At 50.0% G+C, this 46442-nt stretch carries 38 protein-coding genes, 1 tRNA gene and 1 rRNA gene (1 of these 40 only partly in view); 11 read left to right on the plus strand and 29 right to left on the minus strand.

Annotated elements, in window-relative coordinates:
• From GQY55_RS16955 to rpsF, 12 genes are all read right to left on the minus strand, one after another.
• A protein-coding gene (locus tag GQY55_RS16955) for a beta-galactosidase (RefSeq protein WP_160043050.1) crosses the window boundary here: on the minus strand, nt 1-516 show its 5' end (the start). It extends 2613 nt beyond the left edge of the window; the window shows 516 of its 3129 coding nt (coding positions 1-516); its start codon is at nt 514-516; its stop codon lies off the left edge, out of view.
• On the minus strand, nt 513-1832 hold the full coding sequence (locus tag GQY55_RS16960) for a glycoside hydrolase family 125 protein (RefSeq protein WP_160043051.1): 1320 nt from the start codon (nt 1830-1832) through the stop codon (nt 513-515). Before GQY55_RS16960 ends, GQY55_RS16955 begins: the two co-directional genes overlap by 4 nt.
• Before the next feature lie 163 nt (nt 1833-1995).
• On the minus strand, nt 1996-5088 hold the full coding sequence (locus GQY55_RS16965; protein WP_160043052.1) for an alpha-mannosidase: 3093 nt from the start codon (nt 5086-5088) through the stop codon (nt 1996-1998).
• Nucleotides 5088-7391 carry a glycoside hydrolase family 3 N-terminal domain-containing protein gene (locus GQY55_RS16970; protein WP_160043053.1) on the minus strand — a complete coding sequence of 768 codons (2304 nt, stop codon included), beginning with the start codon at nt 7389-7391 and terminating at the stop codon, nt 5088-5090. The genes GQY55_RS16965 and GQY55_RS16970 overlap by 1 nt, the downstream gene beginning before the upstream one ends.
• A gap of 33 nt (nt 7392-7424) precedes the next feature.
• Complete coding sequence (locus GQY55_RS16975) at nt 7425-8342, minus strand: carbohydrate ABC transporter permease (RefSeq protein WP_160043054.1); 918 nt, start codon at nt 8340-8342, stop codon at nt 7425-7427.
• Nucleotides 8343-8366: 24 nt separating this feature from the next.
• Nucleotides 8367-9296 carry an ABC transporter permease gene (locus tag GQY55_RS16980; RefSeq protein ID WP_160043055.1) on the minus strand — a complete coding sequence of 310 codons (930 nt, stop codon included), beginning with the start codon at nt 9294-9296 and terminating at the stop codon, nt 8367-8369.
• Between the two features lie 83 nt (nt 9297-9379).
• Nucleotides 9380-10870, minus strand: a complete 1491-nt coding sequence (locus GQY55_RS16985; protein ID WP_160043056.1) for an ABC transporter substrate-binding protein — start codon at nt 10868-10870, stop codon at nt 9380-9382.
• 353 nt (nt 10871-11223) lie between these two features.
• The gene (locus GQY55_RS16990) at nt 11224-12747 is read right to left on the minus strand and encodes a response regulator transcription factor (protein ID WP_160043057.1); all 1524 of its coding nucleotides are present in this window, start codon (nt 12745-12747) and stop codon (nt 11224-11226) included.
• Nucleotides 12740-14575: a sensor histidine kinase gene (locus GQY55_RS16995; RefSeq protein ID WP_160043058.1), complete on the minus strand. Its 1836-nt coding sequence runs from the start codon at nt 14573-14575 to the stop codon at nt 12740-12742. Before GQY55_RS16995 ends, GQY55_RS16990 begins: the two co-directional genes overlap by 8 nt.
• Before the next feature lie 340 nt (nt 14576-14915).
• Entirely contained in the window at nt 14916-15188 is a 273-nt protein-coding gene (gene rpsR, locus GQY55_RS17000; protein WP_036710728.1) for a 30S ribosomal protein S18, read from the minus strand.
• A 21-nt stretch (nt 15189-15209) separates the two neighbouring features.
• Nucleotides 15210-15689 carry a single-stranded DNA-binding protein gene (gene ssb / locus GQY55_RS17005; RefSeq protein WP_160043059.1) on the minus strand — a complete coding sequence of 160 codons (480 nt, stop codon included), beginning with the start codon at nt 15687-15689 and terminating at the stop codon, nt 15210-15212.
• A gap of 50 nt (nt 15690-15739) precedes the next feature.
• The gene (gene rpsF, locus GQY55_RS17010; RefSeq protein WP_160043060.1) at nt 15740-16024 is read right to left on the minus strand and encodes a 30S ribosomal protein S6; all 285 of its coding nucleotides are present in this window, start codon (nt 16022-16024) and stop codon (nt 15740-15742) included.
• A gap of 205 nt (nt 16025-16229) precedes the next feature.
• Here rpsF and GQY55_RS17015 point away from each other — a divergent pair, with 205 nt between their 5' ends.
• On the plus strand, nt 16230-16424 hold the full coding sequence (locus tag GQY55_RS17015) for a YjzC family protein (RefSeq protein ID WP_160043061.1): 195 nt from the start codon (nt 16230-16232) through the stop codon (nt 16422-16424).
• Nucleotides 16425-16824: 400 nt separating this feature from the next.
• Here the strand turns inward: GQY55_RS17015 and GQY55_RS17020 are convergent.
• From GQY55_RS17020 to GQY55_RS17035, 4 genes are all read right to left on the minus strand, one after another.
• Nucleotides 16825-16915 (minus strand) — tRNA-Ser (locus GQY55_RS17020).
• A 59-nt stretch (nt 16916-16974) separates the two neighbouring features.
• Nucleotides 16975-17202 carry a DUF951 domain-containing protein gene (locus tag GQY55_RS17025; RefSeq protein ID WP_160043062.1) on the minus strand — a complete coding sequence of 76 codons (228 nt, stop codon included), beginning with the start codon at nt 17200-17202 and terminating at the stop codon, nt 16975-16977.
• Nucleotides 17203-17218: 16 nt separating this feature from the next.
• Nucleotides 17219-18127 (minus strand): mechanosensitive ion channel family protein, encoded by a 909-nt coding sequence (locus tag GQY55_RS17030; protein ID WP_160043063.1) that lies wholly within the window; start codon nt 18125-18127, stop codon nt 17219-17221.
• A 12-nt stretch (nt 18128-18139) separates the two neighbouring features.
• Nucleotides 18140-18394 carry a DUF3343 domain-containing protein gene (locus GQY55_RS17035; RefSeq protein ID WP_160043064.1) on the minus strand — a complete coding sequence of 85 codons (255 nt, stop codon included), beginning with the start codon at nt 18392-18394 and terminating at the stop codon, nt 18140-18142.
• Between the two features lie 113 nt (nt 18395-18507).
• Here GQY55_RS17035 and yyaC point away from each other — a divergent pair, with 113 nt between their 5' ends.
• Complete coding sequence (gene yyaC, locus GQY55_RS17040; protein ID WP_160043065.1) at nt 18508-19113, plus strand: spore protease YyaC; 606 nt, start codon at nt 18508-18510, stop codon at nt 19111-19113.
• On the opposite strand, the gene GQY55_RS17045 is transcribed toward yyaC, so the two are convergent.
• From GQY55_RS17045 to rpmH, 12 genes are all read right to left on the minus strand, one after another.
• A complete protein-coding gene (locus GQY55_RS17045; RefSeq protein WP_160043101.1) occupies nt 19094-19588 on the minus strand; it encodes a DUF4446 family protein in 495 nt (164 codons plus the stop codon). The genes yyaC and GQY55_RS17045 overlap by 20 nt on opposite strands.
• A gap of 91 nt (nt 19589-19679) precedes the next feature.
• The gene (locus tag GQY55_RS17050) at nt 19680-20837 is read right to left on the minus strand and encodes an aminotransferase class V-fold PLP-dependent enzyme (RefSeq protein ID WP_160043066.1); all 1158 of its coding nucleotides are present in this window, start codon (nt 20835-20837) and stop codon (nt 19680-19682) included.
• A 517-nt stretch (nt 20838-21354) separates the two neighbouring features.
• A complete protein-coding gene (locus tag GQY55_RS17055; protein WP_160043067.1) occupies nt 21355-22194 on the minus strand; it encodes a ParB/RepB/Spo0J family partition protein in 840 nt (279 codons plus the stop codon).
• Nucleotides 22187-22948, minus strand: a complete 762-nt coding sequence (locus tag GQY55_RS17060; RefSeq protein ID WP_160043068.1) for a ParA family protein — start codon at nt 22946-22948, stop codon at nt 22187-22189. Before GQY55_RS17060 ends, GQY55_RS17055 begins: the two co-directional genes overlap by 8 nt.
• A gap of 661 nt (nt 22949-23609) precedes the next feature.
• On the minus strand, nt 23610-24425 hold the full coding sequence (noc, locus tag GQY55_RS17065; RefSeq protein WP_160043069.1) for a nucleoid occlusion protein: 816 nt from the start codon (nt 24423-24425) through the stop codon (nt 23610-23612).
• 1502 nt (nt 24426-25927) lie between these two features.
• Complete coding sequence (gene rsmG, locus GQY55_RS17070; RefSeq protein WP_160043070.1) at nt 25928-26647, minus strand: 16S rRNA (guanine(527)-N(7))-methyltransferase RsmG; 720 nt, start codon at nt 26645-26647, stop codon at nt 25928-25930.
• Nucleotides 26648-26649: 2 nt separating this feature from the next.
• Nucleotides 26650-28536, minus strand: coding sequence for a tRNA uridine-5-carboxymethylaminomethyl(34) synthesis enzyme MnmG (gene mnmG / locus GQY55_RS17075; protein ID WP_160043071.1), 1887 nt, complete (start codon nt 28534-28536; stop codon nt 26650-26652).
• A gap of 68 nt (nt 28537-28604) precedes the next feature.
• On the minus strand, nt 28605-29981 hold the full coding sequence (mnmE, locus tag GQY55_RS17080) for a tRNA uridine-5-carboxymethylaminomethyl(34) synthesis GTPase MnmE (protein ID WP_160043102.1): 1377 nt from the start codon (nt 29979-29981) through the stop codon (nt 28605-28607).
• Between the two features lie 308 nt (nt 29982-30289).
• Nucleotides 30290-31012: an RNA-binding cell elongation regulator Jag/EloR gene (gene jag / locus GQY55_RS17085; protein ID WP_160043072.1), complete on the minus strand. Its 723-nt coding sequence runs from the start codon at nt 31010-31012 to the stop codon at nt 30290-30292.
• Nucleotides 31009-31911, minus strand: coding sequence for a YidC/Oxa1 family membrane protein insertase (locus GQY55_RS17090; protein ID WP_160043073.1), 903 nt, complete (start codon nt 31909-31911; stop codon nt 31009-31011). The genes jag and GQY55_RS17090 overlap by 4 nt, the downstream gene beginning before the upstream one ends.
• A 73-nt stretch (nt 31912-31984) precedes the next feature.
• Nucleotides 31985-32335: a ribonuclease P protein component gene (gene rnpA, locus GQY55_RS17095; RefSeq protein WP_160043074.1), complete on the minus strand. Its 351-nt coding sequence runs from the start codon at nt 32333-32335 to the stop codon at nt 31985-31987.
• A gap of 695 nt (nt 32336-33030) precedes the next feature.
• Nucleotides 33031-33165 carry a 50S ribosomal protein L34 gene (rpmH, locus tag GQY55_RS17100; protein ID WP_068778604.1) on the minus strand — a complete coding sequence of 45 codons (135 nt, stop codon included), beginning with the start codon at nt 33163-33165 and terminating at the stop codon, nt 33031-33033.
• 797 nt (nt 33166-33962) lie between these two features.
• Between rpmH and dnaA the strand changes: the two genes are divergently transcribed.
• From dnaA to gyrB, 6 genes are all read left to right on the plus strand, one after another.
• On the plus strand, nt 33963-35309 hold the full coding sequence (gene dnaA, locus GQY55_RS17105) for a chromosomal replication initiator protein DnaA (RefSeq protein ID WP_160043075.1): 1347 nt from the start codon (nt 33963-33965) through the stop codon (nt 35307-35309).
• Between the two features lie 201 nt (nt 35310-35510).
• Nucleotides 35511-36653: a DNA polymerase III subunit beta gene (dnaN, locus tag GQY55_RS17110; RefSeq protein WP_160043076.1), complete on the plus strand. Its 1143-nt coding sequence runs from the start codon at nt 35511-35513 to the stop codon at nt 36651-36653.
• A gap of 38 nt (nt 36654-36691) precedes the next feature.
• Entirely contained in the window at nt 36692-36910 is a 219-nt protein-coding gene (gene yaaA / locus GQY55_RS17115) for a S4 domain-containing protein YaaA (protein ID WP_160043077.1), read from the plus strand.
• A 66-nt stretch (nt 36911-36976) separates the two neighbouring features.
• A complete protein-coding gene (gene recF / locus GQY55_RS17120) occupies nt 36977-38089 on the plus strand; it encodes a DNA replication/repair protein RecF (RefSeq protein WP_160043078.1) in 1113 nt (370 codons plus the stop codon).
• A gap of 12 nt (nt 38090-38101) precedes the next feature.
• A complete protein-coding gene (gene remB, locus GQY55_RS17125) occupies nt 38102-38353 on the plus strand; it encodes an extracellular matrix regulator RemB (RefSeq protein WP_160043079.1) in 252 nt (83 codons plus the stop codon).
• Nucleotides 38354-38539: 186 nt separating this feature from the next.
• Nucleotides 38540-40453: a DNA topoisomerase (ATP-hydrolyzing) subunit B gene (gene gyrB, locus GQY55_RS17130; RefSeq protein ID WP_160043080.1), complete on the plus strand. Its 1914-nt coding sequence runs from the start codon at nt 38540-38542 to the stop codon at nt 40451-40453.
• A gap of 51 nt (nt 40454-40504) precedes the next feature.
• Here gyrB and GQY55_RS17135 read toward each other — a convergent pair whose 3' ends face one another.
• Nucleotides 40505-41332, minus strand: coding sequence for a YheC/YheD family protein (locus GQY55_RS17135; protein WP_160043081.1), 828 nt, complete (start codon nt 41330-41332; stop codon nt 40505-40507).
• A 466-nt stretch (nt 41333-41798) separates the two neighbouring features.
• Between GQY55_RS17135 and gyrA the strand changes: the two genes are divergently transcribed.
• The 3 genes from gyrA to GQY55_RS17150 form a co-directional block, all read left to right on the plus strand.
• Nucleotides 41799-44348 (plus strand): DNA gyrase subunit A, encoded by a 2550-nt coding sequence (gyrA, locus tag GQY55_RS17140; protein ID WP_160043082.1) that lies wholly within the window; start codon nt 41799-41801, stop codon nt 44346-44348.
• Between the two features lie 261 nt (nt 44349-44609).
• On the plus strand, nt 44610-45713 hold the full coding sequence (locus tag GQY55_RS17145; protein WP_160043083.1) for an HD-GYP domain-containing protein: 1104 nt from the start codon (nt 44610-44612) through the stop codon (nt 45711-45713).
• Between the two features lie 407 nt (nt 45714-46120).
• Nucleotides 46121-46442 (plus strand): 16S ribosomal RNA (locus tag GQY55_RS17150); the annotation flags it as partial.

Consider the following 46442-nt stretch of genomic DNA (forward strand, 5'->3'; position numbering starts at 1 on the left):
CGTGCTCATCGGGCCTGCAGATCCCATCTGGTGGGGCAGGTCGCTGCTTTTGGTCGTATGCGGCACAAGGTTCCATACATCGTCCACTTCGAAATGCCCTTCCTGTCCTGCAAGAAGCGGAATGCTGTCCGAAGCCGCAAGCGAGGCGACCTTCGCCCCATCCACCCGCAGGGCTTCATGAATGTACAGCTCCTGATGGTACGCCGTCTGTTCCGTTTCGGGAACCCAAGACCCGTTTTCCAAAGAAACCGGACGTTTAAACGGCGCCCCTCCCGCGCTGACCAAACTTCCCCCTCGATGAAGGAAAGCCGATATTTCCGTCCACGCGGATTTCGGGAAATAAGGAGCGTGCAAATTGACGAAACAGCCGTTTTCAAGCCCGCGCAGGGCATCGGCAAGCTCGCCCGCGCCGACGACTTTTACGCCGTCCGCCTTTCCGAATACCCCGGCCTGCGGGATAAAACCGGCCGCCGGGAATTCGGAATCGCACAAGATGATGACACGGTTTCGGCTCATAGCAATCCTTCCTTCATCGCTTTATAAACCAACTGCGAGAACAGGCTGTTCGACCAAGCGAACCATTTCCGCGTGAAAACGGTCGGGTCGTCGGCATGGAAACCTTCATGCATAAAGCCCGTGTCCGCATCGGTTGCTTCCAGCATCGCGATCATTTCCAGTTTTTCTTCGGCCGTTTGCGCCGTCAATCCCTGCATGGACAAAGCCATGTGCCAGATATAATCTTCCGGCGTGTGCGGGCTGCCGATGCCTTTGGCCGCTTTACCTTCGAAATAGAACGGGTTTTCCTTGCTGAGCGCAAAACGTCTCGTGTTTTGATAAATCGGATCGTCGGCCGTCGTATAGCCCAGGTAAGGAATGGACATCAGTCCCGGCGTGCCCGCGTCATCCATCAGGCAGTAGTTGCCAAAACCGTCGGTTTCATAGGCGTAAATCGGCCCAAATTCCGGATGGCGGTAAATACCGTACAGCTGAATGCCGTGATTGACTTCGATTTCAAGCTCCTTGAGCTCTTCAAGAAGATCCATGTCGCGGAATACCCACTCGGCAAACTCCTGCATTTGGCGCAGGGCGACCACCGCGAACATATTGCCCGGAATGTTGTAATGGAAGTCGCAGGCATCGTCGCTGGAGCGGAATCCGGACCAGATCATGCCCGTGTAATTCACCGGCATCCCCAGTCCGTTATTGCGCAGCGAATCGGTCAAAATGCCGTTGTTCCGGGTAAACCGGTAAGGCGACAGCTCGAAATGGCGCTGCTCGGTTTTGAATACGTCGACGATCTTACGCAACGCCGCTTTAAAGTTGGCATCGAAAATATCGGTAAGCTCCGTCTCTTTCCAATACAGGTAGGCCAGACGGATCACGAAGCAAAGGGAATCGATTTCAAATTTGCGTTCCCATACCCACGGCGACATCTCGGTCTTGTCGGTGGTATTCCAATGCCAGTCGTTCGCCGATTCGTTGAAGGCGTTGGCATAAGGGTCGATTTGAACGTAGTGAATGTGGCGTTTGATCAACCCACCGATGATGCGCTGCAGATCGGCGTCATTTTTGGCAAACGGCACGTAATGAATCACTTGCTCGACGGAATCCCGCAGCCAGGAGGCCGGAATGTCGCCCGTGATGACGAAGGTCGTTCCATCGTCCATCAGTTTCGTGGTCGTTTCCAGCGTATTCGGAAAACAGTTTTTGAACAGCTGAAGCAGCTTGGGCCGATGGGCCAGCTTTTCTTCGGCTTCTTGGATTACGTCTTGAATAGCCTGCGGCAGCTCAAGCTTAGGCATCGGTATTTTCGGAAGTCTGAATTGTTCCAATTGAAGAACGCTCCTTTATAGCTTTATGAATGAAATAGTAAGCATATTGTTTTATCGTAAATGAATCAAGTCGTAAGACCGGCATTCCCGCGATGAAGCTAAGCAAGCACCTGCATACCCTATACGGGAACCCGGCACTGAAAAACGCTATACATCCTGTCGGTTACCGGAGGAGCACGGTTTTAATCTCAAACGGAGCAAAAGACAAGGTCAGGCGATCTTCCTTTCGTTCCAGCTTCTGAGCGGGCTCTTCCAGCGCATTCGAAAGGTAGGCTTCCTCGAAAGCATAAGGCCATTGCAGTTCGACCTGCTCCCGTCCGCCGGAAGATTCATAGAACCGCAGGATCAGGCCAACGCCGTCTTCGGCCGGTTTCACCGTATCCAGCACGACATGGCGGCTATCAAGGGAGATGAGCGACTGCGCGGCAGCGCGTGTTCCCTGCTTGCCTGCTTGCAGCGGCAGCACAGGCATCTCTTGGTTCAGTTCCGCTGCATGGCGGACCGTATGGGCGTTTCTCCAGTCGCCGCTGTGCGGAAGCAGCGAATACGTAAAGTCGTGCTCGCCAAGATCGGCGGTTGCATCCGGCCATTTCGGCGCACGGAGCAGGGACAAACGGATCGTGCTGCCCTGAACGTCATAGCCGTATTTGCAGTCGTTCAGCAGGCTGACCCCGTATCCATGCTCGGATACGTCCACGAAGCGGTGACCGCATACCTCGTATTGGGCCTGTTCCCAGCTGGTGTTGCGGTGTGTCGCCCGTTCCAGCGATCCGAACGGAATTTCATAGGTCGCCTTTTCCGTCACCACGTCGATCGGAAAACCTACTTTCAGCAGCTTGTGCGCTTCATGCCAGCTGACATGCGTTTGAAAGTCGATCCGTGGATCATGATGATAAAAAATGACGTCCTGCGTGATTTCGGATTGGCCGATCCGCCAACGGAAGCGGAGCACGTCCTTGGTACGTCCCGACAAAACCAACCGTTTCTCAAGCAGTTCAGCTTCCCCGGCCGGCTGCTGCTCGTACCGGGTATCGATATCCCATGCATCCCATAACGTCGGACGGTCATGGAAAAAGTGGAACCGGTTCGCGCTTTCGCCCGATTTGACGATCTCCCGTCCGGACTTTTTGTCAAATAGTCTGATGATTTCGCCGCGTTCATTAAAACGGGCAATGTAATAAGATGTTTCCCATGTATCTCCGAACGTGGCCGCGTCTTCCGTTTTTTGAGAGGATGACGTGTCCGTTGCGTCCTTCAGCCATATCGTCTTATAGCCAAATGCGGGAATTTCCGGAACATGGACGGATACGCCGTGCTCGACCCGGTCGGTTTCGAGCCTTGTACCGTGTTCGTCATAAGCCTCCCATGCTCCCTGCTGCGTTTCAATGCGGATCGTGGCGCTTCGGCTCCAGCCCAAGCTGTTGAACACGGCATACGGGATTCCATCCTGCCCGGTCGTGTCGATCGCCGCAGCGATTGCCTGAACACCCTCCTGCAGCCCCGACTTCCCTTTATTGAAAATTTCTCCGTATTCTTTATCGGAGGTTTCGTACGTTTCCGTAATGGCAGAGCCCGGAATAATATCGTGGAACTGGTTCAACAGTATGAGCTTCCAGCCTTCATGAAGCTGCTGCAGCGCGGCTTCCCGCTTCGATGCGGCCATGTCCGGCTGCCCCAACGAATTCCATATTTCCGCTTCCCGGTATAACGCTTCCGCTTTCCGGTTGTTTCGTTTGTTGCGGGCATGGGTCGTATAGGTTCCCCGATGAAGTTCGAGGTACAAGTCGCCACGCCACGTCGGCAGCACGGGATTCGCTTCGGCAATGCCCTCAAAAAACCGCGCCGCGGTGCTGTAGCGGCTTGCCGGTTGTCCAACCATCAGTTCGGAGCGGTCGATATATTCCAGCATTTCGCGGGTCACGCCGCCTCCGCCGTCTCCGTGTCCGTAGAGCAGCATCTGCTCGTTATGCCTGGATTTTTCCCGGTAAGACTGCCAATGATCGTGGATATCCTTTGGCAGCGTATGTTCATTGACGCCATGGTTGAGGTATGACAAAATCGGCGTTCCGTCGATGCCCACCCAATGGAACAGGTCATACGGAAACAGGTTGGTGTCATTCCAGCCCAGCTTGGTCGTCATGAAATAGTCCACTTTTCCGTGCTTTAAAATTTGCGGCAGCGAGGCGCAATACCCAAACGTATCGGGCAGCCATTCGATATTCGACGTCTTGCCGAATTCCTCCTGATAGAACCGCTGTCCATATAACATTTGGCGGATCAGGGATTCGCCGCTCGGCAGATTCAGGTCGGGCTCGACCCACATGCCCCCGACGAGTTCCCAACGCCCTTCCGCTACGCGGGCCTTCACCCGCTCGAACAGCTCAGGATCGTTGTCCTTCAAAAAGGCGAACAGAAGCGGTTGGCTTTGCGCATACCGGTACTCCGGATATTCTTCCATCAGCCTGTCCACGGTCGAAAACGTCCGGCTGGCCTTGCGCACCGTTTCCCGCACGGGCCACAGCCAGGCGATATCGATGTGCGACTGGCCGATCATATGCTCCAGTCCTTCGGCGTTTCCGCCGATGTCCCGGACTTCCCGTCTTAACTCGGTTTCGATGTCGGCAATCCCGCTGCCTTCGCGGATCGCAGCCGCATCCAGGTTCACGTACCGGTCCATGGCCCGGTACAACGCTTCCATCAGCCTTACCCGCCGGAAGTCCTCCTGCGGCAGCAGCGCGGTGGAATCCCGAACGATCGTAACGGTATACATCAAGCTTTGTACTGCCTGATTCGGTTTGACGAGTTGGCTTATGATCGAAGTGATCGGGGGTTGTATCACGGCCTGTTGGTTCAGCGGATCCACGGGCTCCGGCACCGGATCGAACAGCTCGATTTCCAGCTCCGGAGATTCACCGATGACGCGCGGATCCAGCGTAACGTACGTATGGTTCCGGTCCAGCCCTTGATAGGAAGCTCCATTGACGCGGAGCAATCCTTCTCCGCCCGACTTGAACACAAGGCCAAATGGATCTTGCGTCCATTCGGCCGGTAGTTGCAGCTTGGTTTTAAAAAAGTAGGTCGTCCCCTGCTTGCTCGGAAACGAGTTCAATCCCTGCCCTTCCGGATAAGGGGCCGAATTCTCGTATTCGCCTGGCAGCTTATAATAAGAACGAGTAATTTCCCAGTGGCGGTACTCCATTTGCTCGAGCCACTGGTTTTCCGACAGTTCGCGAATAAAACGTCTGATCCGTTCCATCATCCATCCTCCCGTACAGTCAAAGACGTACTCAGCGTATCGTTCACGTTCCTTCCGATGTGGACTTGGAACAGGCCCGGTTCAACAACGGGTTCCAGATCCCGTCCAATGTACTGCAGTTGCTCTTTTCCTATTTCAAAAGAAACCGTTTTGGTTTCTCCCGGCGCAAGCTCAACCTTGGCGAACCCTTTCAGTTCCATCAGCGGCCGGCTAGCTTTGCTGACGACATCCGAGATGTAAAGCTGAACAACCTCAGCTCCGGCCATGCTGCCGGTGTTGGTCACATCCACCGATACGATTGCCGATTCGCCCGCTCCGATGGAATCCTTGGTTATTTTCAAACGGTCATAACCGAAGGTCGTGTAGCTGAGTCCGTATCCGAACGGATACCGTGCCTTCGAGTCTTCCTCCAAATACCGCTTGCCGCGCGACCGTTTGCCGTTGTAATAGACCGGAAGCTGTCCGACATGCTTCGGAACGGACACGGTCAGCCGGCCGGAAGGATTGACGTCGCCGAATAAGATCCCTGCGACCGCATGTCCCCCTTCCTGTCCGGGGTACCATGCTTCCAAAATGGCGTCGGCATGCTCGTCGATCCACGGCTCGGCGATCGGACGCCCGTTAATGTAAACAACGATGAAGCGTTTGCCGAGCTTATGGATCTCCTGCATCAGCTCAAGCTGCACGCCGGCAAGGCCAAGCGTCATGCGATCGATCCCTTCGCCGCAATCCATGTCGTTCCATGAGTTGTCCGAAACCTTCGAAGCCCCCGTTCTCAGGTCGATGGTCCCTTCACCAAAATCGCGGGCGCTGGAACCGCCTACCACCATCACGACGGTATCCGCTTGCTTCGCGCAAGCCAGCGCGTATTCAAACCCCTCCCGGTCATCGCCTTTAATACGGCATCCCGGGGCGTAGAGCACGCGCTCAGACTCTTTCGCTAGCCTTGCCCGGATTCCCTTCAAAACCGTCGCCACTTTTTCCGGCGGCTGCGGCGACGTGTAATCGCCCAGCTGGTTATATCCGGCGTCGGCGTTTGGTCCGATGACCGCAATTTTGCCGCTGCGATCATCAAGCGGCAGCGCTCCGTTTTCGTTTTTAAGCAGCACGATGCCTTCCTCGGCAAGCTTGCGCGCCAAACCCACATGCTCTTCGCTGCCGATAACGCGCTCGGCCCGCTCGGGATCGACGTAAGGATTGTCAAACAAACCAAGCTTGAACTTCAGGGTCAGTACCCGAAGCACCGCGCGGTCCAATACCTCGACGTTCAGCCGGCCTTGATGAAGAGCCTCAAGCAAGTAACGCCCAAACATTTCGCCGGACATTTCCATGTCGATGCCCGCTTCAATCGCCTGAACGGATGCGTCCAGGCCATCCTCCGCCACATCATGCCCCGCAGCCAGCATGTCGATCGCCCCGCAATCGGTGATGACCAGGCCATCGAATCCCCACTGCTTCCGCAGCACTTCTTCCAGCAGCTCGGTATTGACCGTGCATGGCACGCCGTCAATCTCGTTGTAGGCGGGCATGATCGACGCCGCTCCGGCTTCGACGGCCTTTTTGAACGGATACAGGTCGACTTCCAGCAGCTCGCGCCAGCCCATATGCACCGGACCGGCGTTGCGTCCGCCCTCGGAGCTTCCGTATCCGGCAAAATGCTTCAGCGTGGCCGCTACGCTGCCGTCGCTGTCCAGACGTTCCCCTTGAAGCCCCTGAACCGCCGCGGCGGCAAACTCGCCGATCAGGTACGGGTCTTCGGAGAAACATTCCTCCGTTCGTCCCCAACGCGGATCACGCACGACGTCGAGCACCGGAGAATAAGTCACCGCTCCCCCTTGGGCGCGGGTTTCCGCTGCCACCGCGCGGCACATGTCGCGATACAGTTCCACGTTCCATGTGCTGCCTAGCAGCAGCGGCACCGGGAATACCGTGCCGTCGATCGCCATATGCCCATGCGAGCATTCCTCCCCGATCAGGATCGGAATGCCGAGGCGCGAATGTTCCACGGCGTAGCGCTGGATTTGATTGACGGCCTCGGCTCCTTCTTTGGCCGACAGGCCGTTTTCCAATGTGACGCCGGTCCACGGATCGGCGCGCAAAACTCCGTAGAGGGAACCTACGCCGCCGTTTTTCACCTGCTCCTTGAACGATTCCGTCAATGTCACGGCGCCGTCTTTATATTCATAGGTTTGCCAGCCGAACGGTTGCACCAGCTGGCCCACCTTTTCTTCCAAAGTCATCAGGCCTAGTAAATGCTCGGCCCTCTTCTCAGCCGATTTCGTTTTGTCCTTATAAAGCAACATCTCCACTCTCCCTATCCGTTTATAGTGATGTTGTTATTCTTTTACGGCACCTACGGTCAAGCCTTGAACAAAGTAACGCTGGAAGAACGGATATGCAAAAATAATCGGCAATGTGGCCAGAACGACCATCGCCATCCGGGACGTATCCTGCGGAATCGACTGCAGCGCCGCCATGCTGAGCGAAGTATTCGCCGAGTTTTGCTGAATGAACTGAATGCTGGATTCGATCCGCATGAGCATGGATTGCAGCGGCACCAAATTCGGATTATCGATGTACAACAGGGCATTAAACCAGTCGTTCCAGTAGCCGAGCGTGCTGAACAAACCGATCGTTGCCAAACCAGGCAGGGACAAAGGCAGCACGATGCGCAGGAAGATATAGAAATCGCCCGCACCGTCGATCCGTCCCGACTCGATAATCGCCTCAGGAACGCTTGTGCTGTAAAACGTCCGAAGAATCATGATATAGAAGGCATTCATAGCAAGCGGCAAAATAAGTGCCCATAGACTATCTTTCAGGCCAAGCAGCTGCGATACGACCATGTAAGTAGGAATCATTCCGCCGTTGAACAGCATGGTCAAAATAGCAAATATGGAGAAAAATCTGCGGTAGCGGAAGCTTTTCCGCGAAATCGCGTAAGCGTATAGCGAAATCAGGATCAAGCTGACGATCGTACCTACCACGGTCACAAGGATCGTTACCCCGTAGGAACGGAGCAGCGTATCCCCGCTTTGAAATACGAACCGGTAGGCTTCCAGGCTCCATTTGGCCGGAAACAGTCGGTAGCCGTCCGTCGCCAACGTTTTTTCATCCGTTAAAGAGATGATGACGACGAACAAAAATGGAAAGACGCATATGAAGGCAAACAACCCCGCGATGATGTTAAGAACGACGTTCCAACCAGGGGACACATGATGAAAATCCCGTTTTTTTCTGAAGACCTTCGCCATAATCTGACACTCCTTTCAAATCTTTTAGAACAGGGCGCTGTCTTTGTCAATTTTACGCACGACAAAGTTGGATACGATGACAAGAACAAAGCCGACGACCGATTGGTAAAGCCCTGCAGCCGTACTCATGCCGATTTCCCCTGTCGTTTTCAGACCGCGGTATACGTAAGTGTCGATTACGTTCGTCACCGAGTAAAGCGTACCGGAATCTCTCGGAACTTGATAGAACAGACCGAAGTCGGCATAGAAGATGCGGCCTACCGCAAGCAGCGTCATAATGATGATGATCGGCGAAAGCATTGGAATCGTAATATTGCGGATTTGCTGCCATTTGCTGGCGCCGTCGATCATGGCCGCTTCGTAAAGGGATTTATCGATGCCCATAATCGAAGCCAAATACACGACGCTGTTGTAACCGACCGACTTCCACAAACTGACGAAGATCAATATAATAGGCCAGTATTTAGGATCCGAATACCATTGAACGGGCTCTGCGCCAAACCAGCCTAGAATCTGGTTCAGCATGCCGCGGTCCATGCTCAGGAAGCTGAACGCAAAATAGCCGACGATGACCCAGGACAGAAAATACGGGAGGAACATGCCGGTTTGATAAATTTTGGCCATCGTTTTGCCGACGAGCTCGGACAGCAAAACGGCCATCGCGACGGAAAGCACGAGTCCTATAAAAATAAATGCGATGTTGTACAATAACGTATTGCGCGTAATGGTGTAGGCATCGTTTGTGCTGAACAGGAACTTGAAGTTGTCCCAGCCTACCCATTTGCTGTTAAAGATGCTGGCCCAGAAGCCGTCGCGGCTAAAACGGTATTGCTTAAAAGCGACGATCGTGCCCACAAGCGGCAGATAGGAAAAGAAGAAAAACCATATCGCACCGGGCAGCACCATAAACAGCATGACTTTGTTCTTTAAGAGGTTTTTAAAAAATGCAGCCATCGTGTTCCCTCCTGAATGTTGAAAAATGAAAAAGGATCGGGCGATATGATCACCCGCCCGATCCCAAAAATGTCGTTCAATTGTTACTTGTTATTTGCGGCTCTCCATTCGTCGAGCTGTTTTTGGGCTTCGGCAATGACTTTGTCAAGACCGGCTTGCTTGAAGGCAGCGATTGCTTTCGGCAGGTAGGTTTCAGGGTCTACGGTACCGGTCATCAGGGATGCCCAGAATTGTTCTTTCACGTTTTGAACGGCAGCCATTTCGGTTGCGACTTTCGTGCTGTCGAAGTTAAAGCTCAGGATTGGAGAATTTTTACCGGATGCGTTGAACTTCTTGAATTGATCCCATTTGTCGTCCGGATCATTCGGATTCAGGTAAAGCAGCATGTTGTTGCCCAAAGAGTAAGACGGCATGTCGTAGTTTTTGGATTCCGGAAGGTTTTCCATATGCTTGTCGTCAACCTTCTTGTAGTGAACGCCTTCGATACCGGAGTCGACCATGTTGCGAAGCACAGGATCCGTATTCAGCAGGTTCAGGAATTCCATCGCTTTTTCAGGATGTTCGGAGTTGGCCGAAATCGCCATGATCGAACCTTGAACGGAAGTGTTCGTAATGATCGGATCGCTTGCAGGCGTCGAGACGACAGGATATCCGTAGCTTGCGGACCAGCTGTTGTCAGCCAGCGGCTGGGTTTGCGCGCGGTCCATGAACCAGTTGCCGGATGTCATCAAGTCGTTTGTCGAACCTGTCGTTGCAGCTTCAGGCGCGATGTAACCGGCTTGGTAGTACTTGTGCATCGTGGTCAGCGCTTGCTTCATTTCAGGCGTTTCCAAAATGTCTACGATTTTATAATCCGTCGTATCCAGTTTGACCGCCATTGGCAGATTCTGAATGACGTAATCGTAAGGAACGTAAGGAACATAGTTTTTGTCCATGGCAAACGGCGTCACGCCATGTTCTTTTTCCTTGATCGTCTTCAGAAGCGGTTCAATGCTATCCAGCGATCTTACTTTTGTAATGTCGATTTTGTATTTGTCCAACAGATTTTTGTTAAAGCGCCATACCTCTTGTTGAGGAAGCTCTTTGTTGGCAGGAATGCCGTAATTGTGGCCGTCGACCTTGGAACCTTCCAAGAAAGCAGGGTCGATCGTTTTCTTGATGCCTTGTCCGTATTTTTCAAGCAGGTCGTCAAGTTCCATGAACGCGCCTTTTCTTGCGTTTTGCACGTAATCGAATCCGCCTGCCGCCGTGAACATGATGTCCATTGGCTCGCCGGATGCTACGTTAACCTGCATCTTTTGCGAGTAATCGCCCCAATCGACCATTTTCATCGTAACGGTTGCGTTGATTTTTTCTTTGGTATATTTGCTGACTTCCGCCATGACCTTGTCCACGTCTTTTTGCGGTGTTCCGATGGTGTACCAGATCAGGTTGACCGGTTTTTCAGAACCTTTTCCTCCGGAACTGGAATCGCTTTCGGCGCTGTTACTTCCTCCCCCGCAGGCACTGAGGACAAGCGTCAAGGCCGTCAACATGGCCAGTGCGAACGAGAAGCTTTTTTTACCCTTGCTCATGATATATCCTCCCTTTTGAATGCTTCGCGCATCTCTTCCCGACCCGACCTCGGGCGGGCGCCAGATTCTTTTCTCTTTATAAGCGCTCTGGCTTGTCTGTACTAACTAAGTTAACCTTACCGGATGAAAGCAGTTTCAAAAAGAAGATAAACTTAATAAATCAGGGTACAAATTAAAGAAAAGATTCGATTTTTGCATGATTTTGTCAAATTATCTGAAACCGCTTTTAATCCCCGCTTCGCCGCAGATGATAACGCTCTTAATTTCCCTGAAAACAAACAAAAATACTCTGAATGAAAGCGGACCCGAATATTGATGCAAAGTCCATTTTCATCCAGAGTATGCAGCCTTGGTTACCCCAAGCTTTTATAATCCGTCGGGGAGATCCCGACATATTTCCTGAATTGTTTGTAGAAGTACCCCGTTTCCCAGTAACCTACGTTTCTAGCGATTTCGTGCACCTTCAAGTTCGTGTTTTTCAGCTGTTCCTTTGCTTTTTCGATCCGGTATTTATTGATATATTCCGCAAACGATTCCCCGGTTTCCTTATGGAAAAGCTGCCCCAAATAGACCGGATGGATATGGTATTGCGCGCCAAGCGTCTTCAGTGAAAGTTCATCGGCATAATGATTGTGAATATAGCTGAGCACCTGGCTGACCACCGGATTTTTAACATCCTGCAGCAGCGACGACACCGTCGCTTCGGCGACCGATTGAAGTGAAGCGACCAGATCGTCGAATGTTCCGCTGTTTCGGACGTTTGTCAGCCCTATTTTGAAAATATCCGACTCGTCCGTATGTTTGATCTGTTCCAGTTCCATCTTGAACCGGATGACGAGCTCCAAACCTGCGTTGCGAAGGTCTTCCGGCCGAACGCCCTCCATCCCCTGCATTTTCAAAAAATCTTCTTTGATTTTCCGCTCCAAACCTTCAAGATCTCTGGCCAAAATAAGCTTGCCGTATTCCTCCCAATGGATCGATAACCCGCGATCGCCGCCTTCGCTGCTTCCTTCAAGATTTCCGTAATCCAAGATGATCCGGTCAGGATACACCATAAAATACTCCAAGGTTTTTTTTGCCTGCTTATAACTGAGCGAAGCTTCCTCCGGAAGCCGGACCACGCTGCCGATCCCGATTTGGACAGGGACGTTCAATTGCGCAATTTCTTCCGAAACACGTTCCAGCAATTTCGTAAAGCTCTTTTTTCCTTCGGTCCAATGCTGCATGCCGCCGATCCAAACCAGGTCGCCATCCACATCGCGGAAAGACGTGATTCCTTCCGATTTGCTTAACTCTTCGTCGATTCGGTTCAAAACCTCGGTCGTTTCCCCTTTGGCCCGAATGACGGCGGCAATCAAATACGGTTGTTCAAAATCAAGCCCCAGCAAATCGGCCCGTTCCCGAAATTCGGCTTCGCCGATTTGTCCCGTCAGCCACCGGTAAAGCGTATTGTCCTTTAAAATCTGCTTGTCAAAGGCGCCGTACAGTTCACTGGATTTCATGCTGTTCATTTTTTCCACCGTATTGCGCAGCGTGGACTCCAGCTCCTCCACGTTGATCGGCTTCAGCAGGTAATTTTCGATCCCCAGCTTCATACCCTCTTTTAGATAGTCGAATTCATTGAAACCGCTGAGTATGATGACCTTGAGCTCTTGGTGGAGTTTTCTCGCTTCAGCGATCAGGCTGAGGCCACCCATCACCGGCATGGAAATATCGGTAATCAGCAAGTCTGCAGGGATCGATGCCAGCGCCTCGAGCGCCTGCCGCCCGTTCTCCGCATGCCCGACGATTTCCAGCCCAAACGACGCCCAGTCCAAAATATCGTACAATCCTTCTATGATAAACGGTTCGTCATCCACAATAAATACTTTATACATGTTCAGCATCCGTTCCTTCCCGGCTCGGATAACGTACGGTAATGACCGTACCTTCACCCGGCCGACTTTCAATCTCGATTCCGTAGTCAGGTCCGTACAGAAAACGCAGGCGGCTGTGAACGCTCCGGAGTCCAAACATTTTTCCGCTTTCCTCCGGATTCTCCAGCTCCTCCCGAATTTCACTCAAACGTGCCGGATCGATTCCTTTTCCGTTGTCGCTTACTTTGGCGATCAGCATATCGTCTTCTTCCCTGATCTCGATCGACAAGCGGTTATCGTACCTCTCCGTTCGTATGCCATGAATGATATAGTTTTCTATGATGGGTTGGAGCGAAAGCTTCATGACCGATTTATCGGCGAGCTCCGCGTCGTAGGCAATCGTATAATCAAACTTGTCCTTATACCGTATTCTAAACAGCTCAAGGTACAGCCTGCAGGTTTCCAGCTCGTCTTTAAGCGTGTAATTTCTTTTTTGCTGCACAAGGCTTTTGAATAGAACGGACAAGCTGTAGATCATCTCCCCAACGTCTTTCGCCCCCTGGGAAATCGCTCTCATCCGGATAACCTCCAGCGTGTTGTACAGAAAATGGGGGTTGATGCGCGCCTGAAGCGCGACAAGCTCCGTCTGTTTCTGTTTGATTTCCGCCTTATACACCCGTTCGATGTACGCATTCAGCTCATCCAGCATATCGTTGAAGCTTCGCGAGATTTGCCCCAGCTCGTCCTCGCGCGGATCGTCGATTCTGGCGGCGAAATCGCCGTTTTTCACTTTTCGCGTAAATTTGATAATCCGGTTGGTCCGATTGGCAAAATTGATAATGAACAACGCCGGAAATAGAACAGCAAACAAAATACAAATCGCGCTGATCGTAATGATCGTTTGCCGTACGCCCGAATAGCTGGATTCGATTTCATTTTTCGGAACGGCGCCAATGACCACGTATCCTCCTTCGGTGGATATCAGCTTGTTTATATACATGCTTTCCCCGCTTTTGGTCTGCCCTGCGTGTGGATCATCAAAAAGCGAATCCGTGATATCCACGTATGGATAGGTTTTGCCGTAGTATTTTCCTTCCGAATCAAATAATACGCTTCCCGATGAAGAAAGAACGACGATGCTTCCTTTATAGCTGTTTTTATAGGTTTCAAGCGCATTCAAAATGCCGTTCGAGTCGAGATACACCAAAAACTGGCCGGCATTTTTCAACTGCTTGTTATTGATGGACACTCTGATCGCGTACAACTCCTTATCCCATTGATCGGCCGCTTTACGCACCCAAACATTCGGAGCCGTAATGCCTTTCGTATCCATGGCCATAACCTCGGGAATATAGGAATTGGCGTAATTGGTGGAGAGCTGCTTAAACTGCTTGTTTGATTTAAAAATAGACAGATATTGATGTTCTGACCCGTACAGCATAATGTTCCGGATATCGCCGTTTTCATCCATAACATTTTGAAAATATTGAAGCGCGTCCGTTGAATAACCGTTTGTTTGAACATTAAACTGGTCCATGCGGTGCTGTACGTATTCAGCATAAGGATTTTCCATTAAAAAAGAGATGTTGGAGAACAAAGTTTCATTCCGATACATATCCCTTGCGATATTCTCTACCGCATTTTGCCGATTGTCGATGTACCTGCTCACGCTTTCCATGGCCGCTCTTTGATTATCCAATTCTTTATTTACGATCGACTGCGACAATGAGGAAATCATCAAGTATGACAATATAACAATCGTCATAATGGCGATGAAAGTGAAGATCAAAAGAATCTTCATGAACATATTGTTTTTAAAATAATTTCTATATATTCTTCCGATTCCCATGAAGGTTCCCTCCTGCCGCTAGTCCATCAGAACATACGCTGATCATTTTCTATTATATCATAGGGAGGGTCGAACGCCTTCTTCTACGTCCATGGTCCGGTGCCTGTACATTTTAGGGGATCATGGATCTTTGTGTGTACGTGTTTGCAGATCCCGATCTTGAAATCTTTATGTAAAATGGTCATTGCCCGGGAAATTTATAAATTTGCACGATTTTCCAATTGCAGCAGCTTTAGAATAACTCTTTCGTAGATCGTTACGCGGCTTTGAAAGGCGGTTAAAAAACAAAAGACCAGTATCCTGGTAAATCCAGAATACTGGTCTTCTATGCCTAACGGAATTATTCCGTTGTGTATGGCAGCAAAGCGATTTGACGGGAGCGTTTGATCGCAATCGTCAGCATGCGTTGGTATTTTGCGCTTGTGCCGGTTACACGGCGAGGCAAAATTTTTCCGCGTTCGCTAATGAATTTCTTAAGCAGGTCGGTGTCTTTATAATCAATGTGAGTAATTTTGTTCACAGTGAAGTAGCACACTTTACGACGTTTGTTACGGCCGCCGCGGCGAGCCGGTCTTTTATCGTTGTCTCCGCCTTCTCTTTGTTTAAAAGCCATGCTGTTCAGTCCTTTCCGTAATTAAAATGGCAAATCATCATCCGAAATATCGATCGGTTTTCCGTCATCGAAAAAAGGATCTTGATTGGAATTGTTCCGGGAGTAATTGTTATTCCCGCGGTTTCCGCCTCCAGAAGAGGAATCCTCACGCGGTCCTTGACCACCGCCGCTGCCGCCTTCACGGCTCGATTCCAGGAAACGTACATTATCGGCAATGACTTCAGTGACGTATACGCGTCTACCTTCGTTATTCTCGTAATTCCGCACCTGGATGCGACCTTCAACGGCCGTCAAACGGCCTTTGCGCAAGTAATTTGCACAGGTCTCAGCAAGCTGTCTCCAAGTCACCACTGGAATAAAATCCGCTTCCCGTTCTCCGCCTTGCGACGTAAACGGTCTGTCTACAGCCAGCGTGAACTGCGTTACAGCAACCCCTGCAGGCGTGTAGCGAAGCTCAGGATCCTTGGTCAAACGGCCAATTAAAATTACACGGTTCAACAATCGATTCCCCTCCTTCGAACGAATGGATCACTTTAGCCGAAGCTCGGAACTTAGGCAACGTCAAGAGTGATGAGATAACGAATAACTTCGTCAGAAATTTTCATGATACGCTCAAGTTCTGCTACAACATCTGGAGTTGCAGTAAAGTTAACCAGAACGAAAGTACCATCACGGAATTTCTTGATCTCATACGCAAGACGGCGTTTGCCCATCACTTCATGCTTCGTGATTTCCCCACCGTTGGAGATGATGCCTTGGAATTTTTCGACTGCAGCTTGAACAGCTTCTTGTTCAATGTCCGGACGAATAATGTACATCACTTCATATTTGCGCATATTTTTCACCTCCTTATGGACTTCGGCCCCTGATCGCGTCAGGAGCAAGGAACGAGTCTAAACTCGCACCATATTAATATATCAAAACGCCCGCCCGAATGCAAGCCGTGCTTGAATTGGCAAAAATAACGGCGCACATGATTCCTTCCGATGTGCAAACACTACAGAAGCAGTCCATTTTCATTTCGATAAGGAGGGTTATGCCATGGGTGAAAAAACCGAATTCGAGCCCGGCGACAAGGCGCCGAACCCCGGGGTATACATGGAGGTCGGGGAAGTCAGCTTCCATACCGAAATCCAAAACCCGAAAATGATCACGATGGAGCGCGGCGAAACGTTCCCGGAAACGACAAACAAGGACCGGAAGTGGAAAAAGAAAACGAAAGCAAAGGTCCATTAAATTTTTTCGCAGATCATGCATAACCTGACGCTAAAATGCAGATGATACAATTAGACGGTTACGAGAGAGGTGTGGTTCCGTTGGGCCTGAGCTGCGTAACAAATCACTGGAAGTCTGAAACAGCATAACTAAAAGAAGCGAGGGGACGTGCCAAAGACATTTTGTCTGGAGCAATGGAAATTGCTCCGCGGCTTTATCCGAAGTTTCAATGACGTTTTGTTGTAGAACAGAATTCCAAAATCCATTGAGTAGCCGTCTGCCAAACAGGAGGGCCTTCGGGTTCTCCTTTGGTTTTTATTCGGAAATTTGCCCGACAACGTAAAAAACCTTCGGCGATGACGGAGCCAAAGGTTTTGTCCAATTACGTTAATCTATGAAGTATGTTTGATGAAAAAGGGAATGGCGGAAAGAGAGGGATTCGAACCCTCGCACGCCTTGCGACGCCTAACTGATTTCGAGTCAGCCCCCTTAGACCTCTTGGGTACCTTTCCGCAGCAAGACTTATTTTATCACAAGACAACAAAATATGCAATAGCTGATTTACAAATGATTACTTTTCGTTTGATTCCGCATTTTCCACGATTACATCTTTGGATCGAAGCACTTTTTTCATGTTTTTCTCAAACTTGGCACGGGGAATCAAGACGCTGTGCTGACATCCGACGCACTTGATTCGAATGTCCATTCCCATACGGATGATTTCCATTTCGTTGCTGCCGCATGGGTGGTTTTTTTTCATTTGCACGATATCGCCGAGTTGAAATACTTTCCGTTCCATCCATTATTCCTCCCCTTTATTCTTCCGAAGCCGCCATTTCGTTTAGCGCTTGCTGCTGTCGTTCTTCAGCCTCCAAAGCCTGTTTGATATGCTCCAAAATGTCGCGTTCCACTTCCGCTCTCGTATTCGGCTCGCACTGCGCCACAATGCGAATCACGTACTCGCTGGTGCTCATCGACTGAATGCCGAGAACGTCGGGCACCGCAATAAGATTCGGGTTTTCCTCCTGCACGCCTGTCAGCGATTGCTTAATCAAGCCGACGGTATCCTCCAACGACCGTTCGTTTTTCACTGGCAAATCGACCATTGCGAGCGCATTGGACAAGGAAAAGTTCGTCACGCTCGTTATCGTCCCGTTAGGTAAAATATGCGTCTCTCCATTCATGCTTACGATTCGCGTGGAGCGCAGCCCGATCACTTCAACCGTCCCTTTATAGGTCCCCGTCTGGATGACGTCCCCTACGGCAAACTGATCCTCCAATATGATAAAAAATCCAGTAATGACATCCTTCACCAAGCTTTGGGCGCCAAAACCGATGGCCAGACCCAGCACGCCCGCGCCTGCCAGCAGCGGACCAAGCTTGAAATTGAATTCCGACAGGATCAGCAGCACCATGACAAAATTACACGTGACAGCCGTTATGTTTTTCAAAAGCTCGCCAACCGTGGCAAACCTGCGGGGATTGACATTGATCCGGCTCTGCTGGTGCCGTTCCAGCGACCGGTCGATGATTTTGGAAACGACTCGGATGGCGATCCGGGTCACGATAAATAAGACGATGATACGGATGCCGGCAAACAAAACATTTGTCCACATATCCACATTTGTAATCCACGCCAAAAACTTGTCGCTAAACTTCAAAGCTTTATTCACAGCCCCTTCCACTTCGCCTTCTGTGGTTTCGAGCCATTGTGGATGAATCATCCGGTCTACCTCCTATCTCTCGATGCTTATATATCTATCATGATTGTCCTTGTAGTAGATTCCTCTGATCTCCACCTGCTCCTGCACAATGATTTGCTGTACGGAAGCCAGCTCCTCTTTCGGAAATTGGATCGATAACGCGCATCCCGCCGTAATCGTCTTCGGCGTAGGGCATAAATCGATTTCAATATCGGCATACTCCAACAGCATTTCCGCCCGCAGCGCCTGCTGCGTCGAATCGAAAGCCATTAACATCCAGGACTCCATTGCAAGATTGCCCGCCTTTTCGTTCTAATAAATTGCTTGTCCTTAGGAAGTATAAAAATGCGTCCCCATCCATATACTAGATACTACCAATCGCATTGTGAAAGGAAGATTCTATGACACAGTTGTCCAAGCCTTCACAAAACCAGCAGCTTTCAAGCTTAAAAATACCACATACCGACCCTGAAATCCATTCCGCTATCATCCATCGCCTTTTGTTTTATTTATCCCAAGCCGAAGAACGGCAGCCTGTCGTCGTCGTATGTATCGGCACCGACCGTTCTACCGGCGACTGCCTTGGCCCTTTGGTCGGAACTGCGCTGGCTCGCTACAACAGTCCCTGGTTTCATCTGTTCGGCACGTTGGACGAGCCTGTTCACGCCGTCAATTTGCAGGAAACGCTTTCGACCATCCATGGCTTGTACGACCGCCCTTTCGTCATCGGCATCGATGCTTGTCTCGGACAATCCTCAAGTGTCGGCTGCATCCAGGTCGCAAGCGGCCCTCTGAAACCCGGCGCAGGCGTACATAAAGAATTACCGCCGGTTGGCGATATCCATTTGACGGGTATCGTTAATGTCGGCGGCTTCATGGAATATTTTGTGCTGCAAAACACACGTTTAAGTTTGGTCGTACGTTTATCGGAAATTATTGCGTCCAGCCTACATTCGGCGATCCAGGAATGGAAGTCCCGCTCCGCCCTTATTGCGAAGCTAGATTGATTGCCTCCACCTCTTCCGGAGACAATGCATACGATGACTCGCCGGCCGCAAGCGGTTTGGCATATACATAGGAGCTGTCACGGCTGTACAGGGCTGAAATGACAACTCCATTTTTCTTTTCATCCACAATCGCAATCGAAAAGCTTAAGTCGCTGCCTTGGCCGCTAAACGCATTGTAACGTTTAATACCGACTTTTCCTTTGGTCTGCTGCAGTTTGTTCAGAACGGTTTCCAGCGTCTTGCGCTGCTGCTCCTGTTCATCCTCAATCGAATCCATCTGCACTTTCAGGTCGATGAGCAGCGTTTCCAAATTGTCCACGCCGCTGCCCGCCATCATCAAATCGTATTTCCGGCGCATTTTTCGGAGCTTCGCCCCTTGTGTCAACACCATTACGAGCAGGATCAAAATGAGGAGTGCGCCTCCGCCGATAAACCACTGCAGCTGCTCCAAGATTAAACTATTCAAGTCCGACATTGCTGTTTTCATTCCTTTTCCTCATTCTTGATCACTTTCGTTTTTCCCTTATTTTTTCAAACCGTCCTTAAACCTATCCTTTTTGTGAATTCTACGAAAGTTTGCTGCAAATTTCCCTCACGGCATCAATTGCCGCGTCCGCTTCCTCGCGCGTGGTGTTCACCCCGACGCTGATCCGAACCGCACCCGTCTGCAGTGTGTCAACAGCCTCGTGCGCCAACGGCGTGCAGTGCATGCCGGCCCGCACAGCGATCCCGTATTCCCGGTCCAGCTTAAAGGCGATTTCGCTGGAATCTCTTTCCGTTGAAACGAACGACACAATTCCGGTTCTCGGCTGTCCCGCTTCCGGACCCAAAATCCGAATTTCGGCAATGCTCTGAAGCCCTTCCATGATCCGTTGGGTCAACTCCCACTCATGCTCATAGATCCGCCGTGGGGTGAGCTTCAGCACCTGATCGACGCCGGCCTTCAGTCCAGCAATGCCAGGCGTGTTCGGCGTGCCCGCTTCGTAGCGATCCGGACGAATCGTCGGCTGCTCCTTCTCCTCCGATTGGCTTCCGGTCCCTCCATGCAAAAGAGGCTCCAATTCAACCGTGGGGGATATGTACAACCCTCCCGTTCCCTGAGGTCCAAGCAATCCCTTATGCCCGGGAAATGCCAGTAAATCGATGTTCATTGCCGAGACGTCGATCTCCAAACAACCGGCGCTTTGCGCAGCATCAACCAAAAATACGGCCCCATAGCGGCGTGCAAGCTCCCCGATTTCGGCGATCGGCAACAGGCTGCCAAGCAGATTGGAGCTGTGCGTGCTGACGACCAGTTTGGGCCGTTGTTCCAATGCAGCTTTCAGCCTGGCCATATCCAGCTGTCCTTGGCCGTTAACCGGAATATAGTCCACCTGCACGCCCGCCACCCGTTTCAAGTATTCCAGCGGCCGCCTTACGGAATTATGTTCGACCATCGTAGCCACGACCCGGTCTCCGGGCTGCAGCAATCCTTTTATCGCCAAATTCAACGCTTCGGTTGTATTATACGTAAATATGATGTCATTTTGGTTACGAACCTGAAACAGTTGGGATAATGCCTTTCTCCCTTCAAACAAAACCCTGCTCGCTTTTACTGCCATTTGATGGCTTCCGCGCCCCGGATTGGCCGCCGCTTCCTCCATCGCCTTTTGCATCGCTTGCAGCACTTCCGGAGGTTTCGGCCAGGAAGTGGCTGCATGGTCCAAATAGATGAACGGCTTCATGATTGCATCCATCTCCCTTATCTTTTCATACAGCGCTGCCCGCCTAATGTATTGCAGATCGATTAAATCGAGCAGATTGCTCTTGAGATTATAGAGCCGTATGCAATTTTAAAACTTGCCCTACGTTTCTATCGTCTCAAGAAAATCCCTACCCGTATCATTCATAGAACAAAGACACTATGAGCAATCGCCAATCCCTTTGTCCCGCAAGCGTTACTCCGAGGAAGCATCCAAATTTACCCATTAGCAGGGCCTTGATTGAAAATATATCCGCTGCGTACAGGACTCTTGAAAAATGGTATCTGCCCGACTTTTCCTCGCCACGTGTTTTTCCAATACGCGGTGTGGCGTTTATATGACGGAGATCCACCACATGAATCGATCCTTTCAAATCCAACAACAGAAGAGTTCCTGTTCAAGTAGCGCTTTTCGATAACTAAAAAGAGAAAGACACATCCCCTTCCCCATTCAGGAATAAAGCCGGACATGTCAATTTGGCGCACTCACAGGTTTACTTTTATTGCAAAAGCTCCAGCAGCCGTTCCAAATCCTGCTTGCTGTAATAATTCAACTCAATTTTGCCTTTGTCTTTATTTTGCTTAATTTTAACCGTCGTCCGGAATCTTTCGCGCAGCGTTTCCTCCAAGCTGTCAATATAAGGGTCGCGTTTTTTCACCTTCACCTTATTTTTGTCTGCCGATTTGCGATCCAGATTTTTTACGGCCTCCTCAAGATCGCGGACGCTCCATTCATTGGCCACGCATTGCTTCGCCAGCTGTTTGATCAGCTCCGGATCTTTCAATCCGACAATGGCACGGGCATGTCCCATCGATAATGTTCCACGTGAAACATAATCTTTGACTTCCTCAGGAAGCGAAAGCAGACGCAAGAAATTGGCAATATGGGATCTCGATTTACCGACCTTCAAAGACAGCTCCTCTTGCGTTAAGGAATATTGATCCATCAACCCTTGATAGGCTACCGCTACTTCCATCGCATTCAAGTTTTCACGTTGGAGGTTCTCGATCAATGCAATCTCCATAACCTGTTGATCGCTGAACGTCCGAACCACCGCAGGGATCGTCGCCTTTCCGCATATTTGCGAGGCACGATACCGCCGTTCGCCGGCAATGATTTCATACCCTTTCAAAACGCTGCGAACGATAATCGGTTGAATGACGCCATGCTGACGAATGGATTCCGCTAATTCCTGAATCGATTCTTCATTGAAGTCTTTGCGAGGCTGATACGGGTTCGCACGCAGTTGGCTGAGCGGTATCTCCACAATTTTGTCATCATCGTTGATCGAAAGCGAAGGAATAAGGGCATCGAGTCCTTTGCCCAATCGTTTACTCATAAGAAATCACTTCCTTTGCCAACTCTAAATATACTTCAGCACCTTTGGAACGGGGATCATACGTCATAATGGATTGGCCATGGGAAGGAGCTTCGCTGAGCCGGACATTCCGCGGAATGATCGTTTGGTATACCTTCTCCTGAAAGTACTTTTTCACTTCCTCGATGACCTGAATGCCAAGATTGGTCCGGGCGTCCAGCATCGTCAGCAGCACACCTTCGATCTGCAGCGATGTATTCAAATGCTTCTGCACCAGGCGAACGGAGTTTAACAATTGGCTTAATCCTTCGAGCGCGTAATATTCGCATTGAATCGGAATGATAACGGAATCGGCTGCAGTCAGCGAATTGATCGTCAAAATGCCTAATGAAGGAGGGCAATCGATCAAAATATAATCATAATCCGCTTTGACCAAATGCAGTGATTTCTTTAGCCGAAGTTCTCTCGAAATGGTGGGAACCAATTCAATTTCCGCGCCCGCCAGTTGAATGGTAGCCGGGATGATATGCAATCCTTCAACCTGTGTCTCAAGAATGGCTTCCCTGGGATGAACTTCATTAATGATGACGTCATAGATGCAGTTGGCTACATCGGCTTTGTTCACGCCAACGCCACTCGTTGTATTGCCTTGCGGATCAATGTCTACAAGCAGCACTCTTTTACCGAGCGAAGCCAAGCCTGCTCCGAGATTGACGGAGGTTGTTGTTTTTCCGACCCCGCCCTTTTGATTTGCTATGGCAATGATTTTGGACACTCAATTTCACCTCATTGTGTATGAAAACTCTTCTTGTAGGTCACGGGATTGTGTTACACAGCAAAACAATCGGCTGCATACTTCCTGAAAAAGCGCGGCATTCGGAACCTCTTCTCCTTCAGGTACAAGCTGAAACGGCTTCGCCCTGCACGAGTGCATTTCTTTCTTGCAACATGGAAATCCTGAACCTGAATCATAAATTTTTCATCATATTCCGCTTCAATGGGTATGGATATAATAGTGCTTTATGGATGCCGAATGAGCATGTTCCATGATTCTGTATCCGTTACATCCCTTCGGAACGCCTTGAGCTGATCATTTGATGTTCTTCCCCAATCGGACTGGCCATACAGCAAAAATGCAAACCGCCTCTATACAGAAGCCGTTTGCTCCATCACCGGGCCGCCCCCCGGAAAGCAAAATTGATCTAGTTTCTATTCACCTTGTCAACCCGTTCAATCCAATGAAGGCTAAAAGTGGTTACCCCTACAAAAACGTCATTTACGGATTGGTTCCTCATAAAAAGATGCGAATCCTTTTGCCACGTTAGCCAAACAAGGGCTTGGACGAACACCATCGCGGCACTTGCACCCGGCCTCAAAGCTGGATCATTACTCCAAAAAAGCGGCCTGACAAGCCGCCTAATGCCACTTCCGCCCTATTAGCGTTTTGGAATCTGGATCACGATTTCGTAATGGTCTTCGTGGTCGTTTTCCGTCGTTTTGATCGCCAATCCGGAATCGGTAACCATATCGATCGACTGACGGATCGTATTTAACGCAAGCCGCACGTCTTTCGTAAACGAGATGCGTTTGGATTTTTTGACTTTCGAAGCTTCTTTATAAAAAGCCACCCGGGCTTCAGTTTGTTTTACGTTCAGTTCCTTGGAAATGATCTCGGACAGAAGCTTCAGCTGCAGTTCCTCCGTATCCAGGGACAGCAGCGCACGGGCGTGCCGTTCAGAAATTTTGCGCTCCATAAGCGCTACCTTGACTTCTTCCGGCAAATGAAGCAACCGGATTTTGTTGGCGATGGTCGACTGGCTTTTGCCTAAACGCTGCGCCAAACTTTCCTGCGTCAATTGATGAATATCGATCAGCTTCTGGTACGCTACCGCCTCTTCGATCGCGGTCAGCCCTTCGCGCTGAAGGTTCTCGATAAGTGCAATCGACGCGGCTTGAGAGTCATTGAATTCGCGGATAATCGCAGGGATCGTTTCCATCCCGAGTTTCGTTACAGCACGCCAACGCCGTTCACCGGCTATGATCTCATATTTGGAATTACGGATACGAACAACAATCGGCTGAATGACGCCATGCGTTTTGATGGTTTGGCACAACTCATCGATTTTCTCGTCATCAAAAATCGTCCGGGGCTGGTATGGACTGCTGACAATCTCCCCGACCGGAATTTGTTTCACTTCATCACTGTTGTTTCGCTCCGTCAAACCAAACAATTTAGAAAATTGTTCTTTCATTCCGTAGATTACCACCTAATTTCGTAATAGCACTTTGGCAAAGCGCTTCGTCAACATGACTACAACAAACGAACCTGGTTTATTTTCCAACCATTCGGTCCATGCCGACCTACCTTCCGACAAAGGGACGGTTTACCGCATAAACCTTCATACGAAATCGAGAGGGCGCACGGAAAAGAGCATGCGTTATGTACAACCCGTCCTCCTCCGCTCGATTCGCAAAATCGCAGCATTCGAATTGACGTCTTGGGCAGAATTCAATAAATATGGGCCCCGAATCTCTCATGAACCGAAACCGTCTTAAGAATTTGCGCATTCTCGAGCGAATTATCGGGGTGTATGCATGCAACCTGTCCCCATTCGCTTGGAACGCCTATAACTCTCTCTATTCTACCACTTTTTTTCATATAATCCTATTCTCCAAAGTCCCCTTTTTTTCCTGCCGGACAGTTATTTTTTAAGGGAGAATGCTGTCAATGGATGGATAAAAACCAGGAGTTTTCATCCAAAGCAACCCATTATTTTTCATTCGTTCGTCCGTTTATGACATATGCTTTAGCCGTCATTTTTATGGATGTTTATGGAATGTGTTTCTACCTCATTCGGGCCTGCAGGTCCAGCCAGTTATCAGGGTCGATCAATTCATGGCTAGCCGCTTCATTCTTTTAACACGATTGAACGGTATTACTCGATGAGTGGTAAATTGGAGATGCCTTGATCATCCATCCAACGTTATCATTCAGACTCTAAATGATGATCCTCCTGACAAGGTCGTTTCTATTGTTCACCACACGCCCTAACTTGGCATATCCCAGCGCAATCATGTCCTTTAAGAAAGAATTTATCATCCCATTCTATCTAAACCCGGTCCCACCAAACCGCCCCCTTCAACCCTCTTCACCCAAAACGCTAACATATTCAGAGGTCAACTCCAGTAACCTTCAGCATCTTTTGACGCTAACAGCTTCATGATATTCCTATTTGCTCACTGCCCAATACAAATCAATTGACCGGAATAGCTGACTGCATTCCTTATTTTCCATAACGAAAATCAGATAGTGCGGCTTTGTTAAGAAGCGTGGCCGTCGGACATCAAGGCATGCGGCGCCCATATAAGCAGGGTTGAACCATCTTTCCTTAATTATGAAAAAGCCATGGATGCCAATCCCCTACTGACTCGTTATATTTCCCTTCATGATTCTTAAATGACTACAAAGGGAGACCCAAGAAACAGTTATAGCAACATTTCTCACAACAGACAGGCAACACACCATCCAGTATGTGGGAAAACGAAAGTTTTCGTGAAATAAGGACGCTATGTATAAAAAAACCATCCTGTCCGAACTCCTTAACAATGGATCCGTTTGCCTTGAATCTCACCCAATAGACCGAACATGAGTAGTCGGACATTCACCTTCCGTAGACATAAAAAAGAGGAATGTTTCACGTGAAACACTCCTCGAAAAAACATCTAATCTATTTTATACCGGCGTTGCTTCCGTTTATAATGGGAACTTCAAAGCTGTCCCCGCTTTGCGCGGATACTTCCCCGGCGTCCCTGCCGTTTTGTCGATGATGACAATATGGCGCTCGGACTCCTCAACCGGAAGCGTAAAACGCTCTACGCGCCGCAGCTTGCCTTTTAACTCCTTAAGGCTGCGGGGGGCTTCCTTAATCTCCTCATCCGGGCTGCTTCCCTTCATCGCTGCGAATACGCCGCCAACCTTGGCATAAGGCAGACAGAATTCATTCAGTACGGTAAGCTTGGCGACCGCTCTGGCCGTCACGAGATCGTAGTGATCCCGATGTTCCGGCTTGCGCGCCCAATCCTCCGCCCTTCCGTGCAAAAGCTGAACTTGTTCCAGACCCGTTTGCTCCACGACATGTTTCAAAAAATTAATCCGTTTGTTCAGCGAATCAATAATCGTCAACTGCAGATGCGGAAAACAGATTTTCAGCGGAATGCCGGGAAAGCCGGCTCCGGAGCCAATGTCCGCCATCGTTCGAATCTCGTTCATATCGATATAAAAAGCAAGCGAAATCGAATCGTAAAAATGCTTCGTATACACCTGTTCCCGTTCCGTAATGCCGGTCAGGTTCATTTTTTCATTCCACTCGACAAGCTCTTTATAGTAGGTTTCAAATTGATCCAGTTGGGCCGGGGTTACCTTGATCCCCTTTTCTTGCAGACGTAACGCAAAAGCTTCTTGTATTTGATCCATAGTTAACCTCTTGCAGCCGTTACCCGGTTATAGTGCTCCAGATAAACCAGCAGGATGGAAATGTCCGCAGGCGTAACCCCGGAGATGCGGGAAGCCTGGCCGATGGACAACGGACGGATGCTGGACAGCTTTTGACGCGCTTCGATGGCGATGCCTTCGATTTCGTTGTAATCGATTGTCTCCGGAATCTTCTTCTTATCCATCTTTTTCAGACGTTCCACATGAATCAGCTGCTTTTCGATATATCCGGCATATTTGATTTGAATCTCCACTTGCTCTTTCATTTCTTCGGTCAGTTCAAACGGAGACGGCGAAATTTCTTCGATATCGTCATGGCTGACTTCCGGACGGCGCAAAATCGTCAGCAAATTGCTTCCATCCTGGATCGGCGCCGAACCTACCCGTTCGAGCATCGCATTCACATGCGAAGGCCCGACCTTGGTCGATTTCAAACGTTCGATTTCTTGTTCTACCTTCTGCTTTTTGTCCAGGAATTTGGCATATCTTTCATCGGAAATGAGGCCAATTTCATGTCCAAGCGGCGTCAAGCGGAGATCCGCGTTGTCATGACGCAGCAGCAGGCGGTATTCCGCACGCGACGTCAGCAGACGGTAAGGTTCATTCGTGCCTTTCGTGACCAGATCGTCAATCAGGACGCCGATATACCCTTGCGAACGGTCCAAAATGACAGGCTCCTTGCCTTGCACGCGGCGTGCCGCGTTAATGCCCGCCATGATTCCTTGCCCCGCGGCTTCTTCGTAACCGGAAGTACCATTGATTTGTCCGGCCGTAAACAGTCCGGGAATCAGCTTGGTTTCCAGGGAAGGCCATAGTTGGGTCGGAACAACCGCGTCGTATTCGATCGCATAACCGTTGCGCATCATTTCCACTTTTTCCAATCCCGGGATCGAACGCAGCATCGCGAGCTGAACATCCTCCGGCATACTGGTGGACAGTCCTTGGACATAATATTCGGAGGTGTTTTTGCCTTCCGGTTCAAGGAAAATCTGATGTTTCGGCTTGTCGCTGAAACGAACGATTTTGTCTTCGATGGATGGGCAATAACGCGGACCCGTTCCTTCGATAATGCCGGAGAACATCGGTGCCCGGTGCAGGTTGGCATTAATGATTTCATGCGTTTGGGCCGACGTATACGTCAGCCAGCAAGGAAGCTGCTCATTGTCGGAGCTTTCGGTTTCATAAGAGAAAAACTTCGGCTTTTCGTCTCCGGGCTGAATTTCGGTCTTGGAAAAATCGATCGTCGATTTATGCACGCGCGGAGGCGTTCCCGTCTTGAAGCGAACGAGCTTAAAGCCCAACTCGCGCAGATTTTCGGCCAATTTGATCGATGGCTGCTGGTTGTTCGGACCGCTTTCGTACGTCATTTCGCCCATGATGACTTTACCGCGCAGGTAGGTGCCAGTCGTCAAAACCACCGATTTGGCACGGTATGCGGTACCGGTCTTTGTAATGACGCCAACGCATACGCCGTCTTCAACGATCAGCTCTTCGACCATGCCCTGGCGCATCGTCAAGTTCGGCTCTTTCTCCATCGTTTCTTTCATCGTATGCTGATACAGGAATTTGTCCGCTTGAGCACGCAGCGCGTGGACGGCCGGTCCTTTCCCCGTATTCAGCATGCGCATTTGAATATAAGTTTTATCAATGTTGCGTCCCATTTCGCCGCCGAGCGCGTCGATTTCACGAACGACATGGCCTTTGGCCGGGCCGCCGATCGACGGGTTGCACGGCATAAAAGCAACCATGTCCAGGTTGATCGTGATCATCAGCGTGCTGGATCCCATGCGGGCCGCGGCAAGAGCCGCTTCGCAGCCGGCATGGCCGGCGCCGATGACGATGACATCAAAACTGCCGCCATCAAAACTCATGTTAAAAACCTCCTTTTATTTTTGAACTTTAAAATTTGATATATTCCCAGGACGGATGCCATCCATCCTTATTTGCCTAAGCAGAATTGCGAGAAAATCTGATCCAACAGCGATTCCGACGCCGTATCCCCGATAATTTCGCCCAGCTGCTCCCATGCGAGCCGGACATCGATCTGGATCATGTCGATCGGGATAAGCTGTTCGGCTGCGTCATAAGCATCCTGGAGCGATTTATGCGCTTTTTTCAACAAAGCGATATGGCGCACGTTGCTGACATACGTCAAATCCCCGGTTTCGATGCTGCCGCTGAAAAAGAGCTGCGAAATCGCCGCTTCCAGCGCATCGACGCCTTCTTGGGCTTTTACGGACATCGGCACGATCAAATCCTCCGAATAATAACGCAAAAGAATGTCTTTATCGAGCTGTTGAGGTAAGTCCATTTTATTCATAATGACGATGGATTGTCTACCGCGGATTTGTTCCATTAATTCCAGTTCGTCTTCATGCAGCGGCTCGCTCGCATTCAGAACCAGCAAAATCAGATCGGCCTCGGTTACCGCATGTTTGGAACGTTCCACCCCGATCCGTTCGACGACGTCCATCGTTTCGCGGATCCCGGCCGTATCCAGCAGCTTGAGCGGAATGTTGTTGATCGTAACGAATTCCTCAATGACGTCCCGCGTCGTTCCCGGTATATCCGTCACGATGGCGCGGTTCGTATGGGCCAAGGTATTCAGGAGCGAGGATTTCCCCACATTCGGGCGTCCGACGATGGCCGTCGTAATCCCTTCGCGCAAAATTTTGCCCTGTTCGGCCGTCTTCAGCAGCTTCGTGATGCCCTGCATCACTTCCGTGCTTTTTTCTTTGATGAATTCAGCTGTTAAAGATTCCACGTCATGTTCCGGATAATCGATGTTCACTTCGATATGCGCCAGCGTTTCCACCAGCGTATGACGCAGTTTCTTGATTTGATCCGAAAGCTGTCCCTCCACCTGTTTCAAGGCGACGGAGAATGCCCGGTCCGATTTCGAACGGATGAGGTCGATAACCGCCTCCGCCTGCGACAGGTCGATCCGGCCATTGAGGAAAGCGCGTTTCGTGAACTCGCCCGGCTCGGCCAGACGGATGTCCTGCTGGAGCAGCAAATCCATGACCCTTTTAACGGAAATGACGCCTCCGTGCGTGCTGATCTCCACAACATCCTCTGTCGTAAAAGAACGCGGAGCCCGCATGACCGTCACAAGCACCTCTTCGATCCGTTCGTCCCGTTCCGGATCCACGATATGTCCGTAATGCACGGTATGGCTTTCCGCCTCCGTCAGCTTCGTTTTGCTGCGAAAAATGTTCCCCACTTCCGCAATGGAGTCGGGGCCGCTCACGCGGATCACGGCGATGCCCGCTTCTCCCACGGCCGTCGAAATGGCCGCGATTGTATCGCTTAACACGTTACTCACCTCTTCCTTCCTCTTCCTCATTCTGGTCGCTTTCTTTACTTCTACTCTACCCGGTTTAGGAAAAATAAAGACTCGCGGATAGACTCTTATCTCGGGATTTTGCAAAATTCGATTCCGGCCGCTCCCTGGTCCAATATATAGATGAACGAAACCGTTTCGCCCTATACATTGCTGTTGGAACTTTGGATTTTTACAACATCCTCATCTACGAAAAAAGCAATGACTTCATCAGCTGCAACAGCTGAATAAAGTCATTGCACATCATCTACGTCATAGGACAATCTATAAGTCCCCGGGCATCAAAAATCCCGTTGCTTTAATGTGATGACGATACGCCGATTCGGCTCTTCCCCTTTGCTGAATGTCTTCACCTGCGGATGATCCTGCAGTTTGGAGTGGATCACCTTCCGCTCCTGCGGAGACATCGGTTCGAGGACAACTTCCTTGCCGGAGCGGATGACGCGGCCCGCAAGCCGGTCCGCCAGCTCCTCCAGCGTTTTTTTGCGCCGTTCGCGGAAATTTTCGGCATTCAGCACGATGCGGATGTAACTTCCGGAATAGCGGTTGGCCACGATGTTGGCCAGGTACTGCAAGGCGTCGAGGGTTTGCCCCCTCCTGCCGATCACAAGGCCCAAATCAGGACCGAAAATATGAAGCGTCGTGACATCTTTCGCATGCTGCACGTCGACGGTGACGTCCAGACCCATGCTTTTGCCGACATCTTTAATGAATCGTACGGCTTCTTCATAAGGATCATGTTCTTCAACTTGCTCTGCAGGCTCCGGCTCAGCCGGGTCTAATGGCAAGGATGTTGCCGTCTCGACTGGAATGGTTTCGGGTTCCGGCTCGGGCAGCAGCGTCAGCTCCACCTTCGCTTCCTTGACACCAATCAGTCCCAGGAATCCTTTTGACGGCTGCGTTACGATATTGACCGATACCCGGTCCTGGCTTACCCCGAGCTGGGCCAGCCCTTGTCTTACAGCTTCTTCAACGGTTTTTCCTGATACGACGACTTTGCTCATTTAGACTTTTTGGCCCCCTTTTTGCCTTTTCCCGCATTTCCTTTGTTGCCTTGGCTTTTGTTATTGCCGCCCTTGGCAGGGTTTCCGCCTTTAGCGTTGCCGCTGCCGGCAGAGGATACGGCCGCCACGGTGGCACCCGGTCTTTTGCGGTACAGGAAGTAGTTCTGCACGATCGTATACAGGTTACTGAAGAACCAGTACAGAGGAAGCGCGGACGGGAACTGATAGGACATGAAGAAAATCAGCACCGGATACACGAACATCATGAACTGCATGGCCCCTTGCTGCGGGGTCGGGTTCATCCGCATCATCATCCACGTTTGCAGGAACGTCGTCGCCGCGGCCAGAATAGGCAAAATGAATGTATGGTCCGGCTTTCCGAGCTGAAGCCACATGAATGAGTGTCCATACAAATCCTTATTATGAATAATCGAGTTATAGAGAGCGATAAATACGGGCATTTGCACGATCAGCGGCAAACATCCCGCCATCGGATTAACCTTATTTTCCTGGAACAAGCGCATCGTTTCCTGCTGCTGCTTTTCCGGATTATCTTTGTACTTCTCTTTGATTTTGGCAAGCTCAGGCTGAATCGCCTGCATCGCTTTCGAGCTTCGGACCTGCTTGATCGACAGCGGCAAAATGATCGTCCGCACGATGATCACCATCACAAGGACGGCCAGTCCATATTCGCCGTTAAACCAATGAGCAAACGTATCGAGCGCATACGAGAAATAATAAACGACGTTTCTCTGCCAGAAACTGCCGCTGTTTCTCATATCTTCGGTCGTATACTGTACCGAACTGGAACTGCACGCCGATAACACCATGACTGCTAGCAGCAATACTGCCGTGAGGAGGATCCATTTCCTGCCTCGTCTCGTCTTGAATAGCGACACTTCATAACCCCTCTCTGGACACTTCCGTTCAACGTAAATCATACCATAAACAATTGGACAAAGAAACCAGCTTTCACCGGGCCGGCGGCCGCAGCAGCGACGCTTTTCTCAGCACGTGAAGCACGCTTTTTTCCAAATCCTTGTACGACATATCCAAGGCGCCCTTCCGCACAATAAACACAAGATCCACATGCTCGATCAGCTTGTCCTCATGATGACGAACGATTTCCTTCACGAGCCGGCGCATCCGGTTGCGGACAACGGCATTGCCCACCTTTTTGCTGACGGAAATTCCTACGCGAAATTTCTCTACCTCTTTTTTGCGGAACCAGTACACGACAAACTGGTGGTTCGCAAAAGACTTTCCATGTCGATATACGCGGCTAAAGTCCGCGCGGTTTCGTAAACGTAAACTTTTATGCAACCCGATCCCCTGCCTGCTTCTGCCGCCCGGTATGCTCAGGCGATCATTTCTTGATAATAAGCATGAAGAAAATTAAGAAAGCGAGGGCCGCGTTCAGCGGAAGCCTATTCCCCCGATCAACCGATCCCTTAGCTCCGCTGAAAACCTATTCCATCCTCTTAAAGCATCCTTTTCGATTCTTATCATCATTTCTTTCGATCCAGGATCCATCCAATCCTTTTATGCGGAAAACGAAGCCTGTCTCAGCATACGGCTCCGCTCCCCGAAACTATAAGAAAAGCGTCTATCCGACGTACTTCCACATAAGGTAGACCGCGATTAACGGAAGTTTTTCTTGCGATAAAGGCAAGTGAAGGCTCCAAAATTCATACTTTCCTTATATCTTCAAAAAATTTTGCTTCATATAATAGTAGAAAAAAACCAACCACTACCTCCGGCACCGACGAAACGCTTTCAGTAAAGTTCAGTGACGATTCGCCGGCCTTCACAAGATCCCTTTGCCCTTCAATAAAGAAAACGCATCTATCATTATTGGCATTCCGTCATCCTGATAAACCAGTTCTGCGGGAAAATCTCTTCTCCCTCTTTTTTAAGCGTTTCGCGGTCGGCCTCCTGCGCCGAATGACGGTTTCAGCCTCGAAAGTCCATCCGATTGAAGAAAAAAAGACCACCGCGGTGGTCTTTATGCACGAAATTTACGCACTCAATACTTTTCTGCCCTTCTGGCGACGAGCTGCCAGCACTTTACGGCCGTTTTTCGTGCTCATTCTTTTCCGGAAGCCATGTACCTTTTTGCGTTTGCTTACATTTGGTTTAAATGTAGGTCTCATGTATTGCGCACCCCCTTACAGGATTTAAAATAACCTTTATGGTTAATTCATTTTCATTCACACAGAAAATGCCTTTATACATTTAACCATGTCAAGGCCCAAAAGTCAACCTGAACCCTTCTCCTATTTATATCGAAGTTCCGTCCGTAAACCCGCCCCCGTTCTCCATATTGATCGGTCCTCCCTCTTTTATTCGTTTTTTCCCCTTGGAATCGCGTTTCTGGACAGCCATCTTCCGTTCAAAAAATAATAATCCACAAGCCCTCGCAAAGTTTCATTTCTTCTATATACAGCAAAAACAGGTCTTGAGTAGAAGTCCTTGTTTTCCACAGACGGTATTCGCCATCGCTCGAAAAAATCCACAGACCCCATTTATCCACTTGTTCACAAAAACCGCCGCGGATTTCCCTTTTCCGGCACAACCTGTGCACAACTGATTTTCCGTTTTTAGGAATGCTGTCGAAACTTAAACAATTTATAAACAATATATAGTGTTGTGAATAGGATTTATACACAACTTATTGAATTTGTGGATAAAATGGACGCATACATTGATAAAAAGGGATTCTTTTGCTATGATTATATTACTTTTGGTTGTGAATATCTGTTTCCACCCATAATATTATCAACAAGCTGTGGATAAACTTGTGAACAATTTTAATTTATCCACTTTTTTTATTTTTTTCAAAAGGTGAAACATGGGGATAAAATACTTCACGTTTCATTTTTTTTCGACAATTCCACTCAAGTAGCGGAGGCCAAGGCCGCATTTGGAAGATTTAAAGGAGTGACAGTTTGTGGACAGCCATACTTCCGAATTATGGCAGCAAATCCTATCTATTATTCATACCAAACTCAGCAAGCCGAGCTTCGACACCTGGTTTAAAGCAACGAAAGCGATCCATATGAATGACCACTCCATTGTCATTTCCGCGCCTACGACTTTTGCTGTTGAATGGTTGGAAAGCCGCTATACCAAGCTCGTCAGTTCGACGATCTACGAAGTGCTTGGCAAACAGGTTGACGTGAAATTCGTCATCGAAGAAAACAAGCCAACGGAGGTCGTTCCCCAGCAGCCCGCTCCAATGCCTCAGGTGGCCCAAGAAGAAGCATTCACCCATATGCTGAATCCGAAATACACCTTTGATACGTTCGTCATTGGATCCGGGAACCGGTTTGCCCATGCGGCATCGCTCGCCGTCGCCGAGGCGCCGGCCAAAGCGTACAACCCTTTGTTTCTGTACGGAGGGGTCGGGCTGGGAAAAACGCACTTGATGCATGCGATAGGCCATTACATTCTGGAACATAACCCTGCTAGCCGCGTCGTGTATATTTCTTCCGAGAAATTTACGAATGAATTCATCAACTCCATCCGCGACAACCGGGCGGAAAGCTTTCGCAACAAATACCGCAACGTGGACATTCTGCTGATTGACGACATTCAATTCCTGGCTGGGAAGGAATCGACTCAGGAGGAATTTTTCCATACATTCAACGCGCTGCATGAGGAACAGAAGCAAATCATCATTTCCAGTGACCGGCCGCCAAAAGAAATTCCGACGCTGGAAGACCGGCTCCGTTCCCGTTTCGAATGGGGGCTGATCACCGATATTCAGCCGCCGGATTTGGAAACGCGGATCGCCATTCTACGCAAAAAAGCGAAGGCCGAAAACCTCGACATCCCGAACGAAGCGATGATGTACATCGCCAACCAGATCGACACGAACATCCGGGAGCTCGAAGGCGCCCTCATTCGGGTCGTCGCCTATTCGTCGCTGACCAATCAAGACGTCACCACGCATCTTGCTGCCGAAGCGTTGAAGGACATCATTCCTTCCAGCCGTCCGAAAATGATCACCATTCAGGACATTCAGCAGAAAGTCGGGGAATACTACAATTTGAAGCTCGAAGACTTCAAGGCGCGCAAACGGACGAAAGCCGTCGCCTTTCCGAGGCAAATTGCAATGTATCTCTCACGCGAGCTGACGGATTTTTCCCTGCCCAAAATCGGGGAAGCTTTCGGAGGCCGGGACCACACCACGGTGATCCACGCGCACGAAAAAATATCCCAGTCGCTGAAAACCGACCAGGATCTCTATAAAGTGATCAACAACATTACAGAAAAAATCAAAAACCCGACCTGAACAAGTTCAAAGCCTATGCACAATCTATACACATGTGGATAGGCTTAATTTATTGAGGTTTTGAGGGCTTATCCACATATTCAGCGTCCCTACTGCTATTACTATGTTTTAAATATAAAAAATATAACCATAAAAGCTGCGCAAAAGAGGAAGAAGCACCTGAATCCTCCGCCAGCCGAAATTCCTGCTAGGAGTGAAAAGATGAAGATCAGCATCCTTAAAAACGTCCTTAACGAATCCATTCAACATGTATCCAAGGCGATTTCGAGCCGTACGACCATTCCGATCCTCGGAGGCATCAAGCTGGACGTAACGCATCAAGGCGTAACGCTAACGGCAAGCGATACCGACATTTCCATCCAATCCTTTATTCCAGCCGAAGACGCCGACCGGACGATCGTGCAGGTGGAGAGAACCGGCAGCGTCGTTTTGCCGGCCAAATTTTTCGTAGAAATCATTAAAAAGCTGCCTTCCCAGGAAATTCAAATGGAGGTCAAAGAGCATTTCCAAACCTTTATTTCATCCGGTTCCACGGAAATTCAAATGGTTGGGCTGGATCCCGAGGAATTCCCCGTATTGCCTGATATCGAAGGCAACCAGACGATTTCCCTTCCGGGAGCTCTGCTGAAAAACATGATCCGCCAAACGGTGTTTGCCATTTCTACGCAGGAAACCACCCCGATTTTGACCGGTGTCCTGTGGAACCTGGACCAAAACGATCTGAAATTCACGGCGACGGACCGCCACCGCCTTGCCACGCGTTCGGCCCATCTGGACGGAGCGGATGACGTGAAGTTCAGCAATGTCGTCATTGCCGGCAAAACGCTGAACGAACTGAGCAAAATCATCCCCGACCAAAATACACTGATCGACATCGTCGTGGCCGACAACCAGGTGCTGTTCAAGCTGGATCGCGTCCTGTTCTATTCCCGTATTCTGGATGGCATTTACCCGGATACTACTAGAATTATTCCGACAACCTACAAAACAGAACTCATTTTGGACACAAAAAAATTGAGCGAATCGATCGACCGCGCTTATTTGTTGTCCCGTGAGGAAAAAACGAATATCGTCCGGCTGCAGACGATGGAAAACGGCGGCATCGAAATTTCCTCGAGCTCGTCCGAACTCGGTAAAGTGCGTGAGGAGCTGGAAGTTATCGATTTCAAAGGAGAGCCGCTGCGCATTTCCTTTAACTCCAAATATATGCTTGATGTGTTGAAGATCGTGGAAAGCGAGCAGCTGATGATTGCCTTCACCGGCATGATGAGCCCGATCATCCTGAAACCGATGGATGACAGCCAAAGCTCGTACGTCATTTTGCCTTACCGGACGACGAACTAATCCGGCAGCCGAAGTTATCAACAGGAAGGGCGTTTGCGATGAAGGAAATATTTATCCACAGTGAATATATTAAGCTGGACCAGTTTTTAAAGTTGGCCGACTGCATATCCACAGGCGGAATGGCAAAGGCGCTGCTTGCTGAAGGCCAGGTGTCGGTGAACGGAGAGCCTGAGGATCGCCGGGGCCGCAAGCTGTATCCCGGGGATCGGGTGAATGTGGTGGATTGCGGCGAGTTTACCGTATCCAGGGAGTCCTGATATACTCCTCATGGAGCCGCGCTTTTGGTGCGGGTCGATCAGGCGGGAAATGAGGAGGAAGCGCACGTGTTTGTAAAAAGCATCAGCCTGCAGCATTACCGCAATTACGAAGAGCTCCAATTGGATTCCTTCAGCGACGTCAATCTGCTGATCGGACAAAACGCTCAAGGGAAAACCAATTTGGTTGAAGCGATTTTTGTTTTGGCCTTAACGAAAAGCCACCGGACCCCAAGAGACCGCGAGCTGATCTCTTTTCAGGAAAAAAGCGCGCATGTCTCCGCGGTGGTGGAAAGAAAATACGGGCAGCTGACGCTCGATCTGAATTTATCCCCGCAGGGGAAAAAAGCGAAAATCAACGGCCTCGAGCAGCGCAAACTTAGCGATTTCATCGGATCGCTGAACGTCGTGATGTTTGCGCCCGAGGATCTGGAAATCGTAAAGGGAACGCCTGGCGTACGCCGGCGTTTTCTTGACATGGAGATCGGGCAGGTCCAGCCCGGATATTTGTATCATTTGCAGCAGTACCAGAAGGTGCTGAACCAGCGCAACAATTTGCTCAAGCAAATGTGGGGCAACGACAAACCGCAGCAGGGGCTGTTGGAGGTTTGGGATCAGCAGCTTGCCGAACATGGTGTTAAAATCATCAAAAAGAGGAAACAATTTATCGTAAAGCTGCAAAAATGGGCCGAGTCCATTCACCACGGCATTACGAACGGCAGCGAAGACCTGAGGCTCGTTTATCTTCCGTCGTTCGGCGACGAGGCGGAGGAAGATGAAGCTTATCTTTTCGAACAATTTATGTTAAAATTATCACAACTGAAGGATCAGGAGCTTCGGCGCGGGATGACGCTTGCCGGGCCCCATCGCGACGATGTGGCCTTTTTTATCAACGGCAAGGAAGTGCATACCTATGGTTCCCAGGGGCAGCAGCGGACTACGGCATTGTCGCTTAAATTGGCGGAAATTGAACTGATCCAGGAGGAGATCGGGGAGTACCCGGTCCTGCTTTTGGATGACGTGCTGTCCGAATTGGATCCATACCGCCAAACGCAGCTCATTGAAACCTTTCAGACCAAAGTGCAAACCTTTATTACGGCGACGGGGATCGAGAGCCTGAATACCGATAAACTGAAAAAGGCCAGCGTTTTTCATGTCCATAGCGGACAGGTTGGCTCTTAAGGAGTTGGGATTATGTATATTCACCTGGGCGGCGAAAGAATTATCCGCTCCGCGGAACTGGTCGCCATTTTTGACGTTTCGATCGAGAAATCCTCAAAAATATCGAAGCAGTTCGTCAGCCACGCCTGCCAGCACAAAAACGTGGAGTATATCGGAGAAGAGGAACCGAAATCGATCGTGATCACGAAAAGCACAGTTTATTATTCCCCGATTTCGTCGTCGACACTCAAAAAACGGGCGAAGGTTTTCGTGGCCAACGCTTAATTATATATAACCCCGATCGAACTCTCTGAAGCCGGCAGCCGGCCAATGTAAAGAGAGTTTTTGCTGCGATGAACGCAGTTTAACGTTAATATTTGATTTATGCAGAATTCCTGATAGGAGATTCCCTTGAAACGCAGTTATACCCCGAAGCAGCAGATTTAGAATTTATAGAAGTAGGTGACAGGCATGTCTATGAATCAACCGCAATATGATGAGAATTCGATTCAGGTTCTGGAGGGTCTGGAAGCCGTCCGCAAACGTCCTGGTATGTATATCGGATCCACAAGCGCCAAAGGCCTTCACCATTTGGTATGGGAAGTCGTGGACAACAGTATCGACGAAGCCATGGCGGGCATATGCGATCATATCGAGGTCGTCGTTCACAAGGATAACAGCATTACCGTTGTCGATAACGGGCGGGGGATTCCGGTTGGCGAACATCCCAAGATGAAAAAATCCACGCTTGAAGTCGTCATGACCGTCCTGCACGCAGGCGGTAAATTCGGCGGCGGCGGATACAAGGTGTCCGGCGGTCTGCACGGCGTGGGTGTGTCCGTCGTTAACGCGCTGTCGTCCAAGGTGGTCGTGCAGGTTAGACTTGACGGCCATATCTACCAGCAGGAGTACCATCGCGGCGTTCCGCAATACGACATTAAAATCGTCGGGGAGACCGATGAGCACGGTACGACAGTGACGTTCCTGCCGGATCCGGAAATTTTCACCGAGACGACCGAATACGACTACAATACTTTGCTCACCCGGATCAGAGAGCTGGCTTTCCTGAATAAAGGCATTGCCTTGACGCTGACGGACGAACGTACGGGGGCTTCCAACTACTTCAAATACGAAGGCGGAATCATCGAATACGTCAAATATTTGAACGAGAAAAAGGAACCGCTGCATGAGCAGCCGATTTACGTCGAAGGCTCGCGCGACATGATTCAGGTCGAAATCGCGCTGCAGTACAACGACAGCTATACGGAGAATATTTATTCTTTTGCCAATAACATCAACACGCATGAAGGCGGAACGCATGAATCCGGCTTTAAGAGCGCGCTGACGCGGATTATTAACGACTACGCCAAAAAGAACGGCATGATCAAAGACAGCAACGGCAACCTGACCGGCGATGACGTCCGCGAGGGACTGACGGCCATCATATCCGTCAAAATTCCGGAGCCGCAGTTCGAAGGCCAGACGAAAACGAAACTGGGCAACAGCGAAGTCCGCGGCATCGTGGAGTCGCTCTTTTCCGAGAAGCTGCAGGAGTTTTTAGGCGAAAATCCGGCCGTATCCAAACGGATTCTCGAAAAAGCGCTCCAAGCGTCCCGCGCACGCGAAGCCGCGCGTAAAGCCCGTGAGCTGACGCGCCGCAAGAGCGCTCTGGAGATCAGCGCGCTGCCGGGCAAACTCGCCGACTGTTCTTCCAAGGACGCCTCGATCTGCGAGCTTTACATCGTCGAAGGCGACTCCGCGGGCGGATCGGCGAAGCAAGGCCGCGACCGGCACTTCCAGGCGATTTTGCCGATCCGCGGTAAAATTTTGAACGTAGAAAAGGCCAGACTCGACCGCATCCTTTCCAACATGGAAATTCGCGCGATGGTAACCGCCATGGGCACGGGAATCGGCGACGAGGACTTTGACATCTCCAAAGCGCGTTACCACAAGCTCATTATCATGACCGATGCCGACGTCGACGGCGCGCATATCCGCACGCTGCTGCTGACGTTCTTTTACCGGTACATGCGGCAGCTGGTGGAAGCGGGATACGTCTACATCGCTCAGCCACCGCTTTTCAAAATCGAGCGCAACAAAACGGTTCGTTACGCCAATTCCGAGAAAGAACGCGACGAAATCATCGCTTCGTTCGGGGAAGGCGCGAAATACAACATTCAGCGCTATAAAGGTCTGGGCGAGATGAACCCTGAGCAGCTTTGGGAAACGACGATGGATCCGGACAGCCGGACCATGCTTCAGGTGACGATTGAAGATGCGATGCAGGCGGATATTTTGTTCGATACCTTAATGGGGGACAATGTTGAACCTCGCCGCGATTTCATTCATGAGCATGCCAAGCATGTTAAAAATTTGGATATTTAAGCACGACAAAGAAGGAGTCTTCGAGGCTCCTTCTCTTTTTTTAGCCAATATTCAAGCTTTCTTTTTTCTTTTGCCTTCTTTGCGGGGAGCGGAAATCCGCCCGTAGGCAATCGCATACCGCTCGATCCGCTGATAAATGCTTTTATCCTTGAAAAACTTTTTGAAGGGAAATATGGCGGGAAGGGTGTTGACTTCCAAAATCCATGGATACAGATTGGTGTCGATCGCCACGTCCAAACCGATTTCTTTTAATTTTGGATATTTCTTTTGCAGCTGTTTGGCCGTTTCCTCCCCCAAGGCGTTAAGTTGCTTTTCAAGCAAGTTGATTTCGCGCTGCGAGGCGTGGGGAGCCAGCAGTTCATCCAACATTTTCACCGTTCCGCCGCCGTGGTAATTTGTAATGATTTTGTTTTTTCCCGCGACGCGGCCGACAATTCCTGTAGTTTCCCATTTCCCTTTGGGTGTCTTCTGCGTCAAAACTCTAAGGTCAAAGGAGCGGTCATTGTATTTTAGCTTGTGGATGCCCCTTTGGATCAGATAAACCTTTTTTCCGATATGGTTCCGAATGGCGCGGTGAAGGTCCGCTGTTGAAGTAAATTCTTCAATGCTTGTTCCCGATTTCAAAACGTATCGTTCTTGGAGAACGGTTTGGTCGCTTTCGTTAAAATCAAATGGTTCGGTTATTCGCTCTGCGCACATAACGCCGTTACCGTATGTCCCGATATCAGGTTTGATGTAAACCATCGTGTGCTCGTTCAGCATTTCGATAAGCGCGTCCTGCGAGTATTTCATGGTGAGGGGAATATTGGCCTCGATCTGCCTATTGCGCAGAAGCACCAATGTTTTGGCCCATTTGCTTGAAACACGCTGTATGGACAAGTCATCGCATCCTTTCCGTGAAGATGTGGCGGAAGCCGCTAGCGCGCAACGTAAGGCGAATTGTAAAATGCTTCATGGAATGCGTAAAACATAGGACAAGGGAGCAAATGAATGGTATAATATGAAGATATGGATAATTGAATTCTGAGTCCAGGAAACTCCTTTTGCCTATCAGTATATGTCACGGGCAGGAAGAGGGTAGGGCGAATCCCTAAAATAGAGCAAGATGGGCGGCGGTCTGCGGAGAAAAGGCCAAACGTTTAATTGTGCTCTTTTTGTGAAAGTAATATAATAAAGATTAGTGGTTTTTATCTATTTTGGTACGAAGCGGTACTGCTTTCCCCGGTTGCCGGCGGATTGCGGCTAGCCGTTTTATGCCCGTATGGAACTAAGATTCGTTGATTCTATAGTTGATTCTATATAGTCCGCATGCTTGTTTTGTTGAGGGAAATGGAGGAGGTCCACCATGGCGGAAGAAAAAAATCCCCAGATTAAGGAGCGGGACATTGGTGTCGAAATGCGCGAGTCCTTTATGGACTACGCGATGAGCATCATTGTGAGCCGGGCTTTGCCGGATGTGCGCGATGGACTCAAGCCGGTACACCGTCGCGTGCTTTATGCGATGTCGGAGCTTGGTTTGTCGCCGGATAAGCCGTTTAAAAAATCGGCGAGAATCGTCGGCGAGGTCATCGGTAAGTATCACCCGCACGGTGACGCGCCTGCTTACGAGACGATGGTCCGTATGGCGCAGGATTTTTCGATGCGTTATATGCTTGTCGAAGGGCACGGCAACTTTGGCTCCATCGATGGCGACGCTCCGGCCGCGATGCGTTATACCGAAGCGCGCCTTTCGAAGATTGCTCAAGAGATGCTGCGCGATATCAATAAGGAGACCATCGATTTTACGGAAAACTATGACGGCGAAGAGCTGGAGCCGGTCGTGCTTCCTGCGCGGTATCCGAACCTCCTGGTTAACGGCGTTTCGGGTATTGCCGTCGGGATGGCGACGAATATCCCGCCGCATAATCTCGGAGAGGTTATTGACGGGGTATTGGCCCTGATCCAAAATCCTGACATTTCTTCGCTGGAATTGATGGAATATATTAAAGGGCCGGATTTCCCGACCGCCGGTTATGTGTTGGGACGCCACGGCATTCGCCAGGCCTACGAAACCGGACGCGGCTCCGTGACGATGCGCGCCAAAGCCGAGATCGAAGAAAATAACGGCAAGGCGCGGATTATCGTGACCGAGCTTCCATACCAGGTCAATAAGGCGCGTTTGGTTGAAAAAATCGCCGAGCTGGTGCGCGAAAAAAGACTGGATGGCATTACCGACCTGCGGGACGAATCGGACCGTAACGGTATGCGGATCGTTGTCGAGCTGCGCCGTGACGTGAACCCGAGCGTGATGCTGAACAATTTGTACAAACACACGGCGATGCAGTCTACGTTCGGCATCAACATGCTGGCGATCGTGAAAAACGAACCGAAGGTTTTGAGTCTCAGAGATGTGCTGAGCTACTACCTGGAGCACCAGATCGAGGTCATTCGCCGGCGGACGGAATACGATTTGAAAAAAGCCGAAGCCCGCGCCCATATTCTCGAAGGTTTGCGTATCGCTTTGGACCATTTGGACGAAGTCATTTCGATTATCCGTTCCTCGCAAACGACCGACATCGCTCGCGAACGTTTGATCGAGCGCTTCGGGCTCAGCAACGAGCAGACGCAAGCGATTCTGGAAATGCGCTTGCAGCGCCTGACCGGACTGGAACGCGAGAAAATCGAAAACGAATACCGGGAACTGATGGTCAAAATCGCCGAATACAAGGAAATTTTGGCCAATGAGCATCTGGTGCTGGAAATCATCAGCAACGAGTTGCTCGAAATCAAGGAAAATTATGCGGATGAGCGCCGCACCGAAATTACCATCGGCGAAGAAAGCATTTTGGACGAAGACCTGATTCCTCGCGAGGAAGTGGTCATCACCATTACGCATACAGGCTACGTCAAACGCCTGCCGGCCAACACGTACCGCAGCCAAAAACGCGGCGGACGCGGGGTTGTGGGGATGGATACGAAGGACGAAGACTTCGTCGAGCATCTGTTTGTGACCAACTCCCACAATTACCTGATGTTCTTTACCGACCGGGGCAAGGTTTACCGGCTTAAAGCATACGAGATTCCGGAGCTCAGCCGCACGGCTCGGGGCACGGCGATCATCAACCTGATCCAAATCGAGCAGGGCGAGACGATCAACGCCGTCATTCCGGTGGAAGAGTTCGAAAACGACAAATACCTGTTCTTCGTCACCCGAAGCGGGATTGTGAAAAAGACGCCGCTGGAAGATTACGTGAACATCCGCAAAGGCGGTCTAATCGCAATCAACCTACGTGAAGATGATTCCCTGATCGAAGTCAAATTAACCGACGGCCAGCAGGAAGTTATTATGGCTACGGCTCAGGGCATGTCGATCCGGTTCTCGGAAAACGACGTTCGCTCCATGGGCCGCAGCGCGACCGGCGTCAAAGGGATTACGCTTGACGAAGACGACCAGGTCATCGGCATGGACGTCGTTGACAAAGACTTGGATACGTTGATCGTCACCGCGAAAGGTTACGGCAAACGGACGCCTCTGAGCGATTACCGTTCGCAGACCCGGGGCGGCAAAGGGATCAAGACGCTGAACGTTACCGAAAAAAATGGCCCGGTCGTAGGGCTTAAGGTCGTCAGACCGGATGAGGACCTGATGATCATTACTTCGAGCGGTACGCTGATCCGTACAAGCATTGAGGGAATTTCCATCATGGGCCGCTACACGCAAGGCGTTAAGCTGATCAACATCCGCGACGAAGATACCGTGGCCACGGTATGCCGGGTTGATAAAAGCGAGGAGCCGGAAGAAGGGGAAGAGTCGAATGAGGAAGGTTTGACCCCTCCATCCGACCCGGATGCGCCGGCAACCGCAGCAGATCAAGTGGCGGAATCGGATATGGATGATTCCTCGGATGAAGCGTAACGGATAAAACGAAAGAGCATGGCTTTCGAGAGATCGAAAGCGGTGCTCTTTTTTTCATTTTTAAAGGTGGCACACACCCATATGTTAGGGGATAACAAGCGTCCGGCTTCGAGATCAAGCAATTTCCCTACTATTTGCACCGGAATAGGCGTGCTGGAGTTTTGCGAAATGCTAATTTAGATTGTGCAGCACTACGGTACGTAATATAATGGAGTAAATTACCATGTTTTTTAGATGGAAGTTAGCGAGGGAATCATCGTTATGGCCAGCATATCTATTTCGGAATTGAAACCTGGTATCAAGCTAGTAAAAGATGTACATACTCCGCTTGGCGGATTGCTGATGCGCAAAGGCACGGTCTTGCTTCCTCGTGACTTGGATATTTTGCGTGCTTTTATGATCCAGCATGTCGAGGTAGATATAGGCGAAGCGGAGCTCAGGAATGTCACCAAGGCCATCTCGAGCGCAAACCCGGCAAATGCAAGCGATGAGAAACCGGCCGATACGGCGGTGTTAACGAAAACGGCTCCATTTCATGAAGAGTATGAAAAACTGATCTCGCTGATGAAAAGCGCGCATCAGTCCGTCATCGCCTCAGAATTGCCGATCTACGAGCTGCGGAATCAACTGGAAGCGGCTATCTTACATATCAAAGACTACAATCCGTTAACATTCGTGCCAAGATCAATGAATGAGTATGATTATATTTTCCATAACGGTGTGCTGTGTGCGTTTTCTTCGTATTTGCTTGCCAAATGGAGCGGGATGCAGCAGAAAGATTGGATGCAGGCGGCGTTCGCCGGGTTATTTCACGACATTGGGAATGCCAAGGTCGATCCGGCGATATTATATAAACCTAACGCTCTGACCGCCGCAGAGGCGGAAGAAATGCGCAGGCATACGGCATACGGGTATCAAATTCTCAAAAACGTCAGAGCGGTCAACGAAGGCGTCAGACTTGCGGCTCTTCAACATCACGAAAAAATCGACGGGTCCGGGTATCCGCTACGCTTGGATGGCGGCAAGATACATATCTATGCCAAAATGGTCGCCATTACGGACATTTTTCATGCAATGACGCTTAACCGGATTTATCGCAAGGCGCAGTCTCCATATTTGGTGCTTGAGCAGATTCACTCTGAAGCTTTCGGCAAGTTGGATCCCACTCTGGTACGGATCTTCATTCAAAAGGCGACGGAGTTTCATAACGGGACCGTCGTTCGCCTGAGCAATGGTCAGGTCGGCGAAATCGTGTTTACGGATCAGAATCATCCGACGCGCCCGATGGTTTCGGTCGGCGGGGAGATCATCAATCTGGTGCAGAAACGGCAGCTCTACATTGAAGAGGTTTTATCTTCAAATTAAATAGTTGACATGCTTAATAAAGCTGTGTTATATTAATACTTGTCTTCACGAAGACGTGGTTTAATAGAATGCAGCTTTTAAAATTTTTCTTTCAAAAAAAGCTTGCATTAATAAAGAAAACATGATATATTATAAAAGTTGCTGCTGAACATAACGGCGGCGACGAAAACGAAGTGTTTGATCTTTGAAAACTGAACAACGAGTGAGATTAGACCTTGCTTGCAAGGTCGACAGCGAAGCAAATCGGTTCAAGTCTTCTGGCTGAATGATTTGCGGAGCATAAATGAGAATTAAATTCTCGTCAGATTCAAAATGAGCTAAGAGCTCTTTCGAAGATGTGGATTGAAAATGATCGACTCAGCCGAGTTTGACCCATTTTCAATCGCCGGTCGAACGAAGTTCGACCTTTCTTGGAGAGTTTGATCCTGGCTCAGGACGAACGCTGGCGGCGTGCCTAATACATGCAAGTCGAGCGGACCTTAGCGATCTTCGGATCGCTCTTGGTCAGCGGCGGACGGGTGAGTAACACGTAGGCAACCTGCCTGCAAGACTGGGATAACTACCGGAAACGGTAGCTAATACCGGATAATTTATCGCTTCGCATGGAGCGGTAATGAAAGACGGAGTAATCTGTCACTTGCAGATGGGCCTGCGGCGCATTAGCTAGTTGGTGGGGTAACGGCTCACCAAGGCGACGATGCGTAGCCGACCTGAGAGGGTGAACGGCCA

The sequence above is a fragment of the Paenibacillus sp. USDA918EY genome (assembly GCF_009870825.1).
In the GTDB taxonomy this organism is placed as follows: domain Bacteria; phylum Bacillota; class Bacilli; order Paenibacillales; family Paenibacillaceae; genus Paenibacillus_AQ; species Paenibacillus_AQ albilobatus.

What these genes read in the sequence shown, in the direction of transcription:
- GQY55_RS16965 (WP_160043052.1), bottom strand. Translation starts at nt 5,088, where the DNA reads ATGGAACGGATCAGACGTTTTATTCGCGAACTGTCGGAAAACCAGTGG.
- GQY55_RS16970 (WP_160043053.1), bottom strand. Translation starts at nt 7,391, where the DNA reads ATGTTGCTTTATAAGGACAAAACGAAATCGGCTGAGAAGAGGGCCGAG.
- GQY55_RS16975 (WP_160043054.1), bottom strand. Translation starts at nt 8,342, where the DNA reads ATGGCGAAGGTCTTCAGAAAAAAACGGGATTTTCATCATGTGTCCCCT.
- GQY55_RS16980 (WP_160043055.1), bottom strand. Translation starts at nt 9,296, where the DNA reads ATGGCTGCATTTTTTAAAAACCTCTTAAAGAACAAAGTCATGCTGTTT.
- GQY55_RS16985 (WP_160043056.1), bottom strand. Translation starts at nt 10,870, where the DNA reads ATGAGCAAGGGTAAAAAAAGCTTCTCGTTCGCACTGGCCATGTTGACG.
- GQY55_RS16990 (WP_160043057.1), bottom strand. Translation starts at nt 12,747, where the DNA reads ATGTATAAAGTATTTATTGTGGATGACGAACCGTTTATCATAGAAGGA.
- GQY55_RS16995 (WP_160043058.1), bottom strand. Translation starts at nt 14,575, where the DNA reads ATGGGAATCGGAAGAATATATAGAAATTATTTTAAAAACAATATGTTC.
- rpsR (WP_036710728.1), bottom strand. Translation starts at nt 15,188, where the DNA reads ATGGCTTTTAAACAAAGAGAAGGCGGAGACAACGATAAAAGACCGGCT.
- rpsF (WP_160043060.1), bottom strand. Translation starts at nt 16,024, where the DNA reads ATGCGCAAATATGAAGTGATGTACATTATTCGTCCGGACATTGAACAA.
- GQY55_RS17015 (WP_160043061.1), top strand. Translation starts at nt 16,230, where the DNA reads ATGGGTGAAAAAACCGAATTCGAGCCCGGCGACAAGGCGCCGAACCCC.
- GQY55_RS17025 (WP_160043062.1), bottom strand. Translation starts at nt 17,202, where the DNA reads ATGGAACGGAAAGTATTTCAACTCGGCGATATCGTGCAAATGAAAAAA.
- GQY55_RS17030 (WP_160043063.1), bottom strand. Translation starts at nt 18,127, where the DNA reads ATGATTCATCCACAATGGCTCGAAACCACAGAAGGCGAAGTGGAAGGG.
- GQY55_RS17035 (WP_160043064.1), bottom strand. Translation starts at nt 18,394, where the DNA reads ATGGAGTCCTGGATGTTAATGGCTTTCGATTCGACGCAGCAGGCGCTG.
- yyaC (WP_160043065.1), top strand. Translation starts at nt 18,508, where the DNA reads ATGACACAGTTGTCCAAGCCTTCACAAAACCAGCAGCTTTCAAGCTTA.
- GQY55_RS17045 (WP_160043101.1), bottom strand. Translation starts at nt 19,588, where the DNA reads ATGTCGGACTTGAATAGTTTAATCTTGGAGCAGCTGCAGTGGTTTATC.
- GQY55_RS17050 (WP_160043066.1), bottom strand. Translation starts at nt 20,837, where the DNA reads ATGAAGCCGTTCATCTATTTGGACCATGCAGCCACTTCCTGGCCGAAA.
- GQY55_RS17055 (WP_160043067.1), bottom strand. Translation starts at nt 22,194, where the DNA reads ATGAGTAAACGATTGGGCAAAGGACTCGATGCCCTTATTCCTTCGCTT.
- noc (WP_160043069.1), bottom strand. Translation starts at nt 24,425, where the DNA reads ATGAAAGAACAATTTTCTAAATTGTTTGGTTTGACGGAGCGAAACAAC.
- rsmG (WP_160043070.1), bottom strand. Translation starts at nt 26,647, where the DNA reads ATGGATCAAATACAAGAAGCTTTTGCGTTACGTCTGCAAGAAAAGGGG.
- mnmG (WP_160043071.1), bottom strand. Translation starts at nt 28,536, where the DNA reads ATGAGTTTTGATGGCGGCAGTTTTGATGTCATCGTCATCGGCGCCGGC.
- jag (WP_160043072.1), bottom strand. Translation starts at nt 31,012, where the DNA reads ATGAGCAAAGTCGTCGTATCAGGAAAAACCGTTGAAGAAGCTGTAAGA.
- rpmH (WP_068778604.1), bottom strand. Translation starts at nt 33,165, where the DNA reads ATGAGACCTACATTTAAACCAAATGTAAGCAAACGCAAAAAGGTACAT.
- dnaN (WP_160043076.1), top strand. Translation starts at nt 35,511, where the DNA reads ATGAAGATCAGCATCCTTAAAAACGTCCTTAACGAATCCATTCAACAT.
- yaaA (WP_160043077.1), top strand. Translation starts at nt 36,692, where the DNA reads ATGAAGGAAATATTTATCCACAGTGAATATATTAAGCTGGACCAGTTT.
- remB (WP_160043079.1), top strand. Translation starts at nt 38,102, where the DNA reads ATGTATATTCACCTGGGCGGCGAAAGAATTATCCGCTCCGCGGAACTG.
- gyrB (WP_160043080.1), top strand. Translation starts at nt 38,540, where the DNA reads ATGTCTATGAATCAACCGCAATATGATGAGAATTCGATTCAGGTTCTG.
- gyrA (WP_160043082.1), top strand. Translation starts at nt 41,799, where the DNA reads ATGGCGGAAGAAAAAAATCCCCAGATTAAGGAGCGGGACATTGGTGTC.
- GQY55_RS17145 (WP_160043083.1), top strand. Translation starts at nt 44,610, where the DNA reads ATGGCCAGCATATCTATTTCGGAATTGAAACCTGGTATCAAGCTAGTA.